The sequence below is a fragment of the Gemmiger sp. An50 genome (assembly GCF_002161595.1).
Classification (GTDB): Bacteria; Bacillota; Clostridia; order Oscillospirales; family Ruminococcaceae; genus Allofournierella.
Map to the genome: position 1 here is coordinate 169537 of NZ_NFID01000003.1, position 57357 is coordinate 226893.

At 60.7% G+C, this 57357-nt stretch carries 50 protein-coding genes (2 of these 50 cut by a window edge); 30 read left to right on the forward strand and 20 right to left on the reverse strand.

All coding sequences use genetic code 11. The annotated features are described in order from the left end of the window. The 4 genes from B5G03_RS04510 to B5G03_RS04535 form a co-directional block, all read left to right on the forward strand. A protein-coding gene (locus B5G03_RS04510; protein WP_242962287.1) for an anaerobic sulfatase maturase crosses the window boundary here: on the forward strand, nucleotides 1-133 show its 3' portion. The gene continues 1007 nt to the left of window position 1, outside the view; 133 of the gene's 1140 nt are visible here — the last part of the coding sequence; the start codon falls outside the window, past its left edge; the stop codon is at nucleotides 131-133. Between the two features lie 337 nt (nucleotides 134-470). Then, nucleotides 471-6095, forward strand: a complete 5625-nt coding sequence (locus B5G03_RS04525) for a fibronectin type III domain-containing protein (RefSeq protein WP_140401636.1) — start codon at nucleotides 471-473, stop codon at nucleotides 6093-6095. 46 nt (nucleotides 6096-6141) lie between these two features. Further along, nucleotides 6142-7155 carry a hypothetical protein gene (locus B5G03_RS04530; protein ID WP_087180569.1) on the forward strand — a complete coding sequence of 338 codons (1014 nt, stop codon included), beginning with the start codon at nucleotides 6142-6144 and terminating at the stop codon, nucleotides 7153-7155. Nucleotides 7156-7337: 182 nt separating this feature from the next. Further along, nucleotides 7338-8324 carry a nucleoid-associated protein gene (locus B5G03_RS04535; RefSeq protein WP_087180570.1) on the forward strand — a complete coding sequence of 329 codons (987 nt, stop codon included), beginning with the start codon at nucleotides 7338-7340 and terminating at the stop codon, nucleotides 8322-8324. A gap of 63 nt (nucleotides 8325-8387) precedes the next feature. On the opposite strand, the gene B5G03_RS04540 is transcribed toward B5G03_RS04535, so the two are convergent. Together B5G03_RS04540 and B5G03_RS04545 are read right to left on the reverse strand one after the other, a co-directional pair. Next, nucleotides 8388-9002 (reverse strand): thymidine kinase, encoded by a 615-nt coding sequence (locus B5G03_RS04540; RefSeq protein WP_087180571.1) that lies wholly within the window; start codon nucleotides 9000-9002, stop codon nucleotides 8388-8390. Nucleotides 9003-9109: 107 nt separating this feature from the next. Next, nucleotides 9110-9748, reverse strand: coding sequence for a redox-sensing transcriptional repressor Rex (locus tag B5G03_RS04545; RefSeq protein ID WP_087180572.1), 639 nt, complete (start codon nucleotides 9746-9748; stop codon nucleotides 9110-9112). Nucleotides 9749-9983: 235 nt separating this feature from the next. Between B5G03_RS04545 and B5G03_RS04550 the strand changes: the two genes are divergently transcribed. From B5G03_RS04550 to B5G03_RS04570, 5 genes are all read left to right on the forward strand, one after another. Beyond that, entirely contained in the window at nucleotides 9984-10733 is a 750-nt protein-coding gene (locus B5G03_RS04550) for a ClpP family protease (RefSeq protein WP_087180573.1), read from the forward strand. Nucleotides 10734-10866: 133 nt separating this feature from the next. Then, entirely contained in the window at nucleotides 10867-13554 is a 2688-nt protein-coding gene (locus B5G03_RS04555) for a DNA translocase FtsK (protein ID WP_087180574.1), read from the forward strand. A 162-nt stretch (nucleotides 13555-13716) separates the two neighbouring features. Continuing rightward, nucleotides 13717-15672 carry a YgiQ family radical SAM protein gene (locus B5G03_RS04560; RefSeq protein WP_087180575.1) on the forward strand — a complete coding sequence of 652 codons (1956 nt, stop codon included), beginning with the start codon at nucleotides 13717-13719 and terminating at the stop codon, nucleotides 15670-15672. Nucleotides 15673-15675: 3 nt separating this feature from the next. Then, nucleotides 15676-16686, forward strand: coding sequence for a ComEC/Rec2 family competence protein (locus B5G03_RS04565; protein ID WP_087180576.1), 1011 nt, complete (start codon nucleotides 15676-15678; stop codon nucleotides 16684-16686). A 15-nt stretch (nucleotides 16687-16701) separates the two neighbouring features. After that, nucleotides 16702-16944, forward strand: a complete 243-nt coding sequence (locus B5G03_RS04570) for a DUF3006 domain-containing protein (protein ID WP_087180577.1) — start codon at nucleotides 16702-16704, stop codon at nucleotides 16942-16944. Nucleotides 16945-17080: 136 nt separating this feature from the next. Here the strand turns inward: B5G03_RS04570 and pyk are convergent, their stop codons facing one another. Then, nucleotides 17081-18823 (reverse strand): pyruvate kinase, encoded by a 1743-nt coding sequence (gene pyk, locus B5G03_RS04575; RefSeq protein ID WP_087180578.1) that lies wholly within the window; start codon nucleotides 18821-18823, stop codon nucleotides 17081-17083. 295 nt (nucleotides 18824-19118) lie between these two features. Between pyk and B5G03_RS04580 the strand changes: the two genes are divergently transcribed. The 5 genes from B5G03_RS04580 (at nucleotide 19119) to B5G03_RS04600 (ending at nucleotide 25029) form a co-directional block, all read left to right on the forward strand. Beyond that, nucleotides 19119-20294, forward strand: a complete 1176-nt coding sequence (locus B5G03_RS04580) for a phosphopentomutase (RefSeq protein WP_087180579.1) — start codon at nucleotides 19119-19121, stop codon at nucleotides 20292-20294. Between the two features lie 141 nt (nucleotides 20295-20435). Then, entirely contained in the window at nucleotides 20436-21254 is an 819-nt protein-coding gene (locus tag B5G03_RS04585; RefSeq protein WP_162613328.1) for a YdcF family protein, read from the forward strand. Between the two features lie 38 nt (nucleotides 21255-21292). Further along, a complete protein-coding gene (locus B5G03_RS04590; protein WP_087180581.1) occupies nucleotides 21293-22087 on the forward strand; it encodes an ABC transporter ATP-binding protein in 795 nt (264 codons plus the stop codon). Nucleotides 22088-22100: 13 nt separating this feature from the next. Then, nucleotides 22101-23570: a COG1361 family protein gene (locus tag B5G03_RS04595; RefSeq protein WP_087180582.1), complete on the forward strand. Its 1470-nt coding sequence runs from the start codon at nucleotides 22101-22103 to the stop codon at nucleotides 23568-23570. Beyond that, nucleotides 23557-25029 (forward strand): ABC transporter permease, encoded by a 1473-nt coding sequence (locus B5G03_RS04600; protein WP_162613329.1) that lies wholly within the window; start codon nucleotides 23557-23559, stop codon nucleotides 25027-25029. Before B5G03_RS04595 ends, B5G03_RS04600 begins: the two co-directional genes overlap by 14 nt. Before the next feature lie 88 nt (nucleotides 25030-25117). Here B5G03_RS04600 and B5G03_RS04605 read toward each other — a convergent pair whose 3' ends face one another. The 5 genes from B5G03_RS04605 to B5G03_RS04625 form a co-directional block, all read right to left on the reverse strand. Continuing rightward, entirely contained in the window at nucleotides 25118-26710 is a 1593-nt protein-coding gene (locus B5G03_RS04605; protein WP_087180584.1) for a potassium/proton antiporter, read from the reverse strand. Between the two features lie 145 nt (nucleotides 26711-26855). Then, complete coding sequence (locus tag B5G03_RS04610) at nucleotides 26856-27413, reverse strand: DJ-1 family glyoxalase III (RefSeq protein ID WP_087180585.1); 558 nt, start codon at nucleotides 27411-27413, stop codon at nucleotides 26856-26858. 55 nt (nucleotides 27414-27468) lie between these two features. Next, nucleotides 27469-28182, reverse strand: a complete 714-nt coding sequence (gene tsaA / locus B5G03_RS04615; protein WP_087180586.1) for a tRNA (N6-threonylcarbamoyladenosine(37)-N6)-methyltransferase TrmO — start codon at nucleotides 28180-28182, stop codon at nucleotides 27469-27471. Nucleotides 28183-28389: 207 nt separating this feature from the next. Next, nucleotides 28390-28941 carry a hypothetical protein gene (locus B5G03_RS04620; RefSeq protein WP_140401637.1) on the reverse strand — a complete coding sequence of 184 codons (552 nt, stop codon included), beginning with the start codon at nucleotides 28939-28941 and terminating at the stop codon, nucleotides 28390-28392. Nucleotides 28942-28959: 18 nt separating this feature from the next. Beyond that, nucleotides 28960-29454 carry a cysteine hydrolase family protein gene (locus B5G03_RS04625; RefSeq protein ID WP_363256204.1) on the reverse strand — a complete coding sequence of 165 codons (495 nt, stop codon included), beginning with the start codon at nucleotides 29452-29454 and terminating at the stop codon, nucleotides 28960-28962. A gap of 291 nt (nucleotides 29455-29745) precedes the next feature. Between B5G03_RS04625 and B5G03_RS04630 the strand changes: the two genes are divergently transcribed. After that, nucleotides 29746-30039 carry a zinc-ribbon domain-containing protein gene (locus tag B5G03_RS04630; RefSeq protein WP_087180588.1) on the forward strand — a complete coding sequence of 98 codons (294 nt, stop codon included), beginning with the start codon at nucleotides 29746-29748 and terminating at the stop codon, nucleotides 30037-30039. Further along, nucleotides 30036-30404, forward strand: coding sequence for a DUF2085 domain-containing protein (locus B5G03_RS04635; protein ID WP_087180589.1), 369 nt, complete (start codon nucleotides 30036-30038; stop codon nucleotides 30402-30404). Before B5G03_RS04630 ends, B5G03_RS04635 begins: the two co-directional genes overlap by 4 nt. 79 nt (nucleotides 30405-30483) lie before the next feature. Here the strand turns inward: B5G03_RS04635 and rlmD are convergent, their stop codons facing one another. From rlmD to B5G03_RS04650, 3 genes are read right to left on the reverse strand one after another with little or no spacing between them, the layout of a single operon-like run. Further along, complete coding sequence (gene rlmD, locus B5G03_RS04640; RefSeq protein WP_206423601.1) at nucleotides 30484-31626, reverse strand: 23S rRNA (uracil(1939)-C(5))-methyltransferase RlmD; 1143 nt, start codon at nucleotides 31624-31626, stop codon at nucleotides 30484-30486. A 5-nt stretch (nucleotides 31627-31631) separates the two neighbouring features. Beyond that, complete coding sequence (locus tag B5G03_RS04645) at nucleotides 31632-32105, reverse strand: LURP-one-related/scramblase family protein (RefSeq protein ID WP_087180591.1); 474 nt, start codon at nucleotides 32103-32105, stop codon at nucleotides 31632-31634. Nucleotides 32106-32135: 30 nt separating this feature from the next. After that, nucleotides 32136-33470 (reverse strand): sodium-dependent transporter, encoded by a 1335-nt coding sequence (locus B5G03_RS04650; protein ID WP_087180592.1) that lies wholly within the window; start codon nucleotides 33468-33470, stop codon nucleotides 32136-32138. A 255-nt stretch (nucleotides 33471-33725) separates the two neighbouring features. Here B5G03_RS04650 and B5G03_RS04655 point away from each other — a divergent pair, with 255 nt between their 5' ends. After that, nucleotides 33726-34181 (forward strand): MarR family winged helix-turn-helix transcriptional regulator, encoded by a 456-nt coding sequence (locus tag B5G03_RS04655; RefSeq protein ID WP_087180593.1) that lies wholly within the window; start codon nucleotides 33726-33728, stop codon nucleotides 34179-34181. 3 nt (nucleotides 34182-34184) lie between these two features. Beyond that, nucleotides 34185-35570: an MATE family efflux transporter gene (locus tag B5G03_RS04660; protein ID WP_087180594.1), complete on the forward strand. Its 1386-nt coding sequence runs from the start codon at nucleotides 34185-34187 to the stop codon at nucleotides 35568-35570. A 76-nt stretch (nucleotides 35571-35646) separates the two neighbouring features. Here the strand turns inward: B5G03_RS04660 and B5G03_RS04665 are convergent, their stop codons facing one another. The 5 genes from B5G03_RS04665 to B5G03_RS17335 all read right to left on the reverse strand — a co-directional run bounded on the left by B5G03_RS04665 (nucleotide 35647) and on the right by B5G03_RS17335 (nucleotide 40881). Next, nucleotides 35647-37179, reverse strand: a complete 1533-nt coding sequence (locus tag B5G03_RS04665) for an ATP-binding protein (RefSeq protein WP_087180595.1) — start codon at nucleotides 37177-37179, stop codon at nucleotides 35647-35649. 4 nt (nucleotides 37180-37183) lie between these two features. Then, complete coding sequence (locus B5G03_RS04670) at nucleotides 37184-38518, reverse strand: vWA domain-containing protein (RefSeq protein ID WP_242962288.1); 1335 nt, start codon at nucleotides 38516-38518, stop codon at nucleotides 37184-37186. A gap of 8 nt (nucleotides 38519-38526) precedes the next feature. Beyond that, complete coding sequence (locus tag B5G03_RS04675) at nucleotides 38527-39507, reverse strand: leucine-rich repeat protein (RefSeq protein ID WP_087180597.1); 981 nt, start codon at nucleotides 39505-39507, stop codon at nucleotides 38527-38529. Nucleotides 39508-39670: 163 nt separating this feature from the next. Next, complete coding sequence (locus tag B5G03_RS04680; RefSeq protein ID WP_162613330.1) at nucleotides 39671-40681, reverse strand: acyltransferase family protein; 1011 nt, start codon at nucleotides 40679-40681, stop codon at nucleotides 39671-39673. Then, nucleotides 40642-40881 carry a hypothetical protein gene (locus B5G03_RS17335; RefSeq protein ID WP_158097574.1) on the reverse strand — a complete coding sequence of 80 codons (240 nt, stop codon included), beginning with the start codon at nucleotides 40879-40881 and terminating at the stop codon, nucleotides 40642-40644. Before B5G03_RS17335 ends, B5G03_RS04680 begins: the two co-directional genes overlap by 40 nt. Between B5G03_RS17335 and B5G03_RS04685 the strand changes: the two genes are divergently transcribed. After that, nucleotides 40874-41194: a heavy metal-binding domain-containing protein gene (locus B5G03_RS04685; protein ID WP_087180599.1), complete on the forward strand. Its 321-nt coding sequence runs from the start codon at nucleotides 40874-40876 to the stop codon at nucleotides 41192-41194. The two genes, B5G03_RS17335 and B5G03_RS04685, sit on opposite strands and share 8 nt — an antisense overlap. Before the next feature lie 316 nt (nucleotides 41195-41510). Here the strand turns inward: B5G03_RS04685 and B5G03_RS04690 are convergent, their stop codons facing one another. Then, nucleotides 41511-42284: a type III pantothenate kinase gene (locus B5G03_RS04690; protein ID WP_087180600.1), complete on the reverse strand. Its 774-nt coding sequence runs from the start codon at nucleotides 42282-42284 to the stop codon at nucleotides 41511-41513. Nucleotides 42285-42320: 36 nt separating this feature from the next. Then, nucleotides 42321-42968 carry an ECF transporter S component gene (locus B5G03_RS04695; protein ID WP_087180601.1) on the reverse strand — a complete coding sequence of 216 codons (648 nt, stop codon included), beginning with the start codon at nucleotides 42966-42968 and terminating at the stop codon, nucleotides 42321-42323. Between the two features lie 386 nt (nucleotides 42969-43354). Here B5G03_RS04695 and coaBC point away from each other — a divergent pair, with 386 nt between their 5' ends. After that, on the forward strand, nucleotides 43355-44554 hold the full coding sequence (gene coaBC / locus B5G03_RS04700; protein WP_087180602.1) for a bifunctional phosphopantothenoylcysteine decarboxylase/phosphopantothenate--cysteine ligase CoaBC: 1200 nt from the start codon (nucleotides 43355-43357) through the stop codon (nucleotides 44552-44554). A gap of 124 nt (nucleotides 44555-44678) precedes the next feature. Here coaBC and B5G03_RS04705 read toward each other — a convergent pair whose 3' ends face one another. Further along, a complete protein-coding gene (locus B5G03_RS04705; RefSeq protein ID WP_087180603.1) occupies nucleotides 44679-45389 on the reverse strand; it encodes a FadR/GntR family transcriptional regulator in 711 nt (236 codons plus the stop codon). A 232-nt stretch (nucleotides 45390-45621) separates the two neighbouring features. On the opposite strand from B5G03_RS04705, the gene hypB reads away from it, so the two are divergent. The 10 genes from hypB (at nucleotide 45622) to B5G03_RS04755 (ending at nucleotide 57056) form a co-directional block, all read left to right on the forward strand. Further along, nucleotides 45622-46302 (forward strand): hydrogenase nickel incorporation protein HypB, encoded by a 681-nt coding sequence (gene hypB / locus B5G03_RS04710; RefSeq protein WP_087180604.1) that lies wholly within the window; start codon nucleotides 45622-45624, stop codon nucleotides 46300-46302. Nucleotides 46303-46327: 25 nt separating this feature from the next. After that, nucleotides 46328-49096, forward strand: coding sequence for an FAD-dependent oxidoreductase (locus B5G03_RS04715; RefSeq protein ID WP_087180605.1), 2769 nt, complete (start codon nucleotides 46328-46330; stop codon nucleotides 49094-49096). Nucleotides 49097-49099: 3 nt separating this feature from the next. Beyond that, complete coding sequence (locus B5G03_RS04720) at nucleotides 49100-49513, forward strand: hydrogenase maturation nickel metallochaperone HypA (RefSeq protein ID WP_087180606.1); 414 nt, start codon at nucleotides 49100-49102, stop codon at nucleotides 49511-49513. Between the two features lie 56 nt (nucleotides 49514-49569). Continuing rightward, nucleotides 49570-50616, forward strand: a complete 1047-nt coding sequence (locus tag B5G03_RS04725; protein WP_087180607.1) for a DUF5692 family protein — start codon at nucleotides 49570-49572, stop codon at nucleotides 50614-50616. Nucleotides 50617-50929: 313 nt separating this feature from the next. Beyond that, nucleotides 50930-52054, forward strand: coding sequence for an ABC transporter ATP-binding protein (locus tag B5G03_RS04730; RefSeq protein ID WP_087180608.1), 1125 nt, complete (start codon nucleotides 50930-50932; stop codon nucleotides 52052-52054). Continuing rightward, nucleotides 52051-52920: a carbohydrate ABC transporter permease gene (locus B5G03_RS04735; protein WP_087180609.1), complete on the forward strand. Its 870-nt coding sequence runs from the start codon at nucleotides 52051-52053 to the stop codon at nucleotides 52918-52920. The genes B5G03_RS04730 and B5G03_RS04735 overlap by 4 nt, the downstream gene beginning before the upstream one ends. Then, nucleotides 52921-53853 (forward strand): carbohydrate ABC transporter permease, encoded by a 933-nt coding sequence (locus tag B5G03_RS04740; protein WP_481808405.1) that lies wholly within the window; start codon nucleotides 52921-52923, stop codon nucleotides 53851-53853. It begins immediately after the preceding gene. 90 nt (nucleotides 53854-53943) lie between these two features. After that, nucleotides 53944-55362: an ABC transporter substrate-binding protein gene (locus tag B5G03_RS04745; RefSeq protein WP_087180610.1), complete on the forward strand. Its 1419-nt coding sequence runs from the start codon at nucleotides 53944-53946 to the stop codon at nucleotides 55360-55362. 88 nt (nucleotides 55363-55450) lie between these two features. Then, nucleotides 55451-56194 carry a glycerophosphodiester phosphodiesterase gene (locus B5G03_RS04750; RefSeq protein ID WP_087180611.1) on the forward strand — a complete coding sequence of 248 codons (744 nt, stop codon included), beginning with the start codon at nucleotides 55451-55453 and terminating at the stop codon, nucleotides 56192-56194. Nucleotides 56195-56201: 7 nt separating this feature from the next. Then, nucleotides 56202-57056, forward strand: coding sequence for an HAD-IIA family hydrolase (locus B5G03_RS04755; protein ID WP_242962289.1), 855 nt, complete (start codon nucleotides 56202-56204; stop codon nucleotides 57054-57056). Between the two features lie 69 nt (nucleotides 57057-57125). Here B5G03_RS04755 and B5G03_RS04760 read toward each other — a convergent pair whose 3' ends face one another. Beyond that, on the reverse strand, nucleotides 57126-57357 hold the 3' portion of the coding sequence (locus B5G03_RS04760) for an MFS transporter (RefSeq protein WP_087180612.1). 1034 nt of this gene lie beyond the right edge of the window; only the last 232 of its 1266 coding nucleotides appear in the window; the start codon falls outside the window, past its right edge; its stop codon occupies nucleotides 57126-57128.

Genomic DNA, 57357 nt, shown 5'->3' on the forward strand with positions numbered 1-57357 from the left:
CCGCCGAAACTGGGAGCCGGTCACAGGGCTCGATCCCCGCAATGTGTTCTGTTCCGCCTACCAGGGCTTTCTGGAATATGCCTTCCCCAGGCTGCAGCAGCTGAGCCGCATGCTGCAAGAGGGGCGGCGCTGATTTTAAACACCGGCTTTTCGCCTGACCGCGAAAAGTCGGTCTTTTTTGTTCAAAGGTACAAAGCACCTTGGTTTTGTGACTTTTTTGGCGAGGGATGACCGGTTTGAATTCTACTAGCTCTGTGGAAATTATGCCGGATATTTGCCTGGAAAATCAAGGTTTTGTTGCAAAAAGCTGAAAAAACGACTTGGTAACGATTTTGAAAATAAAAATATTGAAAAACTTTTTTGTGACTGATATAATAAACCCTGCTGAGAGAACCAGGCTCCCTCGGGGGCTGGGGATAAGCATAGATAATCTATGGAGAAATTCCAACGAAAGGATGAGCAATCGAACCATGAAATCGATCATTGCCTATCTGCTGGCGTTCACCATGATGGCTACCGTTGCCTCCCAGGCGTTTCTGCCTGCGGTGGCGGCCATGGACGCTGAGAGCAGCGTATCGGTGGTGCAGGTGCAGCCCGGTTCCGAAGAGGAAACCGGTGAGCCTGCCAGCCAGCAGCCGGACGAGACCGATCCCGAATCCGTTGTGACCGACGAGGCCGCCTCCGGCGAAAGCGCTTCCAACGAAGCCGTTACCGAGGAGACCACCTCTGAGGAGACCGTCTCCGACGAGAGCGCTTCCAGCGAGACTCCTTCCGAGGAGACCGAATCCGACGAGAGCACCTCCGGCGAGGCTGCCTCCGATGAGAGTGTTTCCAGTGAGGCCGACTCGGAAGAAGCTGCTTCCGAGGAGACCGTCTCCAGCGAAGCCGCTTCCCAGGAGGAAGCCGAGCTGCTGGAGGAAGAAGAGGAGCAGGAAGCCCAGGACGCTGTGGAGGAGCCCGTTGAGGCTGCCCCCAACGGCGGCGTGACCGCTGTGATCAGCGCGGCAATGGCGCTGAAGCGGGACGTGAGCTTCACCATGACCCTTTACCGGGACGGTGAGAACGTGGCGCAGACCAGCGGCACCCTGACCCGGAACGGCGAGGGCGGCGCCTCTCAGGTAAAGCTCAGCGGCACCGGTCTTGAGCCAGGCAGCTACCAGGTAGTGATCTCTGCTCCCGGTTTTGCCAGCTACAGCCAGTCTCTGGAAGTGAGCCAGAACATGTACAGCGAGCTGACCCTGTACACCAGCGAGCTGTCCGGCTACGGCAGCGCCGCTCATCCCGGTGTGCTGCGTGTGGGCGATGCGGACGGCGACGGCGTGCTGAGCGCGTCCGACGCCGATGCCATTGTGAATGCCATCCAGAGCGGCGTTCAGGGCGGCCTGGCCGACCTGGACGGCAGCGGTAAGGTGGAGCTGGCGGACCTGCAGCTGCTGGCCGCCAACCTGACCGAGGATCAGGCCCAGGTGGGCGATGTGTACTCCACCGTGCAGACCCGTGTGGCCGACAATGTTGCCAAGCCTGAGGTAAACGACAAGGTTATCGTTACCAGCGGCAGCCTGGAAGATCTGGTGAGTGAGGGCGGCGGCGTAACGCTGGAAACCACCGGCGAGATCAGCGAGCAGAACCCCATCGCGGTGGATTTCAACTTCGCCGGCGATGACGAGACTGTGACCGCGGACCAGCTGCCCAAGATGGACGGCATGACCATCCAGGCTCCCGCCGAGAGCGAGGGCGCGGTGACCGCCGGTACCGTTGACGTTACTTATGTGGACGAGAACGGCGACGAGCAGACCATCAATGTGAAGATCGAGGACCAGAAGGCCCGCGGCATCTCTCTGTTCAGCCTGTTCACCACCTCCGCCACCGCGACCCGCAAGGCGGACGGTACCCTGGAGATCAATTTCGGCAAGCAGGTCGCGGTGAAGAAGATCACCCTGACCATCACCGCCACCCAGAGCAACAATCTGGCCGAGATCTCCAAGGTGGAGTTCCTGAACGGCATGGAGAACCGCATCCCCGAGCCCGAGCTGGACATCCCCACCGGACTGAGCGGCACCGGTTCCGACAAGGCCTTCCTGCTGACCTGGAAGCCCGCCGTGAACGTGACCGCCTACGAGGTCGAGATCACCGGTCCTGTGAAGAACGGCACCGGCAATGTGACCGCGACCGTGCGCACCACCGCGAACCAGCTTCTGGTGGACAGCCTGAACGGCAGCAAGCTGGTCAACGGCCAGGACTACACCGTGCGGGTTCAGTCCCTGAACGGCGAGTGGTCCAGCGGCTACTGCGAGCCCATCACCGTGAAGCCGGTGGTGGAGAAGAAGCCCGCTGCCCCCGATAATCTGGAGGCCAGCGGCGGCTACCGTTCCATCAGCCTGCACTGGAAGGATATGGACGACACCGACAGCTACACCGTTCTGTACCGCAAAAAGAGCGATGCGAACGCGGAATATACTGTGGCGGCCAAGAACATCGCTGCCAACAGCTACAAGATCGACAATCTGGAAGAGAATGTGGAGTATGAGGTCACCGTATACGGCACCAACGAGCTGGGCGACGGTCCCAACGCCATTCCGGCGCTGGCCAAGGCCATGAGCCTGCAGCCTGCCTGGATGCCCTCCTACAAACTGATCAACACCTCTAGCGGTGCGGGTCAGCTCACCGCTCACATCCAGAGCGTGACCACCATGCGCGGCGCCAATATGATGGTGAACAGCCCGCTGGACGAGGCCGGCACCAACAGCGGCCTGGGCGTGGTGGACGGCGACCAGTCCTCCTACTACTACGTGGGCGACTGGGATGACGGTGTGATGTACGGCAACACCAGCAACCGCGGCCTGCGCATCACCTTTGACGGCGCTTACGAGTTTGGCGCCATGGCGCTTGCCGAGCCGGAGAACGGCGCGATCAACAGCATCCGCGTGTGGTACCGTGACCAGGAGACCGACTCCCTGAAGGAGATCACCGGCCTGCGCACCAACGCCCGCACCGATGAGAACGGCCGCCGTCATATCTACATCGACTTCGGCGCCAAAATCACCACCGATCAGATTCACATTTGCACCAACACCGGTTGGACCCGCGCCATGAAGATCGGCGAGCTGCGTTTCTACGGTTACGACAGCATCTACGAAGACATCATGGCCCTGTATGCGGATGATTACCACACCACCCTGCGGGAGGACGTGGACAAGAGCGTGATCGACGCGCTGTACACCCGTCTGAATACCCCCGATGAAGCAAGCAACGAGCTGCATCCCAACTACACCCAGCTCAAGCGCGAGCTGGACACCGCGGCCGACCTGCTGGCCAACAGCAGCAGCCTGCGCCCCGTGCAGCACGTCAAGGCCATGGGCGCCAACGTGGAAGGCTATGCGGACGGCAGCCTGGGCTTCACCGGTCTGAACCCCTGGCAGCCCCTGGGCGTGACCGCCGCTGCCGGTGAGGAGATCACCATCTACGTGGGCAACCCGGATCTGCAGAGCGGCGCAAACACCGATCTGTACCTGGTCGCCACCCAGTACAATGCCGAGTCCGGCAGCTTCATGAAGCAGATCGGCCGGCTGAAGGTGGGCGAGAACACCTTCACCATCCCTGCCATCGTGAGCAAGGACTTCGAGCGCGGCGGTTCCCTGTATGTGTACTACGCCGCCAGCAACAAAACCAGCAAGTACGGCGTACGCGTGGCGGGCGGTACCACCATCCCCATGCTGGATCTGTACGGCATCGAGGATGAGGCCCAGCGTCTGGCTCTGACCGAACAGTACGTGGAAGAGCTGGAAGCCTATGTGGCCGGTCTGGAGCAGCGGCACGAGCAGGAGCATGCCGGCAGCAGCAATGCCAACGTGAACTACGCGTACAACGAAGAGGAGTGCGTCCTGGGCGCCACCGAGCTGATGGGCGACCACATGCTGTTCTCCCTGTCCGCCCAGCAGGTGCTGGCGGGTCTGGGCAGCGGCACCACCGCCGAGAAGGCCAAGCGCCTGAACGACTCCATGCTGGCCATGGATCAGACCATGGAGCTGTTCTACCAGCACAAGGGCCTGACCGAAAACGCTGCTGAGGCCATCAACCGTGTGCCCAGCCAGCATCTGAACATCCGTTACATGCGCATGTTTGCCGGCGCCTTCATGTATGCGGCTGGCAACCACATCGGCATCGGCTGGGGCTCTGTGCCCGGTGTGGTGCAGGGCAAGACCCTGCAGGCCGACGAGAACGGTGCTTACCTGTCCGGCGATCTGTTCGGCTGGGGCATCGGTCACGAGATCGGCCACGACATCAACCAGTTCAGCTACGTCATCGCTGAGGTGACCAACAACTACTTCGCCCAGCTGGCGACCTATGGTACCAGCGGTGTGCGCTTCGGCTACGATGCCGTGTACGACAAGGTGACCAGCGGCACCATCGGCCGCGCCAGCGACGTGTTCCTGCAGCTGGCCATGTACTGGCAGCTGCGCCTGGCCTACGACAACTACTACCCCTACAAGACCTTTGATACCCAGCAGCAGGTCTTCGACAACCTGTTCTTTGCCCGGGTTGATACCTACTCCCGCACTCCCTCCAAGGCACCCGCGCCCAATGGCGTTGCCCTGAAGCTGGACGGCGGTTCCGAGCAGAACATCATCCGGTTGGCCAGTGCGGCCGCCCAAAAGGACCTGAGCGAGTTCTTCCTGCGCTGGGGTCTGGTGGCCAGCGATGAGACCACCCAGTATGTGAGCCAGTTTGAGCCCGAGACCCGTGCCATCTACTATGTGAACGACTCGGCCCAGAGCTACCGCATCCAGAAGCCCAGCGGCGAGAGCCTGAAGGACCAGAGCGTAATCAGTGCTGCCAACGTGACCCTGACCCAGGGCAACGGCGCCAACGGTCTGGCCCAGAACCAGGTCAGCCTGACCATCACCCCCGAGAATGCTTCCCAGAGCCTGCTGGGCTACGAGATCAACCGCATCTCCATCTCCGGCGGCAAGGAAAACAATGAGACCGTCGGCTTCGTGCTGGCGGGCGAGAACGGCGCGGCCAGCTTCACCGATACGGTGACCACCATCAACAACCGTGCCTTCACCTACCAGATCGTTCCCGTGGACCAGTACCTGGATTACGCCCAGGCGGTTTCTCTGGATGCGATCAAGATCAGCCACGACGGCAGCCAAGACAAGAGCGCCTGGACCGTTACCACCAACATGACCTCTGAGCAGGACACCGAGGTGGACCACGACGAGCAGGACCCGGATGCCGGCTTTAACCCCGGCGCCCATGACCATGCCACCGTGAAGTCCGCCATTGGTCTGGCCTTCGACAACAGCCTGAGCACCACCTACACCGGTGCCTCCGAGGGCAGCGACCCCATGATCGAGGTTGAGTTCGGCAAGGAGCTGGATGTGACCGGCTTCAAGTTCACCCTGATGAGCGGCGCGGGCGAGGTTCCCGCGGGTACTCTGGCGCTGCAGCTGGAGGAGAACGGCCAGTGGGTGGATGTGCCCGTGAGCGTGGAGAGCCTGCAGGCTGCCGGTTCAACCACCGTGTACGCGGTGAACGACGAAGGCTGGATCCGCACCAGCGGCGCCACCGCGCTGCGCCTGATCTTCAAGGGCGCGCAGACCGTGAGCATCACCGAGCTGGATGTGCTGGGTCCCACCGGCGACAATGTGGAGCTGTTTGAGGACGGCATCGGCACCCTGGCGGAGGACTACATCTACGATCAGGGCCTCTACGAGCAGAGCGGTCAGACCGACGGCTTTATCCCGGCCGGTTCCGTGATCTTCGTGGGCGAGTACAAGGGCAACCCGGCCTACAACGCCGTGATCGTTTACGATCAGGATGGCAAGATCGTGGGCTACGGCGACAACGGCGAAGGAAGTGCCGAGCAGATCATCCTGGCTCCGGTTCCGGACGAGGGCGATCTGGGCAACACCTCTGACGGCCGCTGGGTCTACTGGATCAGCCCCGACGCAGTCCTGCCCGAGCAGGTGCGCGTGGAGCTCTACCGCGTGGACGACGCCCTCACCAACCAGGGCCAGCGTCTGGTCAGCGATTCTCTATGGGTGCAGGTACCCGAGAGCCTGCCCTCCATCACCATTTCCGGGGATAAGTAAGAATTGGCACAGCCCCGCTTCGGGGCCAAGCATAAAGGAGTAAGACATGAGCAAAAAAATCATAGGCCTGATCGGGGCTGCGGTTTTGGTCATGGCGCTGCCCCTGCAGGGGTTGGCGGCCGCGGATGCGGCCGCCAGCCTGGAGCCTGCTGCGGGAGGGGCCCAGGTGTCCCTGAAGCTGCAGGACGGTGCGGGCGAGGGCGTAAATGCCCTGCAGATGAGCTTCACGCTGAGCCCCGTGGCCGGCTCGCTGGACAAGGCCGATGTGAGCTTTGCCTTCAGCGAGGACCTGGCCGGTACCGTGAAGCGCTACCGTTACGACCAGGAAAATAACGTTCTCACCGTCTATGTGGCCGGTGCGAACGACAAGCTGTTCCAGAATGACGAAGCCGACCTGGGCACCATCCAGGTGGAGGCAGCGGAAGGGGAGTACTTGGAGCTGTCCATCACCACCGGCGTGTCCAATGGCGGCGAGCACCCCAGCGAGGAGCTGGCCACCGGCCTGACTCTGCTGCGCACCGGTTCTTCCCAGCAGGATCTGACCCTGCAGGCGGAGACGGTGGAGGTGAACGTGGGCGAAGTATCCCCCGATCCCGAGCCCACCGAGAAGCCGGAACCCACCCAGAAGCCCCAGGCCACCGAGAAGCCCCAGGCTACGGAGAAGCCCGGCGCGACTCAGAAGCCGGAAGCCACTCAGCAGCCCTCTGGTGGCAGCAATGGCGGAAGCCAGAATGGTTCCAACCAGTCCGGCTCCACCCAGAACAGCGCCGTAGCAGGAGCCACTGCTCAGCCCGGCAACACTGCCTCCAGCAAGGCCCCTGCCGCCTCTTCTCAGAGCGTGAGCGAGGCTGCCTCCGAGGAGAGCCAGGCTCAGAGTGAGGCTGCTTCCAGCGAGGCTGAGAGCCAGGCCGCTGAGAGCGAGAGCCAGGCCCAGAGCCAGAGCAACGCTTCCCAGACTCAGAAGTCCAAGGTGGGCGTGCTGCCCATGGTGATCGGCGTGGCCGCAGTGGCAGCCGCTGCCGTGGCCGGTGTTGTGATCTGGCGCCGCGGCCGCGATTGATTTCTTTCCTTACGTTTCCTTCTCAATTTTCTCCATAAAGCAAGCAGCAAAAGCCGCCCGGAACTTTATCCGGGCGGCTTTTGCGTGCCGGGGAAGGGCAAAAGAGGGGAACGCGCCCCTACCCAAACGGCGGCTTTTCCGCTATAATAAACAGGAACCTCAAGCGAAAGGAACAGATCTTCATGGAACTACAGATCTTTAAGGCCATTGTGCACGTGCTGGATTCCAGCGGCGGCGCGCCGGTATTTTCCGACCGGCTGCTGGAGCTGGACGGCGACACCGCCGATTATCTGGCGGCTCATCTGGAAAAGGCCTATTACAACGATGCGGTGAAAAATTGCAGCTTTCTGCCGGAATCCACCTTCCCGTCCCTGCTGCTGGACAACCAGGACTTCGTACAGTGCTCCAAGCAGGTGGCGGACGAGTTTTTCCAGGTGATGCGCACCAGTCCGGCCATTCCCAACGCGGACCTGATCGTGGTCTACTGCTCCATCAACGGCCACGAGAGCATCGCCATTCTGAAAATGAACTATAAGGCGGCCTACGCCCATTATTACCAGCAGGTGGAGGGCCAGCATTACAACGCACTCATCAAGCAGCGCACCCTGCTGCCTGCCGCCGGTTCCAAGCCGGACGAATCGGTGATCGTGGATATGACCGACGGCTCCATCAAGCTGGTGGAGAAAAAATACGAGATGGACGGGGTGAAGATCTTCTATCTGTCCGAGCGAATTCTGCGCAGCACCCAGGCCCAGCCCGAGCGGGCCAAGCTGCAAACGGTGCAGACTGCCGCCGCTCAGGCGGTGCGCCAGAGCTATGAGGACAACCAGAAAAGCGACAGCGAGATCGCGGCCATTCTCTGCGAGGAAGCGGTGGCCGGTGACGGCAGCCTGGAGGTGCAGCGGGTGAAGGAGCGGCTGGAGGAGCAGTTCCCGCTGGCGGTGGAATCCTTCACCCAGGAGCTGGAGGAAGCAAACCTGCCCCTGGAGGAAACTGTGTCGGTTCCGCCTGCCCGCATCAAGCGGATGGAATACCAGTCCATCAAGACCGAGAGTGGTATTGAAATGAAAATCCCCACCAGCCTGTTGCGGGGTGACAACGACTATGTGGAGTTCGTCAACGAGCCGGACGGCACCATCTCACTGCTGGTCAAGGGCATCGTGCTGTAAATTGCGGTAAAAAGAAAAACTCCCGAAAGCCATACCAGTTTTCGGGAGTTTTTGTTTATGAGATCAAACAGTGATGCGGGGATGGCGGCGGTAAAAGTCATCCCGCGCCTTGAAATAGCACTGGGCACACAGGCTTACGTATTCCACGTCGCCGCCCTGGTCGATGACCACCTGGTCACCCTCGAACACGAATTCGCCGTTCACCTTGCGGCCGTTGCAGGTGGCCTTGCGGCCGCAGAAGCAGATGGTCTTCATCTCTTCCACGGCATGGGCCAGCTCCAGCAGACGGGTGGAACCGGGGAAGCCCTTCAGGGAAAAATCCGTGCGCAGGCCATAGGCGATCACCGGGATGTTCAGCTCCACAGTGATGCGCAGCAGCTGCTCCACCTGTTCCGGGGTGAAGAACTGGCTCTCGTCGGTCAGGATGCAGGCCGGGGCGGGGGCACGGGTCAGCAGATCCCGCACCAGGTCCAGGATGTCCAGCTTGGGGGTCACGGCGATATCCACCAGACGGGTCACGCCCAGGCGGCTGACCAGCTTGTCGCCGCCCTTGGTGTCCACGCTGGGCTTCATCACCAGTACCCGCATGCCTCTTTCCTCGTAATTATAGGCCACCTGCATCAGCGCAGTGCTTTTGCCGCTGTTCATGGCGCCGTAGCGAAAATACAATTTTGCCATAGTGTTGCACAAACCTCTTCATACAGCGAAGGAGCGAAAGTCCGCCCGTCCGCCAAAAGTCAGCCCGGCTGCGCATTCACGCAGCCGGGCTGCTGTCAGTAATGGATTCAGTCGTTCCGCAGCCGGTAGCCCAGGCTCATCAGGCTGTCGCCCAGGTGAGCGTTCTCCACCGTCACGTTGGGATAGGGAATGGAAAGATCGTAGTGGCTGAAGTTCCAGAAGCCCCGGATGCCCAGCTCCACCAGCCGGCCGGAAATCTCCTTCGCGCCCTCACGGGGCAGACAGAGCACCGCCACCTGGGGATTGTGGGCCGCGCAGAAGGACTCCAGCTCATCGATGTGGTGGATGGGGATGCCGTCCAGATCCTGCCCCACCAGATCCTGCTGCACGTCGAATACAGCCAGCAGGTGGTAGCCGTTGGTGTCGGTGGTCAGAAAGCGGGAGACCGCCCGGCCCAGACGGCCCGCGCCGATCAGGATGGTGGGCAGCTTTTCGCCCTCGCCGAACAGCAGGCGGCCGATCTCATGCAGCAGTACCTCCACATTATAGCCGATTCCCTGCTGGCCGAAACCGCCGAAGCAATTGAAATCCTGACGCACCTGACTGGCAGTGGTGCCCATCATGCGGGCCAGCTCACTGGAGGATACCTTCACCACACCGTTTTTCTGCATCTGGCTGATATAGCGGTAATATTTGGGCAGCCGCTTGATTACCGGCAGAGAGACCTTTCCCTGAGAATGGTTCATGTTATCATCACCGTCTTTTGATTTGATTTAAAGCAGCGGGCGGCCCCTGGCCTGACCCGTGCCGAAGGGGGCAAAAGGCGCGACTGGGCCCTTTGCGGAAATATCCATACTTTATAATACTGGATTCAAAAAGCCTTGTCAAACCAATTGGAGCGCTGGGAGGCGTTTGTACGGGCATAAAGACAAAAAATTCGCGCAAACTGATAGAAAAAATACAAAAGGAGTGAACCGGCCAATGCCGAACAACGATACTCAGCAGCCCACCGACGCCCAGGTGGAGCAGGAAAAGCTGGAACAGGATTTTATGATGGACACCGGCTCGGTGATCCGCACCAAGGGCCGCCATGCCATCCATTGCCTCACGGTGATCGGCCTGATCGAGGGCCACGTGAGCGCCGGGCAGGAGCAGAAGGTGACCCGCTACGAGCATGTGATCCCTCAGCTGGTGGCCATTGAGGAGGACCCGGAGATCGAGGGCCTGCTGGTGATTTTAAACACGGTGGGCGGCGATGTGGAGGCAGGCCTGGCCCTGGCCGAGCTGATCAGTGGAGTGACCAAGCCCAGTGCGGCGCTGGTGCTGGGCGGCGGACATTCCATCGGCATCCCGCTGGCGGTCAGTGCCAAGCGAAGCTTTATCGTGCCCACCGCCACCATGACCATCCACCCGGTGCGCCATTCCGGGCTGGTGCTGGGCGTGCCCCAGACCATGCGTTACTTCGAGCAGATGCAGGAGCGCATCACCGGTTTTGTGCAGAGCCATTCCCACATCAGCGAGGAACGCTTCCTGGAGCTGATGATGCACACCGGCGAACTGGTGATGGACGTGGGCACCGTGCTGGGCGGCGAGCAGGCGGTGGAGGAGGGTCTGATCGACGAGCTGGGCGGTCTGGGCGACGCGCTGAGCTATCTGTACCGCCAGATCGAACAAAACCGAACCGGCGCGAAGAAAGGCGCAAGTCAGGGCAGGGGAGAAACTGTCCAATAAATTGGGTTTTAAAACCTATGGTTTTATGTTACAATAAATAAGTTCCGAAAAAATTCCCGCGCCAGGCGCGCGGCGCCCCCGGTTTGAAAAGGGACCGGGGGCCGGAAATACATAGACGAGGGAAAGAAAGCGTATGGCACAAAAGAAGAAACCCGCCGCGAGAAGCGGCACGAAAACCACCCGCTCCCGCTCGCGGCGCAGCCAGCCGGATGTGGCCCAGAGCTGGAGCATTCTGCTGTTCGGCCTGGGCATTGTGATCATCGCCATGGCACTGGTGGCCGGTCAGTCGGTCTGGGCCATGCTGCGGGGGGTGCTGTTCGGCGTGTTCGGCGTATGCACCTATCTGCTGGGCCCGGTGCTGCTTTACATTGCGGTGCTGGTGGCGCTGGGGCGGCCCATCTGGGCCCGCTGCGCCAAGTCCCTGCTGCTGATGATGCTGATCTGCGGCACGGCGGTGGTGTTCTCAAAAATCGACCTGGTGGGTCTGGGCTTCGGCGAGGCCACCGCGGCCCTGTATGCCAATGGCCAGGGGGTGCTGGGCGGCGGCCTGTTGGGCGGCATCATCGGCGGCACCCTGCTGGCGTTGTGCGGCCATCCGGCGGCGAACATCCTGCTGGTCATCATGCTCATCGCCATGGTCATGTGGTACCTGGGCGTGACCCCGGGCGATTTGTGGCAGATCGGCGAGGACTATCTGGGCGACTGGCGGGCGGACCGGGATGCTGCCCGTGAGCAGCGGGAAGCCTGGGAAGAGGAGCAGCTGCGCCGGGAACCCGAACGCCGCGCCGCCGCCCAGGAGCGGGCCGCTGCCCGCCAGCAAAAGCAGGAGGCCTTTGCCCAGCGGTTCCGGCGCAAGCCCCAGGTGGACATCGACCTGGGTCCGGACCCGGTGGTCACCACCGAGACCGACCCCCAGCCGGACGAACCTCTGGTGGGCCCCGGCGGAACCTTTGGCATGTATCCTCCCATGGACCGGTCCATGCCGCCGGAACCCAGCGAGTTCGAGACCGAGATCGCCATGGACGAGCCCCAGAAGGACCCGGATGTGGGCTTCGAGCTCTATCCCAGCAGCAGCCCGGACTATGCCTGGGAGATGCGGTTCGACCAGGCGCCGGAGCCCTCCGACGCGGACGAGCCTCCCTTCCAGCTGGACCAGCCGGTGCCGCTGGATGTGGAGCAGCCCGCTGTAGGCGTCACCGAGCTGGACAGCCTGATCCACAAGGCCATGGAGCCCAGCCAGACCATGGGCAACTCCTACGGCGAGCCGCTGCGTCCGCTGAATCCGGCGGCCGCCCCGGCGGAAACGACTCTTGCCGTACCGGCAGAGCAGCCTGCCGCCTATTGCTACCCCCCGCTGGACCTGTTCCAGGTGATGGAGTCGGCAGAGGACCCGGGTGTGGAAGCGGAGCTGAAAAAGAACGCCGAACTGCTGGTAAGCACGCTGGAAAGCTTCGGCGTGAAGACCCGCGTGCTGGACATCTGCCGCGGCCCCTCGGTCACCCGGTACGAGCTGCAGCCCCTGGCGGGCGTGAAGATCAGCCGGATCACCGGCCTGGCCGATGACATCGCCCTGAACCTGGCGGCGGCCGGCGTGCGCATCGAGGCCCCCATCCCCGGCAAGCCTGCGGTGGGCGTGGAGGTGCCCAACCGGAAATCCAGCCCGGTGGGCATCCGTGGCATCTTTGAATCCCAGGCCTACACCCGCAGCGCTTCGCCCCTGACCCTTGCCCTGGGCAAGGACATCGCGGGCAACGCCCAGGTGGCGGACCTGTGCAAGATGCCCCACCTGCTGATTGCTGGTTCCACCGGCAGCGGTAAGTCGGTGTGTGTGAACAGCATCATCATCAGCTTTTTGTACCGTTCCAGCCCCGAGGACGTGAAGCTTATCCTCATTGATCCCAAGGTGGTGGAGCTGGCGGAATACAACGGCATTCCCCACCTGCTGATGCCGGTGGTCACCGAGCCCCGCAAGGCGGCGGGTGCGCTGGGCAGTGCCGTGGCCGAGATGGAGCGCCGCTACCATCTGTTCGCCGAGAACAACGTGCGCGACATCAAGAGCTTTAACCGGCTGGCGGCCGAGACCGAGGGCCTGGAAAAGCTGCCCTACATCGCCATTATCATCGACGAGCTGGCTGACCTGATGATGGTGGCCGGCAAAGAGGTGGAGGACTACATCTGCCGCATCGCCCAGAAGGCCCGTGCCGCGGGCATGCACCTGATCGTGGCCACCCAGCGCCCCAGCGTGGACGTGATCACCGGCCTGATCAAGGCCAACATCCCCAGCCGGATCGCCTTCGCGGTGTCCAGCCAGGTGGACAGCCGTACCATTCTGGACGCGGGCGGCGCGGAGAAGCTGCTGGGCATGGGCGACATGCTGTTCATGCCGGTGGGCGCTTCCAAGCCCCTGCGCATCCAGGGCACCTACGTGAAGGACGAGGAGATCAGCGCCGTGCTGGACTTCATCAAGAAGGACAACACCTCCCAGTACGACGAGAAGATGATCGAGGAGATGGAGAAGCACGCGGTGCCGGAGAAGGCCTCCGGCGGCGACGGCGACGACGAGGACGACGGCCACGACCCCATGCTGGAACAGGCGGTGGAGGTGGTCATCGACGCCGGTCAGGCCTCCACCAGCCTGCTGCAGCGCAAGTGCAAGCTGGGCTACGCCCGTGCGGCCCGCATCATGGACGATATGGAGCAGCTGGGTGTGATCGGTCCCTACCAGGGCGCCAAGCCCCGGGAGGTGCTCATCACCCGGCAGCAGTGGATCGAGCGGTCCATGCGGGCGGACAACACCCCCGTGCCGGACGAGATTCCCTGAACCTGCGCCGTGCCCTTGTGCGCGGCGGGCGGGATTTGTTACAATAGAATCGAGCCAAACGTTCGTGCCCCCGGCAGACCAGCGGCCTGCCGGGGGCGCGTGTGATATTGCATGGACAGACGCGGCCGCAAGGGGCCGCGCAACAAAGAAAGGAGACCCTTTATGCAGCAGGGCACACAGTTTTTGCCCATCAGCAAAGAGGATATGCGTCAGCGCGGCTGGGACGAGCTGGACTTCGTTCTGGTCATGGGCGACGCTTATGTGGACCATCCCAGCTTCGGCCCGGCCATCATCGGCCGGATTCTGGAGGCCGAGGGCTACCGGGTGGGCGTGATCAGCCAGCCGGACTACACCACCTGCGAAAGCTTCAAGGTGCTGGGTAAGCCCCGTTACGGCTTTTTCATCGGCGGCGGCAATGTGGACAGCATGGTTGCCCATTACTCGGTGGCCAAGGTGCGCCGCAAGGAGGACGAATACACCCCCGGCGGCATGGCGGGAAAGCGCCCGGACCGCAGCGCTACCGTTTACACCCAGCTGGCCAAACAGGCCTATCCGGACCTGCCGGTGATCCTGGGCGGTCTGGAGGCCAGCCTGCGCCGCTTCGCCCATTACGACTACTGGATGGACACCGTACTGCCCAGCATCGCCGAGACCTCCGGGGCGGACATCATCAGCTTCGGCATGGGCGAGCACCAGACGGTGGAGATCGCCCGGCGGCTGGCGGCAGGGGAGAAGGCCAGCGAGATCCGGGATGTGGCGGGCACCTGTTACATGACCGATTTTGCCCATCTGCCCGCCAAATATCTGGAATGCGCGGGCTTCAACAAGGTGAGCACCGACAAGGTGGCCTACGCCAAGGCCTGCCGCATCCAGATGGACAACCAGGATTCTGTCACCGGCCAGATCATCGTACAGAAGCAGCAGAGCGGCTATCTGGTGCAGAATCCGCCCGCAAAGCCCCTCACCCGACGGGAGCTGGACCGGGTGGCGGCCCTGCCCTACACCCGCACCTGGCACCCCAGCTACGATGCGCTGGGCGGCGTGCCCGCCATCGAGGAGGTGGAATTCTCCATCATCCACAACCGGGGCTGCTACGGCGGCTGCAACTTCTGCGCCATCACCCTGCACCAGGGGCGGCGGGTCACCAGCCGCAGTGTGGACAGTGTGGTGGAGGAGGGCGAGCTGCTCACCAAACAGCCCGGCTTCAAGGGCTACATCCACGATGTGGGCGGCCCCACCGCCAACTTCCGGCTGCCCAGCTGTGCCAAGCAGATGACCGAGGGCATGTGCCAGGGCGGCAAAAAGTGCCTGGCTCCCGGCCCCTGCCCCCATCTGATCATCGATCACACCGAATACCTGAACATGCTGCGCCGCCTGCGGGCCCTGCCCGGGGTGAAAAAGGTGTTCATCCGCAGCGGTATCCGCTATGACTACCTCACCTGGGACAAGGACGAGACCTTCTTCAAGGAGCTGGTGGAGCATCACGTCTCCGGCCAGCTAAAGGTAGCCCCCGAGCATTGCGCCCCCAACACCCTCAAATACATGGGCAAGCCGCCGGTGGAGGTGTTCAACAAGTTCTCCAAGCGATTCTACGAGCTGACCAAAAAGGCGGGCAAGAAGCAGTATCTGGTGCCCTACCTGATGAGCAGCCATCCGGGCAGCACCCTGGAGGATGCGGTTTATCTGGCTGAGTATCTGTATAAACACAACATCCGCCCCGAGCAGGTGCAGGATTTCTACCCCACGCCGGGCACGGTGTCCACCTGCATGTTCTACACCGGCCTGGACCCCTACACCCTCAAGCCGGTGTTCGTGGAAAAATCCCCCGAGGGCAAGGCGCTGCAGCGGGCGCTGCTGCAGTATTACGAGCCCCGCAACGCGGAAAAGGTGGTCAAGGCACTGCATAAGACCCACCGGGAGGACCTGATCCCCCTGCTGGTGCCCGGCTACAAGCCGAAGGTGAGCGCCCAGGCACGTCCCGTCACCGGCCGCAAATCCGCCCAGAACGCCAAGGCGGCAGGCCGTCCGGTGCAGGGCCGGTTCGTTTCCAACCACGGCAAGGGCAGCGGCAAGAATCCCGGCCGGCCCACCTTCGCCCCAAAGACCAAGCGGAAGTAAGCCATGGCAAAACGACGGAAACGGCGCACACGGCGCAAAAAATATCCCATTCGCATCACGCCCTCGCAGGGGCTGGTCTTTCTGCTCACTGCCTTTTGCATGATCATCGGCCTCCGATTGGGGCTGGGAGGCCAGAGTGGTGAAGGTGGGTTTACCTGGCGGGATTTTTACGACAGACTGCAGGTAAACACCCTGCCCCAGGGGCTGGAGGAGGTCCCGGCGGACGGCCAGGCAGTGCACTTCATCGATGTGGGCCAGGCGGACGCCACCCTGCTGCAGAGCGGCCAGGAATACTGCCTGGTGGATGCGGGCGAGGCCTCCAGTGAGGAAGCCCTGCTGTCTTATCTGGATGCAATGGGCATCACCCGCCTGAAGCTTCTGGTGATGACCCATCCCCATGCGGACCACATCGGCAGCATGAAAGCAGTGCTGGAGCATGTGCAGGTGGAGCAGGTGCTGCTGCCGGACTTCGACAAGGCACCCTATCCCACCACCCGCACCTTCGAGCGGGTGATGGATACCATTGAGGAGCAGAATATCCCCACCGTGACGGCCGAGCCGGGGCAGGAGTTCACCATCGGTGACGCCACCCTCTCGGTGCTGGCAAACGGTGTGGAGACCGACAATTACAACAACCTCTCCCAGGTGCTCTTCTTCCGGGCTCCGGGGCTGCGGGTGATGCTCACCGGCGACGGCGAAACCGAGGTGGAAGAGGATGCTCTGGCCCACTGTGAGCTGCCCGAGGCAGACGTGTTCAAGGCAGCCCATCACGGCTCCAGCACCTCCAACACCCTGTCCTTCCTGCAGGCGATCCGGCCCCAATACGTGGTGGTCGGCTGCGGAAAGGACAACAGCTACGGCCATCCCCATGACGAAGCAATGCAGAATTTCGCCGTGGTGGGCGCACAGGTGCTGCGCACCGATGAGGACGGCAGTGTGGTCATTGCGGCCACCGAGGACGGACTGCAGTGCTACACGGCTTCCGGTGGCCAGCAGGCGGACAGCGCAGCCTGAGAAAGGAGAAGCGCGATGAACGAGCTTTGTATCCTGGACCGGTGGGAGGGGGACACGGCGGTGATCGAGGTCACCGATGAAGAGGACCGCACCCATTGGCAGAAGGCGGACCGCAGCGAGCTGCCCCCGGATGCCCGGGAGGGTGATGTGCTCACCCGAAGCGGGCAGAGCTGGCAGGTGGACCAGGCGGCCACTGCCGCCCGCCGGGAAAAGATGGCCCGGCGGCTGGCCCGGCTGAAAAACCGGGGAAATCCCTGAATCCAACAAAAAAGAAAGCGGCGGCGCATACGGAAGGCTTTTCCGTGTGCGCCGCCGCTTTTTGCGTGCGGACGGTCCGCAACAAAAAACTCCCCTGTGCGGGTGCACAGGGGAGTGAAAAAGCGATTCAGAAGAATCAGACAGGCATGGTCTGGATGGTGCCGCGTACGCAGTCCACAGAAACCATGGTCTCGTCCTTCAGCAGGCGAGTGGCGTTGGCAACACCAACGATCACAGCCTTGCCCAGAGCCAGACCGGCGATGGCGGCGTGGCTGTTCATGCCAGCCTCCTCAACGATCACGGCATTGGCCTCACGCATGTAGGGCAGCATGTCGTTGTTGGTGTAGGGAACCACCAGCACGCAGCCGGGCTTGCACTTGCTGGCAACCTCTTCGGTGTTGCGGCAGATGCACAGAGCGCCCTTGGCGTTCTGGTTGCCGATGCCCACGCCGCTGGCCAGGAACTCACCGACCATGTGGACCTTGATCATGTTGGTGGTACCGGAAACGCCCACGGGAACACCGGCGGTCACAACCACCAGGTCGCCGCTCTGCAGCAGGCCGTGCTCCACAGAGGTCTTAACAGACAGCTCGACCAGCTCGTCGGTGCTGTTGGCGTAGGGCATCAGGATGGGATGCACGCCCCAGCTCAGGGCCAGGTGACGCTGGGTCTGCTCGTCCAGCACGCAGGCGATGATGGGAGTCTCGGGACGGCCCTTGCTCAGCAGGCGGGCGGTCTCACCGCTCTTGGAAACGGTGATGATGGCGGTAGCCTTGATGTCGGCTGCGGTGGTGCAGGCAGCATGAGCGGTAGCAGCAGCGATGCTCAGGCGGGTATCCAGGGGGCTCTTGCGCATGTGCTCGATGTAGCTGGAGTCGCTCTCGGTGCGCTCGGCGATGGCGGCCATGGTGCGAACGGCCTCCACGGGGAACTTACCGGCAGCGGTCTCGCCGCTCAGCATGATGGCGCTGGTGCCGTCGTAGATGGCGTTGGCAACGTCGGTGATCTCGGCACGGGTGGGACGGGGGTTCTCCTGCATGCTCTCCAGCATCTGGGTAGCGGTGATAACGGGCTTGCCGGCGGAGAAGCTGTGGTAGATGATGTCCTTCTGGATCATGGGGATCTCGGTGAAGTCGATCTCAACGCCCATGTCGCCGCGGGCAACCATGACGCCGTCGGCAGCAGCCAGGATCTCGTCGATGTTGTCGATACCTTCGCGGTTCTCGATCTTGGCGATGATGCGGATGTTGGACTTGTGCTCGTTCAGCAGGCGGCGGATATCCTGGATGTCCTGAGCGCTGCGGGTGAAGCTGGCGGCGATGAAGTCGTAGCCGTTCTCGATACCGAACAGGATGTCCTCCTTGTCCTTCTGGCTCAGGTAAGGCATGGACAGGGAAACGCCGGGCACGTTCACGCCCTTGTTGTTGCTGATGGGGCCGCTGTTGTTTACCAGGCACTCGATGTCGGTGTTGGTCACAGCGGTAACGGTCATGCTGATCAGGCCGTCGGCCAGCAGCACGGTGCTGCCCACGGAAACGTCGCCGGGCAGATCCTGATAGGTGATGGAGCAGATGTCCTTGTTGCCTTCCACGTCACGGGTGGTCAGGGTGAACTTCTGGCCGGCTTCCAGCTTGGTCTTGCCGCCGGCGAACTGCTTCAGACGGATCTCGGGGCCCTTGGTGTCCAGCAGAGCAGCCACGGGGCGGCCCAGCTCCTCACGCAGAGCCTTCAGCTTGTCCAGACGGCCCTTGTGCTCCTCGTAGTCGCCGTGGGAAAAGTTGAAACGGGCAATGTTCATGCCGGCCAGGATCAATTCGCGCATTACGCCCTCTTTGTCGGTAGAGGGGCCTAAGGTGCAGATGATTTTCGTCTTACGCATTCGTAAAATCCTCCTAAATACTCTCTTCTCAAATATCTATCCACAACGCCTCCGAAGCGGAGACGGGGTCGCTTTTTGCTCGCCGACCCTATTATATAATAAAAAAATCATTCGTGAAAGGGGTCCCGGCAAGCTTTCGGAAAAGTATATGCAATCATACCAATTAAATAAAAATTTAACAGAATATTTTATTGCATTTTTTCAACAAAGCCGGTGGGATATACTTAACTTTTTGGGGCAAATACGATATAATGAAACAACACCCTACAGCCAACGAAAAGGAGGCAGAAACAATATGGCAAAACGAGTGTTTTTAGTAGTACTGGACAGCTTCGGCGTGGGCGCCGAGCCGGATGCGGATAAATTTGGGGATGTGGGCGCTAACACCCTGGCGTCCATCGCCGCCAGCAAGGCGTTCGATACCCCCAACATGAAGAAAATGGGCCTGTTCAATCTGGACGGTGTGAGCTGCGGCGAGCCCGCGGCCCGGGTGCTGGGCACCTGCGCCCGCCTGCAGGAGGCCAGCAACGGCAAGGACACCACCATCGGCCACTGGGAGATCGCGGGCGTGGAGAGCGAGCGCGCTCTGCCCACCTACCCGAACGGCTTCCCCAAAGAGGTCATCGAGGAGTTTGAAAAGCGCACCGGCCGCAAGGTGATCTGCAACGCCACCTATTCCGGCACCGAGGTGCTGAAGGATTACGGCGAGGAGCACATGCGCACCGGCGCGCTGATCGTGTACACCTCGGCGGACAGTGTGTTCCAGGTGGCCGCTCATGAGGAGATCGTACCGGTGGCTCAGCTGTACGAATACTGCCAGATCGCCCGGGATATGCTCAAGGGCGAGCATGGCGTGGGCCGCGTGATCGCCCGGCCCTTCGTGGGCACCTGCGCGGCGGACTTTCAGCGCACTCCCCGCCGCCACGACTACTCCCTCAAGCCCCCCAAGAAGACCATGCTGGATGCCCTCAGCGCCGCAGGCAAGGCCGTGATCGGCGTGGGCAAGATCTACGACATCTTCGACGGCGAGGGCGTCACCGAGACCATCCGCACCTCCGGCAACACCGAGGGCATCAAGGTGATGCTGGACCTGGCCGACCGGGATTTCGAGGGCCTGGCCTTCATCAACCTGGTGGACTTTGATATGGTCTACGGTCACCGCCGCAACATCGACGGCTATGCCGCCGCGGCCACCGAGTTCGACCAGGGCCTGGGCGAGATGCTCAAAAAGCTGCGGCCGGACGATCTGTTTATCATCACCGCCGACCACGGCTGTGACCCCGGCTTTACCAAGACCACCGACCACACCCGGGAATACGTTCCCATGCTGGCGGCGGGCAGCAGCGTGAAGGAGAACAACAATCTGGGCACCGTGCTGGGCTTCGGGGCCATCGGCAAGACCGTCTGCGCCTATCTGGGCGTGGAGGCAGAGCTGGCGGGCCAGGATCTGAGCGAGCGGATGTTTGTTTGAGATGCATTTGCGGTAAGGCAGAATTTTTTCAAATCCTTTAAATTTTTTTGAAAAAGTTGCAATAAAAAACCGCGCCCTTTCGTTTATTATATGGCGGCCGCGGAGCGTTGCTCCGCGGTCTGTTTATTAACAGGGGAAAGTATGAAACTGTACGGAAAGGGTCTCGTGAATATCAAACTGATCATTGTGTGGGTGCTGGCGGTATATTTTCTTGTGGACAGCATTGTCCGGTCGCTGCGCTCCAATTTCAATTTCGGCATGCTCATCATGTATGCCATTACCGCCGGGCTGTGGGTCTATGGCCTGTTCCACCGGCAGATCGACGCCTTCTGTGCCGCCGGGGTGGGCCGGGTGCTGCGCATCGGCTTTTTCTGCGGCGTGGGCGTATTCTGTGCGCTGCTGGCCTTCGTGGCCCTCAGCGGCTATACCGACCAGCCTCAGGGCGATGAAAAGGCGGTGGTGGTGCTGGGCGCCGGGCTGCGCAAGGACGTGCCCAGCAAGCTGCTGGTCTGCCGGCTGGAGAAGGCGCTGGAATACCACGAGGAAAACCCGGACGCGGTGATCGTGGTCACCGGCGGCCAGGGACCGGGCGAGACCATCCCGGAAGGGGTGGCCATGGCCAAATGGCTGGCCGAGCGGGGCGTGCCGGAGGAGCAGATCATCGTGGAGGACAAAAGCACCTCCACCGAGGAGAATCTGCTGTTTGCCCGCCGCCTGCTGGAGGAGCGGGGCATTGCAGCCACCGAGCCCATCGTGGTGGTGACCAACGCCTTCCACTGCTACCGGGGCGGAGAATACGCCCGGATGGTGGGCTTTACCGATGTGGACGCACTGCCTGCGTCCATCGGGCTCAATTCCATTATGCCCTGCTATTTCCGTGAGGTATTCGCGGTATTGTATTACTGGGTCTTCAAAAGCAGCCGGACCGGCTGGATGCTGCAGTTTGTGGGCATCTTCTGACGGTTGGCTGGAATCCGATAAAATGAAGAGGTGAAATCATGGCGCCAATTATCCGTGTGGAACACCTGCGTAAGGTTTACCGGGTGGGTCACGAAAAGGTCATTGCGCTGAACGATGTGAACCTGGCCATTGAGCCGGGGGAGGTCTGCTGCATCGTGGGCCCCTCCGGCAGCGGCAAGTCCACCCTGCTCAATCAGCTGGCAGGGCTGGAAAAGCCCACCAAGGGACATGTGTTCATCGGCAAGCATGACATCAGCGAGATGACCGAAAACGAGCTGGCGAAGTTCCGCCAGGAGCATCTGGGCTTTATCTTCCAGAGCTACAATCTGCTGCCCAACCTGACGGCGGCGGAAAACGTGGCTCTGCCGCTGATGTTCAAGGGCGTGGGCCGCAAAGAGCGAATCAAGCTTGCCACCCAGGAGCTGAAAAAGATGGGTCTGGGCAAGCGGGCGGGCCACAAGCCCACCGAAATGAGCGGCGGCCAGCAGCAGCGGGTGGGCATTGCCCGGGCCTTTGTGGCCAAGCCCAAGGTCATCTTTGCAGACGAACCCACCGGCAACCTGGACAGCCAGACCACGAAACAGGTGCTTTACCGGATGCTGAATATGGCAAAGGAAAACGGCATTACCTTTGTTATGGTCACCCACGAACGGGACCTGGCCGCAGTGGCGGACCGGGTGGTCACCATCAAGGACGGCAAGGTGGAGAGCGATGTGGTGATGGACGCCGAAGCCAAGGCAGCGGCCATGGCTGAGATGTTCAGCGAGATTATGGAACAGGAGGCCCCGGCGGAACCCAACACCACGGTGCCTTTGAATAGCGAAAAACAGTGAGGAGAAGAAAACCATGAAACAGAGCATCAAACGGATCAGCGCCGTTCTGGCCATGGCCATGGCACTGAGCGCATTCAGCGCCTTCGGCGTATTCGCCGAGGGCGAGAGCACCGCCCCGGCCAGCGCCCCCCAGAGCGCGGTACAGCAGGCGGAAAGCGGAAGCACTGCCCCCACCGCCACGCCCACGGTAACCCCCGCTCCGGACCCCACCGAGGTTCCCACGCCGGAACCCACCGAAGTGCCCGTGGCGCAGGTCGGTTCCTACGATATTTCTCTGGTGGATGGCCGCGACAACCTGTGGGACTGGGACGAGCGCGCCAATGTAACCATCCATTTCACCAACGGTGAGACCGTGAGCAGCGCCCGCCTGGTGAACAACGGCACCTTTGCGGCCGATAACTACGGCACAGTGGATGTACCGGCTTCCGGCGGCAGCATCACCTTCAGCAATGTGCGCTACAACGGCGGCGGCAACATCCTGCAGTTCGAGCTCACCACCACCACGGCCGGTGTAGTCACGCAGTCCATCACCATCGCCCAGTGCATGGACGTGAACCCCAACCCGCCGGAGCCCACCCCCACTCCCGAGCCGGTTCCCACCGAGAAACCGGAATATGACTACCCGAAGATCCTGGTCAAGGACTTCTCCTTCGGCGGCAACAGCGTGGAAGCCGGCAAGGAGTTCACCCTGGAGCTGACCCTCTTCACCACCAGCGGCAACGCCAACCTGCAGGACGTGATGGTGGGCCTGAACTTCGGCGAGCTGAAGGGTGTTTCTCTGGCCAGCGGCAGCATGAATACTTATGTGGGCGAGATGGCTCCCAACACCACCAAGACCATCAGCTATAAGATGATCACCGACGCCGCCATCGAGCCGGGCGCCATCAGTATCAATGTAAACCTGACCAGCAAGAACGGCGAGGCCGCCACCGCGCCCATCTCCATCCCGGTGACCCAGCCCGAGCGGTTTGACATCACCAACATGGAAGCCCCCGAGACCATCATGATGGGTGAGGAAGGCTACCTGTCCGTCACCTTTGTAAACAAGGGCAAGAGCGCCATCAACAACCTCTCCGCCGAGATCCAGGGTGAGAACCTGGCCAACCCCGGCCAGAGCCAGTTCCTGGGCAACATCGCCGCCGGTACCGAGAACTCGGTGGACTTCAGCGTGATGGCTGCGGCCGAGGGCACCATCAACGGCAAGGTCATCCTGAGCTACGAGGATGCCAAGGGCGAAGTGAAAACCCTGGAGAAGGAGTTCTCCTGCACCGTAGAGCCCATGATGGATATGGGCATTGACCCCATGGACCCGGGCATGATGGACCCCACCATGACCGAAACCGCTCCCGGTATGCCCATCTGGGGCTGGGCGCTCATCGTGGTGGGCGTTGTGGCTGTGGTTGTTGTGGTCGTAGTCGTGATCAAGAAGAAGCAGAAAGCAAAGAAACTGGCTCAGTTGGAGGATGAAGATGAAGATATCTGATCTGCTGCGTCTCAGCACGGATAATCTTCGCCGCCGCAAAGGCCGCACCGCACTGACGGTGATCGGCGTGGTGGTAGGCACCTTTTCCATCATCGTGATGATCAGCCTGGGCATTGCCAGCAACGCCCAGAACGAGGCCATGCTGCAAAGCTGGGGTGATCTGACCCAGATCACCATCAACAACTACCAGTGGGGCGCGGCCAGCGGTGATGTGCCGGTGCTGGACGATAAAATGCTGGATCAGCTGCGCAGCTATGAGCATGTGGTGGCAGTGACCCCCATGTATCGGGACAATAACCTGAACGCCCAGGTCTACGCAGGCAAAAATGACCGTTACGAGGCCTATGTCTGGGAAATGTACGGCGTGGACATGGACGCATTACAGGCCATGGATTATAAGCTGATCAGCGGCAGCTTTGTGGCCAGCGATACCAATCTGGGCAAAAAGAAGATCCCGGTGCTGATCGGCGAGCATTTTGCCTATGAATTCCAGGATACCCGCAAGAGCTATAACAGCGGTAAGCGTCAGCGCTATTGGGGCGAAACCGACGCGCTGGGAAACCCGGTGGAGCCCTTCTTCGATGTACAGAAGGAAAAGCTTACCCTGCGCCTGATGGCTTACGATAAAAACGGAAACGAAAAGACCGAGGACTATCAGCTGGTGGTTATGGGCGTGTTCCAGCAGGATGACGCCAAGCAGTATTTCACCAATGCCGGTGTTGTCATGCGGGTGTCGGATATGCAGATGCTCAGCAAGGCCTACCAGAAGCTTTCCGGCAACAAGGGCAACAGCGGCGGCGTGATGATTTCCTCTGCCGGCGGCCGGCCAATCCAGCAGAAGGATAACGGTTATGAAAACGTCTATGTGAAGGTAGACGATGTAGACAATGTGGCTGAGGTGGAGGAGAAAATTCAGGATTTGGGATATGAGACTTCTTCGATGACCCAGATTCGCGAGGAGATGCAGGCCAGCGTAGCCAAGAGCCAGATGATTTTGGGCGGCACCGCCGCCGTGGCATTGCTGGTGGCGGCGCTGAACATCGCCAACACCATGATGATGTCCATCTATGAGCGCACCAAGGAAATTGGCGTGATGAAGGTGCTGGGCTGCGAGGTGCGCAAGATTCGCAACATGTTCCTGGTGGAGGCTGGTGCCATCGGCCTGCTGGGCGGCGTGATCGGTGTGGCGCTCAGCTACGCGGCCAGCGCAGTGCTGAACAATCTGACCACGATTGCGGCCCTGTTTGGCGGCAAGATCGATCTGAGCGGCCTGATGGGCAGCTTCGGCGGCGGCTACTATTATGGCATGGACGGCGGCAGCGCTGCCATCTCCATGATCCCGCCCTGGCTGGTGCTGCTGGGTCTGGGCTTCTCCACCCTGGTGGGTGTGCTCAGCGGCCTGTGGCCCGCCATCCGCGCCACCAAGATCAGCGCGCTGGAAGCCATCCGGCACGAGTGATTTTTTTAAAAGCGCAGAATACAAAATAAAAAGCTTCGGAGTGCCCAGGCACTCCGAAGCTTTTTTATGTCCTTAGGGAAAATGCAGATCAGTAGCGGGCCACTACCAGGGTGTCGCCCGCCTGCACGCCGGTATCGCCGGTGGGAATGATGGTGCGGCCCTCCCGCTGCACCAGTACCACAAGGGTGCCGGGGGCAGGGGGAGCGTCCCGCAGCTGCTTGCCGCACAGCTTGTGGGAAGCGTCGATGCTCACCTCCTGCAGCGTCAGGCTGGTACGGTTTTCGAATTCCCTGGCGGCAATGACCAGAAGGTCGCCTGCCAGCATCCGGGTGGAGCCGCTGGGCACCAGCACACCCTCGCCCCGGCGGATGATCAGGCTGACCAGAAAGTCCGGCGGGGTCACGATTTCCCGCAGCAGCTTGCCCGCCCAGGGATGGCCTTCGTCCAGGTGAAGCTTGATGAAGCAGATGTCGTTTTCCTCCTGGTAGTCGTTGAAGGTGCGGCGCACATCCGCGTTGTCATCGATCATGGCAAAGCGGTGGGCCATGTGGGGCAGCAGGGTGCCCTGAATGCCCATGGAGAGCAGCACGATGCAGAAGACCAGATCAAACGGATCGTAGGTGAGCGGCGCATCGTGCAGCACCGCGTAGATGGCAAATACGATGGAGGCCGCACCGCGCAGGCCTGCCCAGGAGACCAGCGCGATCTGCCCGGCCTTGGCCCGGAAGGGCGCCAGTAAAGCTGCCACCGCCACCGGACGCCCCACCAGAGTGAGAAAGGCCAGAATGCACAGCGCGGGCACAAAGACCCGCGGCAGTTGGGCCGGGGTAACCAGAAGACCCAGCAAAAAGAAGATCATCATCTGGGTGATGCCGGTGATCGCGTCAAAAAAGCGCACCAAGTCCCGTTTCTGGGCGATGGGTGCATTGCCCATCAGAATGCCGCACAGATACACGCTCAGATAGCCGTTGCCGCCCAGCATGGAGGGCAGGGCATAGGCGATGAGGGCAGCGGCAAACACAAAGATCGTGTCGCCCTGGGCCATGGCGGCATGAGAGCGCCGCAGCAGAAAGGAAGCCGCAATGCCGATGCACACGCCGAACAGAATGCCGAACACCAGCTGTTTGGCCAGAACCAGCGGCACCGAGATGTCGCCGCCGGTCATCAGGGTCACCAGCACCACCGTCAGCATATAGGACATGGGGTCGTTGGAGCCGGACTCCAGCTCCAGCAGACTGGCGGTGTTGAACTTCAGGTTCAGGCTGCGGGACCGCAGAATGTTGAACACCGAGGCCGCGTCGGTGGAAGCGATGACCGAGCCGATGAGCAGGCTCTCCAGCCAGGAAAGCCGCAGCACCAGATGGATGAACAGACCGGTGAGCCCGGCGGTGAGCAGCACGCCCAGAGTGGAGAGCAGCACGGATTGCACCGCCACAGGCCGGGCGGCCTTCCAGTTGGTGCCAAAGCCACCGTAATACATGATAAAGATCAGACACATCGAGCAGACGGTCTCGGCCAGGGAATAGTCGTTGAACCGGATGCGAAACAATCCGTTTTCCCCGAACAGCATGCCCAGACCAATGAACACCAGCAGGGTGGGGATGGGAAGCTTTTCGGTGAAGTGGTGGGCCAGAATGCAGGCCAGGATCACCACTCCGACCAGCAGAAGAATTCCGTTCAAGGGCTTACCTCCTTTGAAACTGTGCGAATAAAGCCTGCGCTATAAAAACTGTATGCACAGGCGGGCGAAAAAACGCCGGAAGCCGGGCGCAGGGAAGAAAAAGCGCGGGCCGTGGCCGGCCCGCGCAAAAAGCTGTATGCTGCGATCAGAAGCCGTAGGGGTAGCCGATGGCCTGGCGTACCGCTTCGGCGGCGTCCGCGCCGCAGAGCCGCCGCACCAGCGCCAGCGAGAAGGGGATGGACGCGCCCAGACCCCAGCCGGTGATGATGTCGCCGTCCTCCACCACAGGCTCCTTGACCACGGTGGCACCGGCCAGCTGGTCGGTGAAGGAGGGATAGGCGGTGGCCTTCTTGCCCTCCAGCAGGCCGAAAGCGGCCAGCGCGCTGGGAGCGGCACAGATGGCGGCCACCAGCTTGCCTGTGGCTGCTGCCTGCTGGCAAACGGCCTTCACAAACTCGTTTTCCTTCAGGTTGGTGGTGCCGGGCATGCCGCCGGGCAGCACGATCAAATCAAAGCCGTCTGCCTGGATGTCCGCCGCGACCGCATCGGTGTCCATGCGCACGTTGTGGCTGGAAAGGATCTCCGGCTTCTGGTTCACCGATGCGGTGACAACCTCCACTTCGGCGCGGCGCAGAATGTCCACCGTGAGCAGAGCTTCACATTCCTCGGTTCCGTTTGCCATAAATACACAGGCATGTTTCATTGCAAAAACCTCGCTTTCCCGGGCCCGGGTTCCGGGCCTGATGCTTTTTGTATGGTCAGCGGCCGGTGGGCTGCCCGTCCTTGGCCGGGGCCACCCGGCACACGGTGAGCACGCCGCCGCTTACGGTGAATTTTACTTCCAGGCCGGCGAAGGTCAGGCCGTAGACCCGCTCCGGGTCGTCCTGGTAAGAGGGGCGGGGGTCCTGGGCCAGTACCCCTTGCAGGGCGCTCCGCTTGGCCTCAGGCACCCGGTCCAGCCATTCCTGGGGGAAGACCACCTCCAGGTGATAATCCCGTACAGGACCTGCAAAGCCGCTCAACGCCTCGGGATGGCAGTCCGCCGCGGGCAGATAGGGCTTGATGTCAAAAATAGGAGTGCCGTCCAGCAGGTCCGCACCCAGCACGTGGATCACCGGACCCAGCTCCGGGTGAAGCTCCACCCGATCCAGCTTCACGCAGGAAAGGCCGATGGCGTTGGGCCGGAAGGGTGAGCGGGTGGCGAATACGCCCATCCGGGTGTTGCCGCCCAGCCGGGGCGGGCGCACCGTGGGCGACCAGGTCTGCCGCACCGCCTGAGAAAACTGCCAGATGAGCCACAGATGGGAAAAATCCTCCAGCCCGCGCAGGGCGTTGGGGTCCCGGTATTCCGGCTCGAACACGATCACGGCCTGTAAGCTTTCCACCAGGCCGCTCTGGCGGGGAATGCCGAATTTGCTGGTAAAATCGCTGTGAATGCGGGCAATCACCCGCATGGGAATGGTCTCGTTCATAAAAGGTCCTTTCGGGCGTTAAGGATTTGAAGCAGTCCGGGCAGCTGCACAACAGATGTTCCGAGACTTTACTGCCTTATTATATCACAAAAAAGAAGGGTGGTGCTTTTCCAATAGTGACCGAAAATAAAAATGCGTTTTCAAGGGAGGTGTATTCCACCAAAGCTGTTGCTTGCTCTTTGTTGACTGCCTTGGATGCAGGGGGCCTTACGCATCCTCTGGCTGTGACAGAGAAAGAGCTGAAAATACTTTGCTGACTCGATAGGTGCTGTCTGCGAGTCTTGCGGTTTTATCCCAGCGGTCCGACAAAGGGAAATAAATACCATCTTTAGCCTTTTCACCAAAATTCCACTGGCCGTTTTCATCCTGATTGGCAGTGAGCCAGTCTATGACAAAGGCCAGCTTATCCTTTGCCCGGCCATATCGGCTCAATACCTCTATCGCGGCCAGATAGCGGCTTGCTGACCGAGAAGCAAAGACGATTGGCGGTTTATTCAGAGGTTTATCGTAAATGTAAAACATTCCATCAGGTTTTGACAGGTAATAGTCCAAAAAGAGGTCTTCTGTTTTTGATGACAGCACTCCGGAGAGCAGTGCGGCATGGTAGAACATCCCAAACCCTGTTTCAAATTCACTTTTGGGTTTTCGGCCTCGCCATTTCGGGCGTTCAGTCTGTACAAAAGCAGAACCGTTCTCACGCAAGTGGTGTGGGAGGTCGGGCAGCCGGCTGGATAAAGGCTTCCGTACGCTTTTGCTCATAAAAAACTCTATCGGAAATCAGTTGTCGTTCAGTTGGGATAGAACCTTGTTCAAATCGAGTACCTGAGCGTACCGATTGGCCCAGATCTTTTCCTCATAGTATCGGGTCAAATCATGGGCGCGGGCAAAATCGTTATCAAAGGTGGTGGTCGTGCCTCTGGCGATTGTTACCTCATAACCCAGCTCGAAAGCCACCTTGCAGGAAACATCAAAGCAGTATTCCGTCTGCATGCCGCAGAGGATCAGCCGGTTTGCGCCCATTTGCTGAAGATATTCATGAAGGCCGGTTTGGCGGAAGGCGCTGTTGAAGTGCTTGTCAAAACGCTTTTCTCCCGGTTTGGGGGCGATTGGCGCGGCGACCTGCCAGCCGGAGCTGCCAAACTCCAGTTCGTCTCCGGGGCCACCGTCATGGCAAACATAGATCACAGGTATACCGGAGGCGCGGCAGCGCTCCAGCAAAGAACGAATCCCGGCCAGTACACCGACCTCGTTATAGGGGCGTGCGTCTACCAGGGTGTTTGCATATCGATCACAATCAGAGCGTCATACATCATGGTTTGTCCCTCCTTTTTATACTTTTTTATTATATCACAAAAAATGGCGGGCAGCGCCGCCGCGGTCGAGGAAAGCCTCGGGGAAACGAAAGCTTCCGGATGATGCAGAAAAACGGAAGCGAATAAGGCGAAATGCTGGGGATGGTTTTTACATGTGAAAAAGTTATTGCAGATTTTTACAAAATATGATATGCTTTACTCAAACAAAGTCCACAGGCATAGTCTTGTGGAGACGAAGGAGGAATTAGCTATGGCGTTTTGTAAAAATTGCGGAAAAGAAGTCGATGATAAGGCTGTAGTATGCCCGGCATGCGGCGTACCCCAGCAGGATAAGCCGGCTGTGGTAGACAGCGGTAACATCGGATGGGCCTTTTTGGGCTGCTGTATTCCTCTGGTTGGTCTGATCCTGTTCCTGGTCTGGAAGGATCAAAAGCCCAATACGGCAAAGAAGGCCGGCATCGGTGCGCTGGTCGGCGTGATCCTCATTGTGATCTACTATGTTGTGGTCATTGCCGCCGGTGTTGGTATGGCTATGATCCAATGATTTCCTGGCTTTATGTCTGGCTGCCCCGTTTCTGCGGCTGTCACTGCAGGGACGACCGGTCATTCCACTATCGTGGACGGTGTTTTCCGGTTTGCGCCCGCTGCACAGGCGAGCTGGTGGGAATTTTGGTTGCGGCCTTGTGTTATCCAGTCTTTCATTTGAGTGTGGCCTGGTCGGCTGTTTCCATGATTCCCATGGTTCTGGACGGCGGTATCCAGGCGCTGAGCTCCTATGAAAGCACGAATGGCCGCCGGTTCGTTACCGGATTGTTGTTTGGCTGTGGATTGCTGACCTTGTTTTTCACCAGCACAGCCTTTGCATTCCGCTGGGGCGTACAGCTGGGAATGGGATTGCCCATATCCTGAAAAAGAATATCTGAAACGAAAAAAGCCCGAATCCGACTCAAAACGGATTCGGGCTTTTTGTGTGGATTGCGATGACTTGTTATTTGGACAAAAGAACAACCGTCTCCACATGCTCGGTGTGAGGGAACAGGTCCACCGGCTGGATGAAGTCGGCTTTCCAGCCTCGGGCGGTCAGATATTCCAGGTCCCGGCGCTGGGTCTCGGGATTGCAGGAGATATAAACCACCCGCTCAGGAGCCAGCTGGCAGACCGCCTGCAGAAACTCCGGGGTGCTGCCTGCGCGGGGCGGGTCCAGAAAGACCACATCCACCTGCTCACCCTGCTGGGCCATGCGCTGAATAGCGCTGGTGGCGTCTGCACAGAGGAAGCGGGCGTTGGTGATGCCGTTGGCCTTGGCGTTTTGAATGGCGCAGTTCACTGCGCTGCGGTTCAGCTCCACCCCCAGCACCGACTTGGCCTTGGCCGCGCTGGCGAGGCCGATCGTGCCCACGCCGCAATAGGCGTCCAGCACGGTCTGGCTGCCGTCCAGCCCGGCGGCCTCGATGGCCGTCTGATACAGCCGTTCGGTTTGCACCGGGTTCACCTGGTAGAAGCTGGCGGCGGAAAGCCGGAATTTCACCCCGCACAGGGTGTCCTCAATATATCCCTTGCCATACAGCAGCTTTTCGGCGCTGCCCAGCACTGCGCTGGAATGGCGGGGGTTGACGTTCTGCACCACACAGCTTACCGCCGGGCACAGCTGGCGGAGCTTGGTCACAAAGGCCTTGGAGCCGGGCAGCGCCGCCTGAGCAGTGACCAGGCAGACCAGTACCTGACCGGTGGCCCGGCTGTGGCGCACCAGCACGTGACGGATCAGACCGGTGCGCCGGTCCTCGTTGAAGGGCTCATAACGGCATGCAGCCGCGGCAGCGCGCACCGCTGCAATGGCTTCGTCCAGGGCGGGATTGTGCAGCAGGCACTCTTCCACCGGGATCACCCGGTGGGTTCCCTGGGCGTAGATGCCGCTTTGCAGGCTGCGGCCGGGCCCGGTGCAGAAGGTGGACACCGCCTTGTTTCGGTAGTGCCAGGGGTCCTCCATGCCCAGGACGGTCTGTACCGGACCGAACTTGCCCAGCAGCTTGGTCACATCCTTCTGCTTTTGAGCCAGCTGCTCCGGGTAGGGCAGGGCAAGCAGCGGGCAGCCGCCGCAGCCCTTTTTGCGGCAGGAACAGGTGTTTTTCATGGTGTTCAATCCCCTCCGGAGCACTTGGCCGCATCAATGGCCAGCACGATCATCAAGCAGAGCAGGGCATCCTCTTCCCGCTCAATATCCATTACATAGGTGTCGGTCCAGTGGAACAGCTCCTTGCTGGCAGTCATCACGGTGCGGCCCTGGCCGTCGGTCACCTGATAGTCCCATTCCAGCCAGTCGCCGCTGACCTGCCAGTCCCGGCAGTCCAGTGTGAAGCTGGGCTTGAAAAAAGTAAATTCCTTCTTGATCTGGCCGATGTACTCCTCGCCCAGATACAGCGCGAACCGGGGCAGGAAGGTGAGCACCTCTTCTTTTACGGTGCCCAGGTGGCGGCCGGCGGGGTCCAGGACCTCCAGCTTGTGGCCCCAGGCCAGCTTGCCCTCCACGGTGAAGGCGGTCTCGCCGTGTTCATTGTAAATGTCATAGCTGTCCAGCCAGGAGAACAGGCGCTGTTTGAAAAGCAGTTTCATGATTGGCGATCCTCTTTCGTTTGGTTTACATCAACCGATGCCGCCGTATGCAAAGCCCAGCAGCAGCACCAGCACGGTGAGCGGAACATATACGTATTTTGCCACCCGGCCGAAGAGCTCCGGCAGCGGCTTGCCGCGGCCGGTCTCCAGCTCCTGGCGGATGCGGGGCCAGCCCAGCACGTAATAGATGGAAATAGCGCCCAGCACCGCGCCGATGGGCACGATCACGATGGTCACGAAGTCCAGCCAGCTGCCTACCACAGGCTCGGCCTCCAGGAAAACGCCCACCCCGAAGGTGAGGCCGCCGCACAGGGCCACTGCGATGCGGCGGTCCAGCTTGAAGCGGTTCTGCCAGCTTTCGATCACGGCCTCAAACATGTTGATCAGCGAGGTGATGCCCGCAAAGGCCACCGACACGAAGAAGAACACCGCGAACACCCGACCCAGCGGCATGCGCTGGAATACAGTGGGCAGGGCGATGAACATGAGGGAGGGACCGCGGGTCACGTCCACCCCGAAGGCGAACACGGCGGGCATGATGGCAAGGCCGCTAAGCAGAGCGGCCATGGTGTCGAAGAAAGCAGTGCGCAGAGAAGCCTGAGGAATGTCGGCCTCCTTGCCCAGGTACGCGCCGTATACGATCATGCCGGACCCGGTAATGGACAGCGAGAAGAAGGCCTGGCCCATGGCCATGACCCAAGTGTCCACGTTCAGAAGGGCTTCCCACTTGGGCACAAACAGGAAGCGATAGCCCTCAGCCGCGCCGGGCAGAAACGCCACCCAGGCAGCCAGCGCCAGAAAGAGCACGAAGAACAGGGGCATGAGCACCTTGCTCACCTTTTCGATGCCACGGGCCACGCCCAGCAGCATCACCGCCGAGACCAGGATCACGATGGCCGCATGCCAGCCTACGCTGCCGAAGCTGCCGGTGGCCTGGTGGAAGAACGTCTCCGGATCGGAGCTGAGCAGCGTGCCAGTGACCGAACCTGCCAGGCTGCGCAGCACCCAGCCCAGAATGACCGCATAGCCGATGGCGATGCCCAGCGAACCCAGCAGGGGAATCCAGCTGAGGACAGAGCCGACCGTCTTTTTGCCCCGGGAGCCGAAGCAGTATTCATAAGCGCCGATGGTACCGGTACGGGCCAGACGGCCCACGCCGAACTCAGCGGAAAGGCCTACCCAGCCGAACAGGAAGGTGAACAGCAGATAGGGAATCAGGAAGGCGGCGCCGCCGTACTGGCCCACCCGATAGGGGAACATCCAGATGTTGCCCAGGCCCACCGCAGAGCCCACGCAGGCGATCACGAAACCAATGGAAGAACTGAAGCCCCCGTTTTTGTGGCGGGGGGAGTTGTTTTGACGCATGATTGACCTCACTTTCCGGCCGAAGGGCCGGGGATACTGGGCTTTATTGTATCATATCGACGCGTCAGAATCCAGCGCGGCGGCGGGTTTTCCCGATGACAATTGCTTTAAAATGGCGAAACTCTGCGGCTTTTGTGGGGAAAAAACCGGCAAAGCAGCAAAAAACTTGCGCACGCAAACAAAAAGGTTGCGCGCGCAAGCAATTCGCCGTATAATCTTATTTGAGAAAATCAGACAAAAGGAGCGGAAAACGCCATGCAGTTTATCAAATGGATCTCGGTCACTGACCGGTACAATAAGATCCATCTGGACCGGATGCTCGCCCCCTTCGGGCTGAACAGCAGCCAGCACATGTATGTGCTGCGCATCTGCGAGGTGCCGGGCATCACTCAGGACAAGTTCAACAGCTTTTTTTACATCAACCCCAGCAACATCACCCGTTCGGTGGCCGCGCTGGAGAAGATGGGTTATCTGGAACGGCGTCCCAACGAGAAGGACAAGCGTACCTGCTGTTTGTATCCCACCGAAAAAGCCCGGGCGGCCTACCAGCCCATCCGGGAGATCTGTGAGGACTGGAACCAGCGCATCACCAGCGGACTTACCGAGGAAGAGCGTGTTCAGTTTATGAGCTTGCTGGAGCGGGTGGGCGAGGCTGCGGTGGAGCAAAACCGCCTGGAGCTGGAAGCGATGAACCGGGAAAGGGAGGAATGAGCAATGGCGCAGGAAAACGTACAGGGAACAAACCCTTTGGGCTATGAACCGTTGCCCAAGCTGTTGCGTGGGTACGCAGTCCCCAGTGTGATCGCCATGCTGGTGAGCTCGCTGTATAATATTGTGGACCAGATTTTCATCGGCCAGGGCGTGGGCTATCTGGGCAATGCGGCCACCAACGTGGCCTACCCGCTCACCACCATCTGCCTGTCCATTGCGCTGCTCATCGGCATCGGCAGCGCCTCCCGTTTCTCGCTGGAGCTGGGAGCAGGGCATAAGGAAAACGCGGAAAAGGCGGTGGGTACCGCCATCACCATGATGTTCACCCTGGGCATCGTGTATCTGGTGGTCATCCAGCTGTTTTTGCAGCCGTTGCTGCGGGCCTTTGGCGCTACCGCGGAGGTAATGCCCTACGCGGAAAGCTATACCCGCATCACCGCTCTCGGCATGCCGCTGCTGATCGTGACCAACGCCATGAGCAACCTGGCCCGGGCGGACGGCAGCCCCAAATATTCCATGACCTGTATGCTGGTGGGTGCCATCACCAATACCATCCTGGACCCTATCTTCATCTTTGTATTTCGGATGGGCGTTGCGGGTGCGGCCTGGGCCACTGTGATCGGCCAGCTGCTCTCTTTCCTCATGGCGATCAACTATGCCCGGTGTTTCCGTCATATCCATCTGCAGCCCCATCACTTTGGTTACCGGCTGCGGGAGTGGGGGCGAATCGCCAGCCTGGGTATGAGCAACAGCCTGAATCAGCTGGCCATCACCTTTGTGCAGATCGTACTGAACAACTCGCTCACCTTCTACGGTGCGCAGTCGGAATACGGCAGCTCCATCCCGCTGGCAGCCTGCGGGATCGTGATCAAGACTAATGCTATTCTGATCGCGGTGCTGGTGGGTATCTCCCAGGGCTCTCAGCCCATCGTGGGCTTCAACTACGGCGCGAAGCAGTATGACCGGGTACGTGGAACCTATAAACTGGCCATCAGCTGCAACCTGGTGGTATCAGCCATCGGATTTGTGATGTTCCAGTTCTTTCCCCGGCAGATCATTTCGGTGTTCGGCACCGGCGATGCGCTGTACTTCGAGTTTGCGGTACGCTTCATGCGCATCTTCCTGTTCATGGTGCTGGTGAACGGTGTGCAGCTGATCTCCTCCAATTTCTTTGCGGCCATCGGCAAGCCCATCAAGGGCGTGATCCTGTCGCTCACCCGGCAGGTGTTCTTCCTGGTGCCGCTGCTGCTGATCCTGCCGCTCTTCTTCGGCATCGACGGCATCCTATTTGCCGGGCCCATTGCGGACAGCGTGGCTTTTGTGACCACCATCGTTCTGATCAGCCGGGAGCTGAACCATATCCGTCAGCTGGAGCAGCAGGCGGCATAAGGCGGTTCCTGTGATAAAAAAGTAGCCGCTGTCCTTCTCTCAAAAAGAGAAAGGACAGCGGCTTTTTTATGTGATCTTACAGCTTCAGCGCTTCGCCGGGCGTGCCGTTCTGGGCGGCCCGAGCAGCGGCGATCTCGCCCAGCAGGGCGTTTTCGGTGTCCGCAAAGAGCAGGTCTTTGTTGTGGGCGAAGTAGGCCTCGCAGCCGAAGGTCTCAATGTACCAGGAGGTATAGAAGCCCGCGGTCAGCTCGGTGGCGAAGATCACCAGCTCCTGGCTGCCGGGCAGGCTCTCATCCAGGAAGGCGAAGGCGTTGGAGAGATAGCTGCCGGTCTCATCGGCGGCAGCGGCCCGCTGGTCCAGCGTTTCGGCGAACAGCTCCTTGAGCCGGTCGAAGGGCTCGGCGGGGGCCTCCAGCTCCAGCGTGTGCAGGTAGCCTTCCAGGGTGCGGGCGGCCTGGTTCAGCAGCTGCATGCCCTGACGGTCGGCGCTGCCCGCTTCTTTTTTGGCGACGATCTGACGGTCCAGCCCTGCCAGCTCGGCGGTCAGGATCTGGGCGGCGGGGGTCTGGCCCAGCGCGGCCTTCACCCGCAGCAGGCTTTCGTGCAGAAGGCCCGCCAGCTGGTCCAACTGCCAGGCGGCGCGGGCGCTCTCGTTCAGGCGGGAGAGCACCAGCCCCAGCACGCTGAGCTTTTCGTCAAAGGGGGCGGCGGCCAGCTCCCGGGCCCGCAGGGGCTCCCAGCTGCCGTTCAGGATCTCTTCCACCCGGTAGACCCGGCGGTACTTGGCATACAGTTCCAGATAGTTGGCGAAGTCCTTGGCGATGGTGGGCATCTGCAAATACTGGCCCACCACCTCCCGGTCGGCGGTAAGTTCCAGGGCCTCGTAGGTGTGCAGGATCTCGGAAAGGTCCTCCCAGCCGCGGGCGGTGACGAACTGCATGCCCTCCGGTCCGGCTTCCACCTTATAAAAGTGGTCCTTTCGGATGTCCAGATAGGGGAGGATGGCCCCATGGATGCCCCGGCGCAGGGCGTATTCCTTCCAGGCGGCGTAGTCCTCCTTCACATCGATGCGCTTGACACGGTCCAGGGTCACTACGTCGAACTCCCGCACGGATTTGTTGTACTCCGGCGGGTTGCCTGCGGCAGCGATGATCCAGCCCTCCGGCAGCCGCTGGTTGCCGAAGGTTTTGCATTGCAAAAATTGCAGCATCATGGGGGCCAGCGTCTCTGAGATGCAGTTCACCTCGTCCAAAAAGAGGATACCCTCCTTGCGGCCGCTGCGCTCCATGGCCTGCCAGACCGCCGCCAGAATCTCGCTCATGGTGTATTCGGTCACGGCGTATTCCTTGCCGCTGAAGGTGCGGTGCTCGATGAAGGGCAGACCCAGGGCACTCTGGCGGGTGTGATGGGTGATGGTGTAAGCCACCAGGTCGATGTCCAGTTCATTCGCGATCTGCTCCATGATCTGGGTCTTGCCGATGCCCGGAGGGCCCATCAGCAGAATGGGCCGCTGGCGCACGGCCGGAATGCGGTAGGCGCCGAATTCGTCCTTGGCCAGGTAGGCGCGCACCGTGTTGATGATCTCTTGTTTGGCTCGTTTGATGTTCATGGCGTTATGCTCCTTGTGTGGGCTGGGGTGTGGATTCCGTCAGTTCGTCCTCGTCGATCAGCAGGCGGATGCCCCAGGGCGGCACCCGTTCCGGGTTTCCCTGGCCCGCCAGCATCACGAACACTGCGTCGTAGGGCGGGCGCTTGGCGGGGTAGACGCCCAGGCCGTCGGTGAAATATAAAATTCCTTTCAGGTGGCGGAAGGCGCCCTCCTCCCGAAGCTTGTTCACATGCTCAAACACAGGGCGGAAATCCGTGGCGCTCTGGCCGATCAGCTCAAAATGCTCCATGTAATCCGCCAGCTCCTCGGCGCTGGTGATGGTTTTATCCGCCCGCAGCTGGTCGTCGCATTGCAGGATGCGCAGCTGAAAGCGGCGGAAAAAGCTCTCGGTGTTCTTTAAAATGGCATAGGTGTAGGAAAGAAAGCTGCGCACCAGCGCGCCGGAGGTGGACATGGAGGTGTCGATGGCGATGACCAAATCCTCAATGCGTCGGGCCTCCCGTGTCTCCAGCGGCTCGATCAGCGGCATGTTGCCGTAGCGGCGCAGGCCGTAGGTGTAGTAGCCGTAGTCGAAGGAATCCACGTCTACGTTCATCTCCTCGCCCAGCACTGCGAACCGGTGCAGGAAGGCCTTGTAGTTGGCGGTGGGGCGGTTCTCCACTCGCAGCCGTTCCAGCACCGCGTCGTCGCCCGCGCCCGCTTCGGTGTACATGGTCTCCAGCTGGGTCTGGATTCGCTCGGCGATGTTCTGCCACTGGCTGGAAGCGTTCTGCTCCTGCTCGTCATTCTGTGCCCGCTCCCACAGCCGGTGGTCGTCCTCCAGAAACTCCCGGGCCAGAGTGGCTTTGTCCATTTCGTCCAGCGGATGGCGGCGGAAGTACCGGTAGACGGCCTCGGCCGTGATCACCTTCATTTCCGCCTGCAAAAGACCGTACCAGTGGGCCCGGCGGGGTCGGGGTGTGGCGGGGACCAGGCAACGCTGGGGCAGGGCATCCAGGATGGACTCCACCGCGATGTCGCAGGCAAGGTCCCAAAGGTCACCGTCCCGACCGGCCTTTTTGGGCGGGTGGCGCAGCATGCAGTGCAGAAGACTGTGCAGGTAGGTACGGCAGACCAGGCTGCGGGCCCGCTCATACCGCTGGGCTAAATAAGCTCCGTTGTAGTAGAGAGCTGTGCCGTCGGTGGCGAGGCTCGGAGTGGATTCGCGGGTGCTCAGCGGCAGGCTGCACAGCGCCGCATCCAGAAAGGGCAGGTTCAGATACAGTTCGCTGCGGGCCGCAGTTAAAATCTTCTGGCCAAGCTCCGGCCAGGGGTCGTGTCGTTGTTCTTGTTGCATCATAGGGTGCCTCACAGGTCAAAAGATCGGGCCCGGGGCGCGCCGAAGCGCCGGTTCTGGTATTCCAGCAAAAGACCCAGCGCCTCGGTGTGGCGGGCGGCGCGGGCCAGCTCGCAGCCCTCGGCCAGTGCCTGCCGGTCCAGCAGGTCCAGCCCCAGCACAAAGGCCAGGGGCACGGTGTCCGTCTCGGACAGAACCAGCTCCAGCAGCTGGGCCGTGTGCTGGGAAAGACAAGTCAGATACGCGGCGCGGGCGGCCGCGCTCAGCTGCACCGGAAAGCGCAGCCGGTCCAGCGCCATACGCACTGCCAACGAAAACTCGTGGGTGCGCAGCAAAAGGTCCAGCGAGGCGTCGTACTGGTCGTAGCGGAACCGGTGGCCGTCAAAGCTCTGGCGGCACAGATAACCCACGCCCCGGATGTTGTAATGGAAGATATGGGGCGCCGCCATCTCTTCGTAATCCTCGTCGTAAGCGGGGAAGAAGAGGCGGCACTCCGGCCCGGCGGCGGGGACAAAGCGCAGCTCCAGCTCACCGGAATATTCCTGCAGCAGGCTGCGCAGGCAGCGGCATTCCTCCGCCGGAGCGGCCAGGGTCATCCGCCGCAGGGAAAAGCAGTTCATAAAAGCATCGGTGCCCACGCTCTGCAGGCTGCCGCCGATTTCCAGCGCCTCCAGCCCGGTGCAGCCGTAAAAGGCGTAGTTGCCCAGAGAAAGGTCCTTTTGGGGCAGACGCACCAGCCGCAGAGCTGCCGCGTTGTGGGCGGGTGCTTTCTCTCCGCCGCTGGTCAGCAAAAGCTGAAACGCCCCTTCGGGCAGCTGCCTGGGCTCCCGGGCGCTGAAGGCATAATCCCCCAGGCGGGTGATGGGCAAGCCGTCCAGCTCGTCGGGCAAAAGCAGCTGGGGGGCGCTGGTCTCGCAGCGCAGCAGGGCGATGCCGGTTTCCTCTTGGATGCAGGTGAGCAGCGCGTCGCAGTCGGCGGAAAGGGAACGCATGGGCTTATGACTCCTTTGTTTGCGGAATGCTCCCCGGGCAAACTGCCCGGGAGATGACTGGTTATATTATACCACATTGGTGGAGAAAGACAACGGCTTTCGGGCGCAAAAAAACCCCGCGTCCGGCCCGGAATGACCGGAGGATGCGGGGAAGGGGATGAATTCAGCGGGCGGGATGCCTTGTTCGGCTTGGGCGCGGCTTCAGGACAGGGCGGTTCAGCTGCGGGGCACAGAACGTGGGCCGCAGCAGAGAGGCGGTAAACCGGTTGCCCAGGATCGCGCAAAGGGTCAGTGCCGCCAGCACAGCCAGACCGATGCCCATCAGCGGCGGCAGGTCCGGGCGCAGCAGCCGCAGGCTGCGCACGAAAAAGCCGTGCACAAGGAACACCGGCAGGGTGTACTGCCCAAGGGCCGCAACCAAAGGCAGCGGCTGTTTTGGAACGATGAGCAAAAGCAGGGCGATCCAGGCGGCGCTGGTGGCCAGCAGCAGAACTCGCAGCTCTGGGTCATAGTGCGCGCCCTCATAGGAGCGGCTGGCATAGAACCACACGCTGCGCACCACGCCGCGCCGCAGCCAGAGCAGTGTGCCTGCAAGGGCAATCCAGCCGGAGAGCGCGGCGATCACCCCGCGCCGGGGAAGCTGTGGCAACAGGCCTGCCAGCCCGCCGCCCGCGGCCAGATGCCCGGCGGCGAAGAAGGGCAGCAGAACCAGCGTGCGGGAAAGGCTCATGTTATAGCCGATGGTGGGGTCAAAGCCGGAGGCCAGCGCAGCGGCCAGGCAGGCCAGCAGAGCAGCCTTCGGGCTTTTTACTCCGTCGATCAGGGGCAAAAGCAGAGTCCAGAGCATCATGGAGAACAGGTACCACAGCAGCCAGTAGGGGGTGGTGTACTGCAGCGGAGCGTCGCCGTGAAGCACCAGCCGGTCGAACAGAAGATACAGCGTCTGATACACCAGATAGGGGTAGAGCAGCCGCCGGAAAAAGCGGGCCGCGTCGAACCGGGCAAACCAGCCGGAGCAGAACACGAACGCGGGCATATGGAAGGAGTAGATCAGCCGGTACAGCCAGGCGGCGGCAGGGCCGCCCACCAGCTCCAGCAGGTGGCCGAACACCACCAAAAAAATCAGAATGCCTTTTAAATTATCAAACCGGGCATCCCGTCGGGAAGTTTCCATGAAAAACGCCTTCTTTGATGGTAAGTTATCATGTGGTCCACACCGGGTCCGGGCGAAACCGCATTCGATTGTAGCACATTCTGTCCTGCAATGCAAAGTGCTTTTTGTTCGCTGCCATTGTCTTTTGAACAGGTGGATGCTATAATGAGAAAAAACGGGCATTGACCCGTGCCGGAAAAGGAGATGTTGTTGATGATCATTACCACTACCCCCTCGGTGGAGGGGCGTTCCATTCGGGAATACAAGGGCATCGTATTCGGCGAGGTCATCTCCGGTGTGGATATCTTTCAGGATATCGGTGCCGGGCTGCGAAACATCTTCGGCGGGCGCAGCTCCGGGTATGAAGAGGAACTGAAAAACGCCCGCATTCAGGCCCTGGAGGAGATGGGTACCCGCGCGGCCCATCTGGGCGCGGACGCAGTGGTCGGCGTGCGCGTGGATTACGAGGTGCTGGGCAGCAACAACGGCATGCTGATGGTGAATGTGTCCGGCACTGCGGTGGTGCTGGACTGAGCCGCCCGAAAGAAAATGCAGAAGGCCCGCCCCGGGGATTTTTCCCGGGACGGGCCTTTTTGTATGCCTTAAAAATACAATATCACAGCATCTTCATAAAGCGAGCTGATCTTTCACAGCCGTCACACGGTTTATTCAGCGGCAGTTAAAAATTGGCCGGTACAATACAAAGCGTAAGGTTCACTGCTCTCAACCCAGTAAAAGGGCAGACAAAAAACAATCCGCTGCCGGTCCGATTGAGCCGACGGGCGGCGGTTTATATAGATAAAACGCCCGAGGCCGAAGCCCCGGGCGTTTTCCGTTTCGTTCAAAAAAATTACTTCTGCTGGTTTTTCTGGTAAATGAGCAGCAGGCCCTTCAGAAGCAGCGCGTCGTCGATGATGATCTTGTGGCGGCAGTGGGGCACGATCACATTGGCCAGACCGCCGGTGGCAACCACGGTCACCGGCTCGCCCAGCTCCTCCTGGATGCGGTCGATCAGACCGTCCAGGCAGGCGGCGTTGCCGTGGATGATGCCGCTCTTCATGCACTCGATGGTGTTTTTGCCGATCAGGCGGCGGGGAGAATCCAGACTGATTTTCGGCAGCTGGGAGGTGTGGCGTACCAGCGCTTCCAGCGAGGCGTTCACGCCCGGCAGAATCATGCCGCCGATGTAGCTCTTCTCCGCGTCCAGCACCTCCACGGTGGTGGCGGTGCCCAGATCCACAATCACCAGGGGCACCGGGTAATCCCGGATGCCAGCCACGGCGCACACCACGCGGTCGCTGCCCAGTTGGGCGGGGTTGTCCATCTTGATGTGCAGCCCGTTCTTCACGCCGGGGCCCACCACCATGGCCTCGTGGCCGGTGGCTGTGCGCACCGCCTGGCAGATCAGGTTGGTGATGGGCGGCACCACCGACGAGATGATCACGCCCTCCAGCGTGTTCATATCCACATTATAAAGCTCCAGCACGTTTTTGATGCTGATGGCATATTCCAGCGAGGTCTTGCCCAGATCGGTGGAGAGCCGTTCCACAAACACGATGTTCTCCTCGGATTCCAGGTAGCCGATCACGATGTTGGTGTTGCCGATGTCCAGTGCCAGGATCATATGTCAAAACTCCTCGTTGCTCGATGTATGTGTGATTCAAACCTTGCTGCTGGTGAAGCGCAGCAGAGGGCGGCCCACCAGGGCCACGATGATGGTGGCCACAATGGCCTCCGGCACGCCCTGCAGCCCGATGATGGACAGGATGAAGGGATACACCGCATCCGCCGCGATGCCCTTGGCCGCGCCGTAGCTTTCGCCGAAGAATACGAAGATCAGGTTCATCACCAGCAGGGTGTTGGTCATGGAGCCTACGAACCCAGCAGCACCCAGGCTCACGGTGAGCTTGCCGGGGGTGGAACCCAGCAGCCGTTTCAGACCTTTAAATACAAAATACGGAAGCACGCCCACCAGAATGCGGGGCACCAGAACGATCACCAGGCTGGCCCAGCTGCCGTGCACATCGCCCAGGCTGTAGAAGGGGGTGAACACGAACGAGGTCACGTTGGGGGCCACTGTGTTGTTTACCAGGCTGGTGAGGCCGAACACACCGCCCAGCACCGCACCCTTGCGGGGCCCTAAAAGCACCGAGCCCAGAATTACCGGGATGTGGATGATGGTCGCCCGCATGAAGCCAAGCGGGATGTAGCCCAAAAAGGGTACCATGGCCATTGCGATGATAATGGCCGAAAAAAGGGCGAGCTGCACCAGCCCGCGCGAGTTGTGCGCAGTTCCGTTTCTGTACATATTCAATTGTCCTCCTTGTTATTATTCCCGAAACCGGGATACAATACGCTGTTCAGTATAGCACCAAACCCGGCACAAAACAAGGGCGATACCGCATAATTCCAGGTGGTGAAGCGCGCCCAAAAATTTTTTGTGATATGAACCAAAAAGCGCAGGCAATCCTTTGTGGATTGGCGAGCATTTTTGGAAAATAGCACAGAAAATTTTGGCGTGATACGCCGCCTGAGCCGTACGGTGTGAATTGTGCGGTGTTGCCCAAGAAAAGAATGGAATTTTTTTGTGCGGCAGCGGCTTTGGGCGAACGGCTTTCGCCGGTGCGTTTTTGTGTTATAATAGGAAGCAGAGAAAACCGGCCCCGTGGCCGGACAAAAAGGAGAAACGGCAACATGCTCAAGGGAAAACATGTGGTGCTGGCGGTCACCGGCGGCATTGCAGCATATAAAATGGCCACCATGGCCAGCCTTCTGGTGAAGCAGCACGCGGACGTTCAGGTGCTGATGACCCAAAACGCCACCAACTTCATCAACCCCATCACCTTCGAGACCCTCACCGGCCACAAATGTCTGGTGGATACCTTCGACCGGAACTTTGAATTCAACGTGGAGCATGTGTCGGTGGCCAAGCAGGCGGACATCGCCCTGGTAGCCCCCGCCACTGCCAACGTGATCGGCAAGCTGGCCAACGGTCTGGCCGACGATATGCTCACCACCACCCTGCTGGCCTGCAAGTGCAAAAAGCTGGTGGCTCCGGCCATGAACACCCAGATGTATGAAAACCCCATCGTGCAGGATAACATGAAAAAGCTGGAGCACTACGGCATGGAGCTGATCCAGCCGGTATCCGGCCATCTGGCCTGCGGCGACAGCGGTATGGGCAAGATGGTGGAGCCGGAGGTGATGCTCCAGTACATCCTGCGGGACCTGGCCCTGGAAAAGGATATGAAGGGATTGAAGGTGCTGGTCACCGCCGGGCCCACTCAGGAGGCCATCGACCCGGTGCGCTACATCACCAACCATTCCACCGGCACCATGGGCTATCAGCTGGCCCGCAACTGCATGCTACGAGGCGCTCAGGTCACCCTGGTCACCGGCCGCACCGCCCTGACTCCGCCCCCCTTCGTGGAGGTGGTGCCGGTGGTGAGCGCCCAGGAGATGTATGAGGCCGTGACCAGCCGTGCCGCCGGGCAGGACATCATCATCAAGGCCGCCGCTGTGGCGGATTACCGCCCGGCCACCGTGGCCACCGAGAAGATCAAGAAGGCGGAGGGCGGTTTTGCCATTCCGCTGGAGCGCACCCAGGACATTCTGCGCAGCCTGGGCGAAGAAAAGCACAATGGTCAGTTTTTGTGCGGCTTTGCCATGGAGACCCAGAACCTGGAGGAGAACGCCCGCAAAAAGCTGGAAGCCAAGAATTTGGACCTGGTGGTGGGCAACAACGTGAAGGTGGCAGGCGCGGGCTTCGGCGCGGGCACCAATGTGATCACCTTCATCACCAAAGAGGGCGCCGAGCCCCAGCCCCAGATGGACAAGGCTCAGGTGGCCGGCTGCATCGTGGACAAGATCTTGGCCATGCGGGCCGCAAAGTGAGCGGACCGGTTTCTTTCTGCTTTGACTTATAAAAAGAATACCAAATAAAAAGAGTGCGCTGCCCTCAGCTTGGGGGCGGCGCACTCTTTTTCTTATGCTGTTCTGTGCGGAGCAAAGGAGAAGCTCACCGCTCGCTGTAGATCTGCTGGCTGCCCCGGATGGCCTGGCCCAGATACCGGTCGATCCATTCCGCTGCGGCCTGCTCATCCCGGGCACGGATGCAGTCGTACAGGCGCTCGGTGTTGCGCAGCAGCGCCTCGATGCCGTACAGCCGGCAAAAGCGCATCCAGAGGGTGATGACCGGGGCCTTGAAGGAATAGTAGATCAGCGGCACGATGCTGTTGCCGCCTACCAGTGCCAGCTCGTGCTGAAACTGGAACGCCGCCTCGGCGGCCTGGGCGATGTCCTCCGCCTGGGCCATGCGGGCCAGATGCTCGCCCAGACTGTCCAGCGCCTGGTCCGACGCATAGCGGATGGCGGAGTTCACCGCCAGATGTTCCAGCGCCTGGCGCACCTCCAGCAGCGAGCGGATCTCGTCCTTGCCCAGCACGCCGTCCCGGTATTCCATGATGGCGATCAGGGTGGAAAGGTTGCCCTTGCGGCGGTAGTCCGCCACGCAGGTGCCCTGCCGGGGGCGCACCTCCAAAAAGCCCTGTTGGGCCAGCTCGGTCAGACCACCGTTCACCACCGCCCGGCTCACCTGCATCTGCCGGGCCAGCTCCCGCTCCGGGGGAAGCTGAGTGCCCATGGGCAATTCACCGGAAAGAATCATTCCTTGCAGCTGACGCACGAACAGTTGTTTCAGACTGGGAGAATTCAGTTTTTCAAAGGGCATGCAAATCACCTCGGCTTTTGTTGTGGCTATACCACATACCACAAGCCTATTTTACCATGCAATTCGCTCAAGGAGAAGCCCTTACTTTGGGCTGTTCTCTGAAAAATTGGGATTTGATTGACGGCCAACAATGGGAATGTTAAGCTATTAACAGCTAAAGGGCGGAGGAAAGCGGCGATAACTGGCCCTGGTTGGGCCACAAGGCCCGCCCGGAAAACAAGGAGGGGGACCCATGGCGGATACCACCAGCAAGGTAAAAGTGATCGAGATCAAGCAGAGCGTGTTTGCGTCCAACGACGAACAGGCCCGCAATCTGCGCGGGGAACTGAAGGAGAAGGGCGTGTTCCTTCTGAATCTGATGTCCTCGCCGGGCGCGGGCAAAACCACCACCCTGAAGCAGACCGTGAAGGCGCTGGAGGGCCAGCTGCGCATTGGTGTGATGGAGGCGGACATCGACTCGGATGTGGACGCCAAAGCAATGGCCGACACCGGCGTGAAGGCCATCCAGCTGCACACCGGCGGTATGTGCCATCTGGACGCGGACATGACCCGTCAGGGCCTGGAGGCGCTGGGCACCGAAGATGTGGACCTGGCCATTCTGGAAAACGTGGGCAATCTGGTCTGCCCGGCGGAGTTTGACACCGGCGCGGTGAAGAACGCCATGATCCTGTCGGTGCCGGAAGGCCACGACAAGCCCCTGAAATATCCGCTGATGTTCTCGGTGTGCGACGTGGTGCTCATCAACAAGACCGATGTGATGCCCTATTTCGATTTCGACCTGGAAAAGTGCAAGGAGTACATCCGCATGCGCAACCCGAACGCAGTGGTCATTCCCATCTGCGCCAAAACCGGCGAAGGCATCGAGGCCTGGGCCGACTGGCTGCGCGGGCAGGTAAAGACCTGGAAGAGCTGAGAAACGAAGGAAAGGACAAAAGGATATGAGCCAGACCCATTTTCCCCTGGATGAAGAAAAGCTGCCCTTTTCCATCCCGAAGGACGAAAAGCCCCGGGAGAAGATTTTAAAGCTGGGCCAGAAGATCACCGACCGGGTACCCGCCAAGCTGCGCCCGCTCACCGCAGAGGACCCGGAATACTGGGGCCTTGCGGGCATCGTCACCGACGAGATGGCGGATGTGGCCCTGAAAATGAAGGTGCGCAAACCCATGACCCTGCCCCAGCTGGTCAAGGTCACCGGCAAGCCTGCCCAGGAGCTGGAGCCCCTGCTGCAGGAAATGAGCAACGTGGGCTTGCTGGAATATAACTGGGAAAACGAGCGGCGGGAGAAACAGTATGTGCTGCCCATGTTCGTGCCCGGCAGCGCCGAGTTCTTCAACATGAAGCAACAGCAGATCGACGAGCACCCGGAGGTCACCGCCTTTTTCGAGCGCATGACCTTCCTGCCGCTGGAGCATATCACGGCCATGGTGCCCCCCGGCGGTGCGGGCATCGGCATGCATGTGATCCCGGTGGAGCAGGCCATCCAGACCGAGAACCGCTCGGTGGACATCGAGCACATCTCCCACTGGCTGGATAAATACGACGGCAAGTACGCCGCCAGCCCCTGCTCCTGCCGCATGTCCCGCGCCAAGCTGGGCGAGGGCTGCGGCGACGACCCGGAGGACTGGTGCATCGGCGTGGGCGACATGGCGGACTACCTGGTGGAGACCAATAAAGGCCACTATGTAGACCGGGACGAGGTGCTGCGCATCTTAAAGCGCGCCGAGGACAACGGCTTCGTGCACCAGATCACCAACATCGACGGTGAGAACAAGATCTTCGCCATCTGCAACTGCAATGTGAACATCTGCAACGCTCTGCGTACCAGCCAGCTGTTCAATACCCCCAACATGAGCCGCTCGGCCTATGTGGCCAATGTGACCACCGAAAACTGCGTGGCCTGCGGCCGCTGCGTGGAATACTGCCCGGCGGGCGCGGTGCGCCTGGGCCAGAAGCTCTGCACCAAGGACGGTCCGGTGGAATACCCCCGTCAGGAGCTGCCGGACCGGGTGAAATGGGGCCCGGAAAAGTGGGACATCAACTACCGGGACACCAACCGCACCAACTGCCACGACACCGGTACCGCTCCCTGCAAGACTGCCTGCCCGGCTCACATCGCGGTGCAGGGCTATCTGAAAATGGCAGCCCAGGGCCGTTACACCGAGGCGCTGGCCCTCATCAAGCAGGAGAACCCCTTCCCGGCGGTGTGCGGCCGGGTGTGCAACCGCCGCTGTGAGGATGCCTGTACCCGCGGCAAGATCGACCAGGCGGTGGCCATCGACGAGGTGAAGAAGTTCATCGCCCAGAAGGATCTGGACGCGGCCACCCGCTATGTGCCGCCCATCCAGCCCCCCTCCAACCGGGGCGGCTTTGACGACAAGATCGCCATTGTGGGCGCGGGCCCGGCGGGCCTGTCCTGTGCCTTCTTCCTGGCGAAGAAGGGCTACAAGCCCACCGTGTTTGAGAAAAACGCTCGACCCGGCGGTATGCTGGTTTACGGCATCCCCTCCTACAAGCTGGAGAAGGACGTGGTGGGCGCGGAGATCGAGGTGCTGCGCCAGATGGGCGTGGAGATCCGCTGCAATGTGGAGGTCGGCCGGGACGTGACGCTGGATGACCTGCGTGCCCAGGGCTATAAGGCCTTTTATCTGGCCATCGGCTGCCAGGGAGGCCGGACGGCAGGCATCCCCGGCGAAAACGCCGAGGGCGTGACCACGGCGGTGGAGTTCCTCCATCGGGTCAGCGAGGACGAGACCACCCCGGTCAAGGGCCGGGCGGTGGTGATCGGCGGCGGCAACGTGGCCATCGATGTGGCCCGCTCCTGCCTGCGCTGCGGCGCGGAGAATGTGGCCATGTACTGCCTGGAGCAGGAAAACCAGATGCCCGCCTCCCCCGAGGAGATCGCCGAGGCCCGCCAGGAGGGCGCGAACATCCACTGCGGATGGGGCCCCAGCCGCATCCTGGAGGAAAACGGCAAGGTCACCGGCGTGGAATTCAAGCGCTGTGTGTCGGTCACCGACGCAAACGGCCGCTTCGCCCCGGTCTACGACGAAAAGGATACCATAACCGTACCCTGTGACCGGGTGTTCATGAGCATCGGCCAGAGCATCCAGTGGGGCGGGCTGCTCACCGGCAGCACCGTGCAGCTGGGGGGCGGCGGCCGGGCCCAGGCAGACCCGCTGACCTACCAGACCGCCCAGCCGGACGTGTTTGTGGGCGGCGACGTGTACACCGGCCCCAGCTTCGCCATCGACGCCATTGCCGCGGGCAAGCAGGGCGCAGTGTCCATCCACCGGTTCGTGCAGCCCAACACCAGCATGACCATCGGCCGGGACCGCCGCCAGTTCATCGAGCTGGATAAGGACAACGCGGTTCTCACCGGCTACGACAGCGCTGCCCGCCAGCACCCCGCCATGGACGGCCGCATCGACCACACTCGCTCCTTCCGGGATGCCCACGGCACCTTCACCGAAGAGCAGGTGAAAACCGAGACCGCTCGCTGCCTGGGCTGCGGCGCCTCGGTGGTGGACCCCAACAAGTGCATCGGCTGCGGCATCTGCACCACCAAGTGCGAGTTCGACGCCATCCATCTTTCCCGCGAGCTGCCCGATTGCAGCAACATGGTGCGCAGTGAGGACAAGTTCAAGGCCATCCTGCCCTATATGCTCAAGAGGGAGATGAAGATCCGCTTCGGCAAGAAGGAGAAATGAGCCATGCATGAACTGGGCATCGTGTTCCACATCATCCGCGGCGTGGAAGAGGTGGGCCGCAAAAACCGGGTGAAGCGGGTCAGCGCGGTGACGCTGCAGCTGGGCGAGGTGTCCGGTGTGGTGGAGCACTATCTGCAGGATTGCTGGCGCTGGGCGGCGGATCGTTCCGAGCTGCTGAAAGGCGCGCAGCTGCGGGTAGAGACCATTCCCGCCCAGACCCTGTGCGAGAGCTGCGGAGAAATTTATCCCACTGTGGCCTATGGCAAGACCTGCCCGGCCTGTGGTTCTGCGCACACACACCTTTTGCAGGGCAGCGAGATGCTCATCAAGGAGATCGAGGTGCCCGAAGAAAATGATATTCCCCCCGAACCGGAAGGGACGGGGGAGACACAGTGCCCGGTTTGCGGCCGGGCCTGATCAAGCCAATTGGAAAAGCCGGCACAAAAACGTGCCGGCAAAGGAGGAAATTTATCATGTTGTTCCAGATTTATGGAGAAAACGCCGGCTTCCAGCTGTTGGGCTGGCTGCTGGTCTTTGCGGGCCTGGTGGTGCTGAACGAGCTTTCTCGCCGCACCAAACAGGGAGGGGTGTTTTTCTTTTTGATTCTGCCTGCGGCACTCACCGTGTATTTCGTGTCCATCTATGTGGGCGCGGCCATGGGCGCCGAGTGGGCGCTGAATAATCCTACTTACGTTCACATGAACAGCTGGTTCCATTATGCCAAGCTCTACGCCGCCACCGCCGGATGCATCGGCTTCATGATGATCAAGTATAAGTGGGGCATCGGCAAGCAGCCCTGGTTCCGGGTGTTCCCCTTCGCCATTGTGGCCATCAACATTCTGATCGCCGTGTGCAGCGATTTCGAGTCCGGTATTCGGGGCGCCATGGCCCTGGCCGCCACCGGTGACCGCTGGTGGCTGTCCAGCGAGAACGTGTGGCTGTACGGCGGCTGGTGGAACTGGGTCAACGGCATCGCGGGCATTTTGAACATCCTGTGCATGACCGGCTGGTGGGGCATCTACTCTTCCAAGAAGCACGACGACATGCTCTGGCCGGATATGACCATCTACTTCATCATTGCCTACGACCTGTGGAACTTTGAGTACACCTACAACAACCTGCCCACCCATGCCTGGTACTGCGGTCTGGCTCTGCTGCTGGCCCCCACCTTCGCCAACGCACTGTGGAACAAGGGCGGCTGGATTCAGAACCGTGCCAACACTCTGGCTTTGTGGTGCATGTTCGCCCAGGTGTTCCCGGCCTTCCAGGATTACAGCGTGTTCAGCACCCTGCCGGTGCTCTATTCCGACGGTGTGATGGATGCCACCGTGCGGCCCACCACCGCCAATCCCACCATGCAGGGCGTGATCGCCATTCTGGCGCTGGCGGCCAACGTGATCGTGCTGGCCATCATCATCAAGCGGTCGGTGGAGCAGAAGAAGAATCCCTATAAGAACGAGATCTTCACCGATCACCGGGATTACCGTCAGGCCATGGCCCGGGCGGAAGTTACCCGATAAACCTGAGCAAAATCTTGCAAACACTTAACAGAATTTAACAAAACCGATCCATTCTCCTCTTTCCTTGCCCCGGCGGCGCAGATTTCCCCCTCTGCGCTGCCGGGGCCTTATTTTTGCGGCATTTGACTGGCAGAATTTCCGGTAAGTTTTGGAAGATTTTGGGCGAATTTGCTTTTCTTGCTTTTTACAAACGATTTACCGGAAAGCGGCGGAAAGGGCCGGGAAAATCCGGTATCATACCCAGTGTACCGGGCAGTGTGCCCCAACGAGTGAGGGCGGCCCGGCGGAAGACAAGGGGGAAGAGAAAAGCTTTATGGCAGAAATCGTTTTGAAGAATATCAGCAAAATATACGACAAGGGCCAGCGGGCGGTGAGCGATTTCTCGCTGCACATCCACGATGGCGAGTTCATCGTATTTGTGGGCCCTTCCGGCTGCGGCAAGTCCACCACCCTGCGCATGATTGCCGGGCTGGAGGAGATCAGCGAAGGCGAACTGTGGATAGGCGACGAGTTGTGCAATTACGCCGAGCCCGGCGAGCGGGATCTGTCCATGGTGTTCCAGAACTACGCACTGTATCCGCAGATGAGCGTGTACGACAACATGGCCTTTTCGCTGTCGGTGCGCAAGGTGCCCAAGGACCAGATTGCCCGGCGGGTGGACAAGGCCGCCGAAATGCTGGACATCAAGCACCTTTTGAACCGCCGTCCGGGCCAGCTGTCCGGCGGGCAGAAGCAGCGGGTGGCCATCGGCAGCGCCATCATGCGTGAGCCCCGGGCTTTTTTGATGGACGAGCCGCTGTCCAACCTGGATGCGAAGCTGCGGACCCACATGCGGGTGGAGCTGGCGGCGCTGCATCAGAAGCTGGGCGCCACCATGATTTATGTAACCCATGACCAGACCGAGGCCATGACTCTGGCGGATCGCATTGTGGTGATGAAGGAGGGACGCATCCAGCAGGTGGCAAGCCCGGCGGAGTTATACAGCCGCCCCACCAACCTGTTTGTGGCGGGCTTCATCGGCTCTCCGGCTATGAACTTTGTCCGCGGCACCGTGGAGGAAGGGGAGCAGAGTATTGTGTTCCGCAGCCGGAACGGTCTGTGCCTGCCGCTGACCTTTGATCAGGCGGCGGGCCTGTGGCCCCGCTGCAAAGGCCGCGAGGTGGTGCTGGGTGTCCGCCCCGAGGACATTCTGCCCACGCAGGCAGCAAACCGGGTGCTGGGCCGTATGGACGGCCGCCTCACCGCCTGTGAGGGCCTGGGTCACGAGACCATCCTGCATCTGGAAACCGCCGACGGTGAGTTTGCCGCCCGGGTAAAGGAACGCACCGACGCACGCGCAGGCGATGCGGCCTCCCTGTGGGTGGATATGGAAAAGGCTCACTTTTTCGATGGTGAGACCGAACAAAATCTTTTTTATCAGTGGAGCGATTGCGAATGAACCAGTTACGTCAACGGCTCGCCGGGGTGAGCCCCTATTGTTACCTGATCCCCTGCTTTGCAGTGTTCGGCATGTTCCTGTTTTACCCCTTTTTTAAGACCATTTATCTGAGCCTGTTCCTCACCGATAAGCTGGGCAAGGCAAAGATTTTTGTGGGGCTGAAAAACTACACCGACCTGCTCACCTCCGAAAGCTTTTACAACAGCATCTTGGTCACCCTGATCTTTGTGGTGATTGTGGTGTTCGGCAGCATGCTGCTGGGCCTTGCCACTGCTGTGCTGTGCAGCAAGACCTTCCCGGGCATCCGGGCCTTCAGCACCGCCTATGCGCTGCCCATGGCCATTGCCTCCAGCGGCGCGGCCATGATCTTCAAGGTGATCCTGAACCCCACCATCGGCGTGTTCAACAAGCTCACTGGTCTGGACATCAACTGGATCAGCGACCCCCGCTACGCCCTTATCTGTGTGGCGGTGCTCACTGCCTGGCTGAACAGCGGCATCAACTTCCTGTACTTCTCCGCGGGCCTGGGCAACATCGACGAATCCATCTATGAGCGCGCCTCTGTGGACGGCGCCAGCGGCGTTCAGAAGTTCTTCCGGCTCACCCTGCCGGGCCTGAGCCCCATCATCTTCTATACCTTGGTGGTCAACATCATCCAGGCCTTCCAGTCCTTTGGCCAGGTGAAGATCCTGACTCAGGGCGGCCCCGGCGAGTCCACCAACCTGATTGTTTACTCCATCTACCGCGACGCCTTCTTCAACTACAAGTTCGGCAGCGCGGCTGCCCAGTCCGTCATTTTGTTCCTCATCATCATGGCGCTGACCCTGGTTATGTTCAAGGTGGAAAAGAAGGGAGTCAAGTATTAAATGGATATGCCTGTGAATCAAAAGGCCCCTCTGAACGGCGTGCTGCGCCGGGGCCAGTATACCGAAGAGCAGCTGGCGGCCCTGCACCGCCGCATGAGCGCTGCCGCCCTGCGCCGCCGCCGCATTAAGACCGGCGTGCTGGTTGCGCTGAATGTGGTGGTAGCCCTGTTCATCCTCTTTCCGCTGCTGTATGCGGTCAGTGTTTCTCTGATGACCGGCAGCGAGTTGTTCACCATGGATATGAATTTAATCCCCAGCGCTCCCACGCTGGAAAACTATCTGCGCGCCTGGGCGCAGGTGCCCCTGCTGCGCTTTATCTTGAACTCCTTCCTGGTGGCCGGGTGCATCACCCTGGGCCAGATTCTCACCTGCTCGCTGGCGGCCTTTGCCTTCTCGTTTTTGAACTTCAAGGGCAAGAATGTGCTGTTCATGCTGGTGATGGCCACCATGATGGTGCCCGGCGAGGCCACCATCATCTCCAATTACCTGACCGTGAGCCAGCTGGGCATTCTGGACACCTATCTGGTGCTGATTCTGCCCTCGCTCACCTCTGCCATGGGTATTTTCCTGTTCCGCCAGTTCTATATGACCTTCCCCATCTCGCTGTATGAGTCCGCCAAGCTGGACGGCTGCGGCAACCTGCGCTTCGTCGTGCGCATCCTGCTGCCGCTCACCAAGTCTGCCATCGGCGCCATGTCGGTTTACACCTTCATCAACGCCTGGAATATGTACATGTGGCCCCTGCTGGTCACCGGCTCCCAGGAGATGCGCACCGTGCAGATCGGTATCAGTATGCTGGACAACACCGATGCCCAGTCCATTACCCTGATGATGGCCGGTGTGGTGTCGGTGATCATCCCCAGCATGATCATCTTCGTGGTGGGCCAGAAGCAGCTGATCCGGGGTATGTTCTCCGGCGCGGTGAAGGGTTAAATAAACGCTGCAACCGGCGAGAATACGCCGTTTGTAAATAGAAAAAGGATAAACAACGAAGTATAATAAGTATTTGAGGAGAGAAAAGAAATGCAGAAAAAGAAGATCCTGGCGGGCGTTCTGGCCGCCGCAATGGCAATGACCACCCTGGCCGGCTGCGGCGCGGGCGCGTCCGGCAGTTCTGCCGCGGCGGGCGGCACCGCCGAGAACACCGCCGTGCAGACCGAGGCCCAGAGCTCCGGCCTGATCAGCGAGAACTTTGCCAATGTGGACACCAATGGAACCAAGATCACCTTCTGGCATTCCATGGGCGGCGTGAACGGCGAGGCCATGACCTATCTGGTGGATAAGTTCAACGCCGAAAATGAGTACGGCATCACCGTGGAGGCCGTGTACCAGGGCAGCTACGACGACGCCATCAACAAGCTCAAGAGCGCCCAGATCGGCAACATGGGTGCGGATCTGGTTCAGATCTACGACATCGGCACCCGATTCATGATCGACTCCGGCTGGGTCATTCCCATGCAGGAAATGATCGATGCCTCCGGCTATGATATCGCTCAGATCGAGCCCAACATCGCCGCCTACTACACCACCGGCGACGGCCTGTACTCCATGCCCTTCAACTCCTCCACCCCTCTGCTGTACTACAACAAGGACATGTTCGAGGCTGCGGGCATTGAGCAGGTTCCCACCAGCTTCTCCGAGATCGCCGAGGCCGGCGAAAAGCTGAAGGCCGCCGGCTGCACTGAGCCCATCGCCATCAGTGTATACGGCTGGTGGTTCGAGCAGTTCATGAGCAAGCAGGGCCTGGAGCTGGTGGACAACGGCAACGGCCGTGACGCGGCCGCCACCAGCGTGGTGTTCGACTCCAACGGCGGCGCGCTGAACATCCTGAACGGCTGGAAGCAGCTGTACGATGCAGGCGTTGCCCCCAATGTGGGCCGTTCCGGCAGCGACACTGCCACCACCGACTTCACCTCCGGCAAGGCCGCCATGATGTTCGGCAGCACCGCCTCTCTGAAGCAGGTCCTGCAGGACAGCGGCGATTCCTTTGAGGTGGGCACCGCCTACTTCCCCAAGGTAAATGACAGCGACGAGGGCGGCGTGTCCATCGGCGGCGGCTCCCTGTGGGCGCTGAACAACAACGATGAGACCAAGGCTGCTGCCACCTGGCGCTTCATCGAGTTTTTGATCTCTCCCGAGTCCCAGGCTTACTGGAATGCTCAGACCGGCTACTTCCCGGTGACCACCGCTGCCGCTGAGCAGGATACCTACAAGCAGAACATGGAGCAGTATCCCCAGTTCCAGACCGCCATCGACCAGCTGCATGACTCCGCTCCCCAGTACGCGGGCGCTCTGCTGAGCGTATTCCCCGAGTCCCGCCAGATTGTGGAGACCGAGATCGAGGAGATGCTCAGCGGCGGCCAGACCCCCGAGGAGGCGGTGCAGTCCATTGCCGATCAGATGAACGAGACCATCGAAACCTATAACCTGATCAACGGCTGATCTTCCCATCGCCGGAAGCACGACCGGGAAAAGACTCATCTTTTCCCGGTCTTTCGGCTTGATTACAGACAACAAAGGAGAAAAAACCATGAAACAGAGCAAAGTATTCGCCCACCGGGGCGCAAGCCAGTACGCCCCCGAAAATACGCTGGAGGCCTTCCGTCTGGCCATGGAGCAGGGGGCCGAGGGCATCGAGCTGGATGTACACCTGAGCGCGGACGGTGAGCTGGTGGTCATCCACGACGAGACTCTGGAGCGCACCACAAACGGCAAGGGCCTGGTGAAGGACCACACCCTGGCCCAGCTGCAGGCTCTGCGGGCAGACAATCACATGGAAGGATTTGAAGCGGCCCGCATTCCCACCCTGCGCCAGGTGCTGGAGCTGGTGCGCCCCGGCGATATGCAGGTGAACATCGAGCTGAAGACCGGCATTTTGTGGTACGAGGGCATCGAGGAAAAGACTCTGGAGCTGGTGAAGGAGCTGGGCATGCAGGACCGGGTGGTCTATTCCTCCTTCAACCATTACAGCATCGAGGAGGTCCGCCGCCTGGACCCCACCGCCGAGACCGCGTATCTCTTCAGCGATGTGATCTTCGAGGTGGAAAAATACGCCGCCCGCCGGGGCGTGAAGGGCCTGCATCCGGCTTTGTGGCATGTGAAAATGGCGGATTTCCTCACCGATTACCTGCAGAGCGGCCTGGCTGTGCGGGTGTGGACCGTGAACCGCCCGGAGGATATGCGCCTGCTGATGGAGCGCGGAGTGGATGCGGTGATCACCAACGATCCCGCCCTGGCGCTGCAGGTGCGGGCGGAACTGGAAGAAAAGGAGTAAGCCGACGGTGGAACAGCTGCGTCAGAAAAAACTCTTTTTGCTGGACATCGACGGCACCATCTGCAAGGGCGAGGGCCTGATCGACGGTGCCAAAGCCTTTCTGGAGACCATTCGTCAAAGTGGCGGGCAATTCATCTTCATCACCAACAACGCCACCCGCGGTACCCGGGATTACATCCGATTTTTCCGGCGGCTGGGGGTGGAGACCGGCCCGGACCAGTACATTACCGCCGCTTATGCCACCATTCAGTACCTGAAAAAACACTGCTCGGATAAGCTGATCTACGGTCTCGCCACCGATTCTTTTTTGCAGGAATGCCGCGAAAACGGCCTGCGCATCACCACCAGCCTGCAGAGTGGCATTGACTGTGTGCTGGTGTCCTACGACAACCAGCTCAATTACGAGAAGATTAAGGATGTATGCCGCCTGCTCACCGAGGGCGAGCCGGAATACATCGCCACCAACCCGGATTTGGTCTGCCCGGTGGAGTTTGGTTACCTGCCGGACTGTGGGGCCATCTGCAACATGATCGAGACCGCCACCGGCAAGCGCCCCCGCTTCATCGGCAAGCCGGAGCCGGCCATGGTGGAGTACGCCCTGGCGCTCACCGGCTGCAGCCCGGAACAGACGCTTGTGGTGGGCGACCGGCTGTATACCGACATTCTGTGCGGCGTGCATGCGGGGGTGGATACCGCCCTGGTGCTGAGCGGCGAGGCTACCCTGCAGGATGCGGCGGCCTTTGCCCATTCGCCCCGGTATCTGTTCCCTTCGGTAAAGGAGCTGGCCGCAGCCATTGCTCCGGCCCGGGCAGCGGCACCTGCCGCGCCGCAGGCCGTTTCGGCACAGGTGCATGCGGTCTGAAAACAGAAAAGGGCAAACAAAAAGCTGTTCCCGGATGAAAAGGGAACAGCTTTTTTGCTTTTAAAAATCTTATTCGGTCTGACCGCCGGGGCCGGGCTCCCGTACCCGGCTCACCACCAGCGCGGCCACGGCGAACAGCACCATGCTGAACGCAAAGGGCAGGCGGCGGTCCAGGCTGGAAAGCCAGCCCGCGAAGTAGCCGAAGGGGCAGGAGAGCGCCACCGTGGAGGCGATGATCAGCGCGTTCATCCGCGCCCGCTCCTGAGCATCCAGATTCAGCTGGAGCAGGGCATCCTTGCGG

What these genes read in the sequence shown, in the direction of transcription:
- B5G03_RS04525 (WP_140401636.1), top strand. Translation starts at nt 471, where the DNA reads ATGAAATCGATCATTGCCTATCTGCTGGCGTTCACCATGATGGCTACC.
- B5G03_RS04530 (WP_087180569.1), top strand. Translation starts at nt 6,142, where the DNA reads ATGAGCAAAAAAATCATAGGCCTGATCGGGGCTGCGGTTTTGGTCATG.
- B5G03_RS04535 (WP_087180570.1), top strand. Translation starts at nt 7,338, where the DNA reads ATGGAACTACAGATCTTTAAGGCCATTGTGCACGTGCTGGATTCCAGC.
- B5G03_RS04540 (WP_087180571.1), bottom strand. Translation starts at nt 9,002, where the DNA reads ATGGCAAAATTGTATTTTCGCTACGGCGCCATGAACAGCGGCAAAAGC.
- B5G03_RS04545 (WP_087180572.1), bottom strand. Translation starts at nt 9,748, where the DNA reads ATGAACCATTCTCAGGGAAAGGTCTCTCTGCCGGTAATCAAGCGGCTG.
- B5G03_RS04550 (WP_087180573.1), top strand. Translation starts at nt 9,984, where the DNA reads ATGCCGAACAACGATACTCAGCAGCCCACCGACGCCCAGGTGGAGCAG.
- B5G03_RS04555 (WP_087180574.1), top strand. Translation starts at nt 10,867, where the DNA reads ATGGCACAAAAGAAGAAACCCGCCGCGAGAAGCGGCACGAAAACCACC.
- B5G03_RS04560 (WP_087180575.1), top strand. Translation starts at nt 13,717, where the DNA reads ATGCAGCAGGGCACACAGTTTTTGCCCATCAGCAAAGAGGATATGCGT.
- B5G03_RS04565 (WP_087180576.1), top strand. Translation starts at nt 15,676, where the DNA reads ATGGCAAAACGACGGAAACGGCGCACACGGCGCAAAAAATATCCCATT.
- B5G03_RS04570 (WP_087180577.1), top strand. Translation starts at nt 16,702, where the DNA reads ATGAACGAGCTTTGTATCCTGGACCGGTGGGAGGGGGACACGGCGGTG.
- pyk (WP_087180578.1), bottom strand. Translation starts at nt 18,823, where the DNA reads ATGCGTAAGACGAAAATCATCTGCACCTTAGGCCCCTCTACCGACAAA.
- B5G03_RS04580 (WP_087180579.1), top strand. Translation starts at nt 19,119, where the DNA reads ATGGCAAAACGAGTGTTTTTAGTAGTACTGGACAGCTTCGGCGTGGGC.
- B5G03_RS04585 (WP_162613328.1), top strand. Translation starts at nt 20,436, where the DNA reads ATGAAACTGTACGGAAAGGGTCTCGTGAATATCAAACTGATCATTGTG.
- B5G03_RS04590 (WP_087180581.1), top strand. Translation starts at nt 21,293, where the DNA reads ATGGCGCCAATTATCCGTGTGGAACACCTGCGTAAGGTTTACCGGGTG.
- B5G03_RS04595 (WP_087180582.1), top strand. Translation starts at nt 22,101, where the DNA reads ATGAAACAGAGCATCAAACGGATCAGCGCCGTTCTGGCCATGGCCATG.
- B5G03_RS04600 (WP_162613329.1), top strand. Translation starts at nt 23,557, where the DNA reads ATGAAGATATCTGATCTGCTGCGTCTCAGCACGGATAATCTTCGCCGC.
- B5G03_RS04610 (WP_087180585.1), bottom strand. Translation starts at nt 27,413, where the DNA reads ATGAAACATGCCTGTGTATTTATGGCAAACGGAACCGAGGAATGTGAA.
- tsaA (WP_087180586.1), bottom strand. Translation starts at nt 28,182, where the DNA reads ATGAACGAGACCATTCCCATGCGGGTGATTGCCCGCATTCACAGCGAT.
- B5G03_RS04620 (WP_140401637.1), bottom strand. Translation starts at nt 28,941, where the DNA reads ATGAGCAAAAGCGTACGGAAGCCTTTATCCAGCCGGCTGCCCGACCTC.
- B5G03_RS04630 (WP_087180588.1), top strand. Translation starts at nt 29,746, where the DNA reads ATGGCGTTTTGTAAAAATTGCGGAAAAGAAGTCGATGATAAGGCTGTA.
- B5G03_RS04635 (WP_087180589.1), top strand. Translation starts at nt 30,036, where the DNA reads ATGATTTCCTGGCTTTATGTCTGGCTGCCCCGTTTCTGCGGCTGTCAC.
- rlmD (WP_206423601.1), bottom strand. Translation starts at nt 31,626, where the DNA reads ATGAAAAACACCTGTTCCTGCCGCAAAAAGGGCTGCGGCGGCTGCCCG.
- B5G03_RS04645 (WP_087180591.1), bottom strand. Translation starts at nt 32,105, where the DNA reads ATGAAACTGCTTTTCAAACAGCGCCTGTTCTCCTGGCTGGACAGCTAT.
- B5G03_RS04650 (WP_087180592.1), bottom strand. Translation starts at nt 33,470, where the DNA reads ATGCGTCAAAACAACTCCCCCCGCCACAAAAACGGGGGCTTCAGTTCT.
- B5G03_RS04655 (WP_087180593.1), top strand. Translation starts at nt 33,726, where the DNA reads ATGCAGTTTATCAAATGGATCTCGGTCACTGACCGGTACAATAAGATC.
- B5G03_RS04660 (WP_087180594.1), top strand. Translation starts at nt 34,185, where the DNA reads ATGGCGCAGGAAAACGTACAGGGAACAAACCCTTTGGGCTATGAACCG.
- B5G03_RS04665 (WP_087180595.1), bottom strand. Translation starts at nt 37,179, where the DNA reads ATGAACATCAAACGAGCCAAACAAGAGATCATCAACACGGTGCGCGCC.
- B5G03_RS04670 (WP_242962288.1), bottom strand. Translation starts at nt 38,518, where the DNA reads ATGATGCAACAAGAACAACGACACGACCCCTGGCCGGAGCTTGGCCAG.
- B5G03_RS04675 (WP_087180597.1), bottom strand. Translation starts at nt 39,507, where the DNA reads ATGCGTTCCCTTTCCGCCGACTGCGACGCGCTGCTCACCTGCATCCAA.
- B5G03_RS04680 (WP_162613330.1), bottom strand. Translation starts at nt 40,681, where the DNA reads ATGGAAACTTCCCGACGGGATGCCCGGTTTGATAATTTAAAAGGCATT.
- B5G03_RS04685 (WP_087180599.1), top strand. Translation starts at nt 40,874, where the DNA reads ATGATCATTACCACTACCCCCTCGGTGGAGGGGCGTTCCATTCGGGAA.
- B5G03_RS17335 (WP_158097574.1), bottom strand. Translation starts at nt 40,881, where the DNA reads ATGATCATCAACAACATCTCCTTTTCCGGCACGGGTCAATGCCCGTTT.
- B5G03_RS04690 (WP_087180600.1), bottom strand. Translation starts at nt 42,284, where the DNA reads ATGATCCTGGCACTGGACATCGGCAACACCAACATCGTGATCGGCTAC.
- B5G03_RS04695 (WP_087180601.1), bottom strand. Translation starts at nt 42,968, where the DNA reads ATGTACAGAAACGGAACTGCGCACAACTCGCGCGGGCTGGTGCAGCTC.
- coaBC (WP_087180602.1), top strand. Translation starts at nt 43,355, where the DNA reads ATGCTCAAGGGAAAACATGTGGTGCTGGCGGTCACCGGCGGCATTGCA.
- B5G03_RS04705 (WP_087180603.1), bottom strand. Translation starts at nt 45,389, where the DNA reads ATGCCCTTTGAAAAACTGAATTCTCCCAGTCTGAAACAACTGTTCGTG.
- hypB (WP_087180604.1), top strand. Translation starts at nt 45,622, where the DNA reads ATGGCGGATACCACCAGCAAGGTAAAAGTGATCGAGATCAAGCAGAGC.
- B5G03_RS04715 (WP_087180605.1), top strand. Translation starts at nt 46,328, where the DNA reads ATGAGCCAGACCCATTTTCCCCTGGATGAAGAAAAGCTGCCCTTTTCC.
- B5G03_RS04720 (WP_087180606.1), top strand. Translation starts at nt 49,100, where the DNA reads ATGCATGAACTGGGCATCGTGTTCCACATCATCCGCGGCGTGGAAGAG.
- B5G03_RS04725 (WP_087180607.1), top strand. Translation starts at nt 49,570, where the DNA reads ATGTTGTTCCAGATTTATGGAGAAAACGCCGGCTTCCAGCTGTTGGGC.
- B5G03_RS04730 (WP_087180608.1), top strand. Translation starts at nt 50,930, where the DNA reads ATGGCAGAAATCGTTTTGAAGAATATCAGCAAAATATACGACAAGGGC.
- B5G03_RS04735 (WP_087180609.1), top strand. Translation starts at nt 52,051, where the DNA reads ATGAACCAGTTACGTCAACGGCTCGCCGGGGTGAGCCCCTATTGTTAC.
- B5G03_RS04740 (WP_481808405.1), top strand. Translation starts at nt 52,921, where the DNA reads ATGGATATGCCTGTGAATCAAAAGGCCCCTCTGAACGGCGTGCTGCGC.
- B5G03_RS04745 (WP_087180610.1), top strand. Translation starts at nt 53,944, where the DNA reads ATGCAGAAAAAGAAGATCCTGGCGGGCGTTCTGGCCGCCGCAATGGCA.
- B5G03_RS04750 (WP_087180611.1), top strand. Translation starts at nt 55,451, where the DNA reads ATGAAACAGAGCAAAGTATTCGCCCACCGGGGCGCAAGCCAGTACGCC.